Annotated in this window: 46 protein-coding genes (1 of these 46 running past the window's edge); 36 read left to right on the top strand and 10 right to left on the bottom strand. The window is 69.1% G+C overall.

Annotation, left to right across the window (positions count from 1 at the left end):
- Both GVN21_RS11945 and GVN21_RS11940 read left to right on the top strand, forming a co-directional pair.
- Nucleotides 1–1,657, top strand: the 3' portion of a protein-coding gene (locus GVN21_RS11945; RefSeq protein WP_166574976.1) for a tetratricopeptide repeat protein. The gene continues 68 nt to the left of window position 1, outside the view; 1,657 of the gene's 1,725 nt are visible here — the last part of the coding sequence; its start codon lies beyond the left edge, outside the window; the stop codon is at nucleotides 1,655–1,657.
- Nucleotides 1,658–1,678: 21 nt separating this feature from the next.
- Nucleotides 1,679–2,548, top strand: a complete 870-nt coding sequence (locus GVN21_RS11940; protein ID WP_166574975.1) for a 4-(cytidine 5'-diphospho)-2-C-methyl-D-erythritol kinase — start codon at nucleotides 1,679–1,681, stop codon at nucleotides 2,546–2,548.
- Nucleotides 2,549–2,882: 334 nt separating this feature from the next.
- Here GVN21_RS11940 and GVN21_RS11935 read toward each other — a convergent pair whose 3' ends face one another.
- Nucleotides 2,883–4,403, bottom strand: coding sequence for an ammonium transporter (locus GVN21_RS11935; RefSeq protein ID WP_166574974.1), 1,521 nt, complete (start codon nucleotides 4,401–4,403; stop codon nucleotides 2,883–2,885).
- A gap of 24 nt (nucleotides 4,404–4,427) precedes the next feature.
- Nucleotides 4,428–4,766: a P-II family nitrogen regulator gene (locus tag GVN21_RS11930; RefSeq protein ID WP_166574973.1), complete on the bottom strand. Its 339-nt coding sequence runs from the start codon at nucleotides 4,764–4,766 to the stop codon at nucleotides 4,428–4,430.
- A 269-nt stretch (nucleotides 4,767–5,035) separates the two neighbouring features.
- Here GVN21_RS11930 and GVN21_RS11925 point away from each other — a divergent pair, with 269 nt between their 5' ends.
- The 8 genes from GVN21_RS11925 (at nucleotide 5,036) to ppdK (ending at nucleotide 13,853) form a co-directional block, all read left to right on the top strand.
- A complete protein-coding gene (locus GVN21_RS11925) occupies nucleotides 5,036–5,386 on the top strand; it encodes a DMT family protein (RefSeq protein WP_346764256.1) in 351 nt (116 codons plus the stop codon).
- Between the two features lie 110 nt (nucleotides 5,387–5,496).
- Nucleotides 5,497–5,883 (top strand): hypothetical protein, encoded by a 387-nt coding sequence (locus GVN21_RS11920; RefSeq protein ID WP_166574971.1) that lies wholly within the window; start codon nucleotides 5,497–5,499, stop codon nucleotides 5,881–5,883.
- 22 nt (nucleotides 5,884–5,905) lie between these two features.
- Nucleotides 5,906–6,280, top strand: coding sequence for a hypothetical protein (locus GVN21_RS11915; protein WP_166574970.1), 375 nt, complete (start codon nucleotides 5,906–5,908; stop codon nucleotides 6,278–6,280).
- 122 nt (nucleotides 6,281–6,402) lie between these two features.
- On the top strand, nucleotides 6,403–7,425 hold the full coding sequence (locus tag GVN21_RS11910; RefSeq protein WP_166574969.1) for a fasciclin domain-containing protein: 1,023 nt from the start codon (nucleotides 6,403–6,405) through the stop codon (nucleotides 7,423–7,425).
- Nucleotides 7,426–7,562: 137 nt separating this feature from the next.
- Nucleotides 7,563–8,456 carry a glycine--tRNA ligase subunit alpha gene (locus GVN21_RS11905; RefSeq protein ID WP_166574968.1) on the top strand — a complete coding sequence of 298 codons (894 nt, stop codon included), beginning with the start codon at nucleotides 7,563–7,565 and terminating at the stop codon, nucleotides 8,454–8,456.
- On the top strand, nucleotides 8,453–8,950 hold the full coding sequence (locus GVN21_RS11900; RefSeq protein ID WP_166574967.1) for a DUF2314 domain-containing protein: 498 nt from the start codon (nucleotides 8,453–8,455) through the stop codon (nucleotides 8,948–8,950). Before GVN21_RS11905 ends, GVN21_RS11900 begins: the two co-directional genes overlap by 4 nt.
- Before the next feature lie 7 nt (nucleotides 8,951–8,957).
- Complete coding sequence (glyS, locus tag GVN21_RS11895; RefSeq protein WP_166574966.1) at nucleotides 8,958–10,964, top strand: glycine--tRNA ligase subunit beta; 2,007 nt, start codon at nucleotides 8,958–8,960, stop codon at nucleotides 10,962–10,964.
- Nucleotides 10,965–11,192: 228 nt separating this feature from the next.
- A complete protein-coding gene (ppdK, locus tag GVN21_RS11890; RefSeq protein WP_166574965.1) occupies nucleotides 11,193–13,853 on the top strand; it encodes a pyruvate, phosphate dikinase in 2,661 nt (886 codons plus the stop codon).
- A 189-nt stretch (nucleotides 13,854–14,042) separates the two neighbouring features.
- On the opposite strand, the gene GVN21_RS11885 is transcribed toward ppdK, so the two are convergent.
- Both GVN21_RS11885 and epmA read right to left on the bottom strand, forming a co-directional pair.
- Nucleotides 14,043–15,083 (bottom strand): lysine-2,3-aminomutase-like protein, encoded by a 1,041-nt coding sequence (locus tag GVN21_RS11885; RefSeq protein WP_166574964.1) that lies wholly within the window; start codon nucleotides 15,081–15,083, stop codon nucleotides 14,043–14,045.
- Between the two features lie 71 nt (nucleotides 15,084–15,154).
- Nucleotides 15,155–16,231: an EF-P lysine aminoacylase EpmA gene (gene epmA / locus GVN21_RS11880; RefSeq protein ID WP_240902892.1), complete on the bottom strand. Its 1,077-nt coding sequence runs from the start codon at nucleotides 16,229–16,231 to the stop codon at nucleotides 15,155–15,157.
- Nucleotides 16,232–16,309: 78 nt separating this feature from the next.
- Here epmA and efp point away from each other — a divergent pair, with 78 nt between their 5' ends.
- The gene (gene efp / locus GVN21_RS11875; protein WP_166574962.1) at nucleotides 16,310–16,879 is read left to right on the top strand and encodes an elongation factor P; all 570 of its coding nucleotides are present in this window, start codon (nucleotides 16,310–16,312) and stop codon (nucleotides 16,877–16,879) included.
- 305 nt (nucleotides 16,880–17,184) lie between these two features.
- Here the strand turns inward: efp and GVN21_RS11870 are convergent, their stop codons facing one another.
- From GVN21_RS11870 to GVN21_RS11850, 5 genes are all read right to left on the bottom strand, one after another.
- The gene (locus GVN21_RS11870) at nucleotides 17,185–19,317 is read right to left on the bottom strand and encodes an AGE family epimerase/isomerase (protein ID WP_166574961.1); all 2,133 of its coding nucleotides are present in this window, start codon (nucleotides 19,315–19,317) and stop codon (nucleotides 17,185–17,187) included.
- A gap of 1 nt (nucleotide 19,318) precedes the next feature.
- Entirely contained in the window at nucleotides 19,319–20,683 is a 1,365-nt protein-coding gene (locus GVN21_RS11865; RefSeq protein WP_166574960.1) for an O-antigen ligase family protein, read from the bottom strand.
- Nucleotides 20,673–21,875 carry a hypothetical protein gene (locus tag GVN21_RS11860; protein ID WP_166574959.1) on the bottom strand — a complete coding sequence of 401 codons (1,203 nt, stop codon included), beginning with the start codon at nucleotides 21,873–21,875 and terminating at the stop codon, nucleotides 20,673–20,675. Before GVN21_RS11860 ends, GVN21_RS11865 begins: the two co-directional genes overlap by 11 nt.
- 2 nt (nucleotides 21,876–21,877) lie before the next feature.
- Nucleotides 21,878–24,193, bottom strand: coding sequence for a polysaccharide biosynthesis tyrosine autokinase (locus GVN21_RS11855; RefSeq protein ID WP_166574958.1), 2,316 nt, complete (start codon nucleotides 24,191–24,193; stop codon nucleotides 21,878–21,880).
- Between the two features lie 240 nt (nucleotides 24,194–24,433).
- Complete coding sequence (locus GVN21_RS11850; RefSeq protein ID WP_166574957.1) at nucleotides 24,434–25,594, bottom strand: acyltransferase; 1,161 nt, start codon at nucleotides 25,592–25,594, stop codon at nucleotides 24,434–24,436.
- A 151-nt stretch (nucleotides 25,595–25,745) separates the two neighbouring features.
- Here GVN21_RS11850 and GVN21_RS11845 point away from each other — a divergent pair, with 151 nt between their 5' ends.
- Genes GVN21_RS11845 through GVN21_RS11830 form a run of 4 tightly spaced genes read left to right on the top strand, consistent with a single transcriptional unit; the run spans nucleotide 25,746 to nucleotide 30,338 of the window.
- Nucleotides 25,746–26,594, top strand: coding sequence for an FkbM family methyltransferase (locus GVN21_RS11845; RefSeq protein WP_166574956.1), 849 nt, complete (start codon nucleotides 25,746–25,748; stop codon nucleotides 26,592–26,594).
- Between the two features lie 8 nt (nucleotides 26,595–26,602).
- Nucleotides 26,603–27,580 (top strand): UDP-glucose 4-epimerase GalE, encoded by a 978-nt coding sequence (gene galE, locus GVN21_RS11840; RefSeq protein WP_166574955.1) that lies wholly within the window; start codon nucleotides 26,603–26,605, stop codon nucleotides 27,578–27,580.
- On the top strand, nucleotides 27,580–29,082 hold the full coding sequence (locus tag GVN21_RS11835; protein WP_166574954.1) for an oligosaccharide flippase family protein: 1,503 nt from the start codon (nucleotides 27,580–27,582) through the stop codon (nucleotides 29,080–29,082). Before galE ends, GVN21_RS11835 begins: the two co-directional genes overlap by 1 nt.
- Entirely contained in the window at nucleotides 29,082–30,338 is a 1,257-nt protein-coding gene (locus GVN21_RS11830) for a glycosyltransferase (RefSeq protein ID WP_166574953.1), read from the top strand. The genes GVN21_RS11835 and GVN21_RS11830 overlap by 1 nt, the downstream gene beginning before the upstream one ends.
- On the opposite strand, the gene GVN21_RS11825 is transcribed toward GVN21_RS11830, so the two are convergent.
- Nucleotides 30,307–31,140, bottom strand: a complete 834-nt coding sequence (locus GVN21_RS11825; protein WP_166574952.1) for a sulfotransferase domain-containing protein — start codon at nucleotides 31,138–31,140, stop codon at nucleotides 30,307–30,309. The two genes, GVN21_RS11830 and GVN21_RS11825, sit on opposite strands and share 32 nt — an antisense overlap.
- Nucleotides 31,141–31,293: 153 nt before the next feature.
- Between GVN21_RS11825 and GVN21_RS11820 the strand changes: the two genes are divergently transcribed.
- From GVN21_RS11820 to GVN21_RS11720, 21 genes are all read left to right on the top strand, one after another.
- Entirely contained in the window at nucleotides 31,294–32,352 is a 1,059-nt protein-coding gene (locus tag GVN21_RS11820; protein WP_166574951.1) for an acyltransferase, read from the top strand.
- Nucleotides 32,353–32,467: 115 nt separating this feature from the next.
- Nucleotides 32,468–33,292 carry an FkbM family methyltransferase gene (locus GVN21_RS11815; RefSeq protein ID WP_166574950.1) on the top strand — a complete coding sequence of 275 codons (825 nt, stop codon included), beginning with the start codon at nucleotides 32,468–32,470 and terminating at the stop codon, nucleotides 33,290–33,292.
- A 30-nt stretch (nucleotides 33,293–33,322) separates the two neighbouring features.
- Complete coding sequence (locus tag GVN21_RS11810; protein WP_166574949.1) at nucleotides 33,323–34,591, top strand: glycosyltransferase; 1,269 nt, start codon at nucleotides 33,323–33,325, stop codon at nucleotides 34,589–34,591.
- A gap of 1 nt (nucleotide 34,592) precedes the next feature.
- The gene (locus GVN21_RS11805; protein WP_166574948.1) at nucleotides 34,593–35,744 is read left to right on the top strand and encodes a glycosyltransferase family 4 protein; all 1,152 of its coding nucleotides are present in this window, start codon (nucleotides 34,593–34,595) and stop codon (nucleotides 35,742–35,744) included.
- A 60-nt stretch (nucleotides 35,745–35,804) separates the two neighbouring features.
- Nucleotides 35,805–36,746, top strand: a complete 942-nt coding sequence (locus tag GVN21_RS11800) for a sulfotransferase domain-containing protein (RefSeq protein WP_166574947.1) — start codon at nucleotides 35,805–35,807, stop codon at nucleotides 36,744–36,746.
- The gene (locus tag GVN21_RS11795; RefSeq protein ID WP_166574946.1) at nucleotides 36,743–37,927 is read left to right on the top strand and encodes a glycosyltransferase family 4 protein; all 1,185 of its coding nucleotides are present in this window, start codon (nucleotides 36,743–36,745) and stop codon (nucleotides 37,925–37,927) included. Before GVN21_RS11800 ends, GVN21_RS11795 begins: the two co-directional genes overlap by 4 nt.
- A gap of 118 nt (nucleotides 37,928–38,045) precedes the next feature.
- Complete coding sequence (locus tag GVN21_RS11790; protein ID WP_166574945.1) at nucleotides 38,046–38,756, top strand: class I SAM-dependent methyltransferase; 711 nt, start codon at nucleotides 38,046–38,048, stop codon at nucleotides 38,754–38,756.
- A complete protein-coding gene (locus tag GVN21_RS11785) occupies nucleotides 38,753–40,291 on the top strand; it encodes a hypothetical protein (protein ID WP_166574944.1) in 1,539 nt (512 codons plus the stop codon). Before GVN21_RS11790 ends, GVN21_RS11785 begins: the two co-directional genes overlap by 4 nt.
- Nucleotide 40,292: 1 nt before the next feature.
- Nucleotides 40,293–41,423: a glycosyltransferase family 4 protein gene (locus tag GVN21_RS11780; protein WP_166574943.1), complete on the top strand. Its 1,131-nt coding sequence runs from the start codon at nucleotides 40,293–40,295 to the stop codon at nucleotides 41,421–41,423.
- A gap of 2 nt (nucleotides 41,424–41,425) precedes the next feature.
- On the top strand, nucleotides 41,426–42,367 hold the full coding sequence (locus tag GVN21_RS11775) for a class I SAM-dependent methyltransferase (RefSeq protein WP_166574942.1): 942 nt from the start codon (nucleotides 41,426–41,428) through the stop codon (nucleotides 42,365–42,367).
- Nucleotides 42,364–43,728, top strand: coding sequence for a hypothetical protein (locus tag GVN21_RS11770; protein WP_166574941.1), 1,365 nt, complete (start codon nucleotides 42,364–42,366; stop codon nucleotides 43,726–43,728). Before GVN21_RS11775 ends, GVN21_RS11770 begins: the two co-directional genes overlap by 4 nt.
- On the top strand, nucleotides 43,725–44,816 hold the full coding sequence (locus tag GVN21_RS11765) for an acyltransferase (RefSeq protein ID WP_166574940.1): 1,092 nt from the start codon (nucleotides 43,725–43,727) through the stop codon (nucleotides 44,814–44,816). The genes GVN21_RS11770 and GVN21_RS11765 overlap by 4 nt, the downstream gene beginning before the upstream one ends.
- 2 nt (nucleotides 44,817–44,818) lie before the next feature.
- The gene (locus GVN21_RS11760; protein WP_166574939.1) at nucleotides 44,819–45,961 is read left to right on the top strand and encodes a glycosyltransferase; all 1,143 of its coding nucleotides are present in this window, start codon (nucleotides 44,819–44,821) and stop codon (nucleotides 45,959–45,961) included.
- A complete protein-coding gene (locus GVN21_RS11755; protein WP_166574938.1) occupies nucleotides 45,958–46,518 on the top strand; it encodes a putative colanic acid biosynthesis acetyltransferase in 561 nt (186 codons plus the stop codon). The genes GVN21_RS11760 and GVN21_RS11755 overlap by 4 nt, the downstream gene beginning before the upstream one ends.
- Nucleotides 46,515–47,375 (top strand): glycosyltransferase family 2 protein, encoded by an 861-nt coding sequence (locus tag GVN21_RS11750; RefSeq protein ID WP_166574937.1) that lies wholly within the window; start codon nucleotides 46,515–46,517, stop codon nucleotides 47,373–47,375. Before GVN21_RS11755 ends, GVN21_RS11750 begins: the two co-directional genes overlap by 4 nt.
- The gene (locus GVN21_RS11745; protein ID WP_166574936.1) at nucleotides 47,372–48,175 is read left to right on the top strand and encodes an FkbM family methyltransferase; all 804 of its coding nucleotides are present in this window, start codon (nucleotides 47,372–47,374) and stop codon (nucleotides 48,173–48,175) included. Before GVN21_RS11750 ends, GVN21_RS11745 begins: the two co-directional genes overlap by 4 nt.
- A 64-nt stretch (nucleotides 48,176–48,239) precedes the next feature.
- Complete coding sequence (locus GVN21_RS11740) at nucleotides 48,240–49,091, top strand: class I SAM-dependent methyltransferase (protein ID WP_205690051.1); 852 nt, start codon at nucleotides 48,240–48,242, stop codon at nucleotides 49,089–49,091.
- Nucleotides 49,092–49,094: 3 nt separating this feature from the next.
- A complete protein-coding gene (locus GVN21_RS11735; RefSeq protein WP_166574935.1) occupies nucleotides 49,095–50,294 on the top strand; it encodes a glycosyltransferase family 4 protein in 1,200 nt (399 codons plus the stop codon).
- Nucleotides 50,291–51,289: an NAD-dependent epimerase/dehydratase family protein gene (locus GVN21_RS11730; protein ID WP_166574934.1), complete on the top strand. Its 999-nt coding sequence runs from the start codon at nucleotides 50,291–50,293 to the stop codon at nucleotides 51,287–51,289. The genes GVN21_RS11735 and GVN21_RS11730 overlap by 4 nt, the downstream gene beginning before the upstream one ends.
- Before the next feature lie 29 nt (nucleotides 51,290–51,318).
- On the top strand, nucleotides 51,319–52,287 hold the full coding sequence (locus tag GVN21_RS11725) for a UDP-glucuronic acid decarboxylase family protein (protein ID WP_166574933.1): 969 nt from the start codon (nucleotides 51,319–51,321) through the stop codon (nucleotides 52,285–52,287).
- Nucleotides 52,288–52,794: 507 nt separating this feature from the next.
- A complete protein-coding gene (locus GVN21_RS11720) occupies nucleotides 52,795–57,354 on the top strand; it encodes an ATP-binding protein (RefSeq protein WP_166574932.1) in 4,560 nt (1,519 codons plus the stop codon).
- Nucleotides 57,355–57,671 lie beyond the last annotated feature (317 nt).

The raw sequence follows: 57,671 nt of genomic DNA, 5'->3' as shown, positions 1-57,671 counted from the left end.
CTCAGCGGACGATGCCGGCCTGCGTCCGTCGCAGCCGGCGGCGGTCGAGGCGCCCGAGGAAGGCCGCTCCGGTTACGGCCTGTTCCTGGCCGGCCAGGCGGCCCAGGCCGATGGCCAGAACGAGGAGGCCTTCGACTACTTCTCCAAGGCCCAGATCGCCGGCGCCGAAGCCACCAGCCTCAAGCAGCGCAGCTTCCAGACCGCCCTGTTCGCCGGCGATGTCCAGAAGGCCGCCCAGCTGGCGCCCGCCGAGGGCGAGGGGCCGGTGGTCATCGTGCGGCTGGGCCTTCTGACCAAGGCGGTGGACGCCCTGGCCAGCGGCGATGGCGCCACCGCCAAGGCCATCATGATCGACCAGGGCGTCGGTTTCCCGCACCGCCAGGCGGCGGTGCTGTTCGCCCCCTGGGCGGCGGCGGCGGGCGGCGACATGGACGCGGCGGTCACTCGCCCGGTGCTGCGCGGCGACCGGCTGGTCGAGGTGTTCGGCCTGCTGAACCAGGCCCTCCTGTTCGAGCACTTCAAGCGCTATGACGAGGCCGAGACCAACTACAAGATCCTGATGTCCTACGGCGAGGCCTCGGCCATCTTCGCCCCCGACTACGGCGCCTTCCTCGAACGCCGCAAGCGTGGGCCGGAGGCGGTGGCTGTCTATGACGCCGCCCTGAAGGTGCGCCGCAACGACCCGGCCCTGACCGCCGCCCGCGCCCGCGCCGCCGCCCGCAAGAAGCCGCCGGCCATGACCACGCTCAAGCAGGGCGGCGCCCGCGCCCTGTTGATCCCGGCCTCGGCCATGTCGGCGGAAAAGCAGTACGGCCTGGCGCTGGCCTACCTGCGCCTGTCGGCCCGGCTGGACTCCAGCCGCGATGAGCTGTGGGTCGAGATCGGCGACGCCTACACCGGCATGGAGGACGCGGAAAACGCCCGCGCCGCCTACGCCCGCATAGGGACCGCCTCGCGCGAATACGCCACCGCCCGCTCGCGGCTGGCCTGGTCGTTCCAGGCGGCCGGCGAGAGCGAGGCCGCCCTGAAGATGGCCGCGGATGGCGCGGCCGGTGGCGACCGCGATGGCCTGGTCACCTATGCCGACATCCTGCGGGCCAACGAGCGGTACGCCGAGTCCGCCAAGCTGATGGACCAGGTCATCGCGATCGACGGCGAGGCGGCCGACTGGCGCCTCTTCTACATGCGCGCCATCTCCCGCGAGCGGAGCGGTGACTGGCCGGGCGCCGAGGCCGACCTGCAGAAGGCCCTGGCCATGCAGCCGGACGAGCCGGAACTGCTCAACTACCTTGGATACAGCTGGATCGACCGTGGAGAGCGGCTGGGCGAGGCCATGGCCATGGTCCAGAAGGCCGTCGCCGCCAATCCCCGCAGCGGGCCGATGATCGACAGCCTGGGCTGGGCCTATTTCCGCATGGGCGACTACCGCAACGCCGTCGAGCACCTCGAACGCGCCGCCATGCTCGAGCCCGCCGATCCGGAGATCAACGACCACCTCGGCGACGCCTACTGGCAGGTCGGTCGCCAGATCGAGGCCCGCTTCCAGTGGAACCGCGTGCTGCAGCTGAAGCCCAACGCCACGATCAAGGCCAAGGCCGAGGAAAAGCTCGCCAAGGGGCTGACGGGCGTCAAGCCGGTGGTCGCACAGCGCCAGTAGCGAACGGATCGGGGTAGGGGCATGGGCCTGTCCGCTTTCGCACCCGCCAAGGTGAACCTCTATCTGCACGTCGGCTCTCTGGCCGCCGACGGCTTCCACCCGGTCAGCAGCCTGATGGTGTTCGCCGATGTCGGCGACCGGGTGGCCGTGCAACCGTCCGAGGCGCTGGATTTCGAGGTCACCGGCCCCTTCGCCGCCGGACTGGCGCTGGAGCCCAACAATCTGGTCCTGCGGGCCGCCTGGGCCCTGACCAAGGCGGCGGGGCGACCCTTGCCGCCGTTCCGCCTGATCCTCGACAAACAGCTGCCGATCGCGGCGGGCCTGGGCGGCGGATCGTCGGACGCGGGGGCCACCCTGCGCCTGCTGCGCGATGCGCTCGACATCCCGATGCAGGACGAGGCCCTGAACGCCATCGCCGCCGGGCTCGGCTCCGACGGCGTCGCCTGCCTGTGGGGCGGCACGGTGATCGGCGAGGGCAGGGGCGAGGTGCTGGTCCGCGCGCCCGGGATGCCGTCGCTCGACGCGGTGCTGGTCAATCCGCGCGTCGCCTCGCCGACCGGCCCGGTCTACCGCGCCTATGACGAGGCAGGCGCGCCGGGGAACGCAGAACGGCCGTGGCTGCCCGATGCCTTCGAGGACGCGGTCGAGGTGGCCGCCGTCATGGCCGGCTGCCGCAACGACCTGGAGGCCCCGGCGGTGTCCCTGACCCCCGCCATCGGTGAGGTGCTGGAAACCCTGCGCGGCGAGCCGGAAACCCTGCTGGCCAGGATGAGCGGTTCGGGCGCGACCTGCTTCGCCCTCTGCGCCGGCGACATCGAGGCCGAGGGCCTGGCCGAGCGGCTGGAAAGCATGCGCCCGGACTGGTGGGTCCGGCGGTGTCGGCTGGGGTAGGGCGCGTCGGACAGTCCATTTAGTTCCGCCCCCTTCGGGGGCGGGGGACCGCGCGCGAATACGCGCGTGGTGGTGGGGGCGGCGCCGAACGGACAGGACGGGGAGCGTTATGGCGCTGCCGTCGATGTCGGCGCCTATGATCAACCCAACAAGGCGGCGCTGCCCCCTCAGTCCGATGCGTATTCGCATCGGACAGCTCCCCCAGAGGGGGAGCGACGACCACTCTCTCCGCCTTCGCAAGGCCCCCCAGAAACGCCGAAGGGCGTGGCGGTTGCCCGCCACGCCCCCCGCTGATCTCCCCCCGGAGATGGGGAGAGGGGATCCTACCTGAAGACTAGTGGTAGGCCCGCTCCCCGTGCTCGGCGATATCCAGACCATCCTCTTCGGTTTCCGCGCTGACGCGCAGGCCGAAGATCAGCTTGATCAGGAGGAAGACGATGGTCGAAGCCACGGCCGACCAGAGGATGGCGAAGCCGACGGCCTTCACCTGGGCCATCACCTGCACGCCCATGTCGTAGCCGGTCGTGCCGTTGGTGAAGTCCACCACGCCCGCGCCGCCCCAGGCCGGATTGACCAGGAAGCCCGTGGCGATGGCCCCGATGATGCCGCCGATGGCGTGGATGCCGAAGGCGTCCAGGCTGTCGTCATACTTCAGCGCGTTCTTCACGACCGAGCAGAAGATCACGCAGATCGGCGAGACGATCAGGCCGAGCACGATCGAGCCCAGCGGGCCGGCAAAGCCGGCGGCCGGCGTGACCGCGACCAGACCGGCGACCAGACCGGAGGCCAGGCCCAGCGCAGACGCCTTGCCGCGCGTGACCTGTTCGGTGATCAGCCAGCTGACGCCCGCCGCGGCGGTGCAGACCAGGGTGTTGATCAAAGCCAGGCCGGCATAGCCGTTGGCCTCCAGGTTGGAACCGGCGTTGAAGCCGAACCAGCCCACCCACAGCAGGCCGGCGCCGACCATGGTCAGCGTCAGGCTGTGCGGCTGCATCGGCTCCTTCTGGTAGCCGGTGCGCTTGCCCAGGATCAGGGCGCCGACCAGGGCCGCGATACCGGCGTTGATGTGCACCACGGTGCCGCCGGCGAAGTCCAGCGCGCCCCAGCTCCACAGCAGGCCCGCGCCGCCGGTCAGGTCGGACGCTTCCATACCGAACGCCGAAGTGGCCCCGGCCCACCACCAGACCATGTGGGCCAGCGGGTAGTAGGAGAGCAGCGGCCAGAGGACGGCGAACACCACCACGGCCAGGAACTTCATCCGCTCGGCGACGCCACCCAGCACCAGGGCCGCGGTGATCGCCGCGAAGGTGGCCTGGAAGGCGACAAAGATCAGCTCGGGGATGACCACGTCCTTGGAGAAGGTCTCGACGTTGGTGAAGGCGCCGGCGTCGTTGAAGATCGCCCCGGTCAGGCCGACCTTGCTCAAGCCCCCGACAAAGTCGTCGAGCGCTCCGCCGCTGGTGAAGGCCAGGCTGTAGCCCCAACCGACCCAGCAGAGGATGCCGATGGCGGCGACCGTGGTCACCTGCACCAGCATCGACAGCATGTTCTTGGACCGCACCAGGCCGCCGTAGAACAGCGCGAGGCCGGGAATGATCATCATCAGGACGAGGATCATCGAGACCATCATCCAGGTGGTGTCGCCCTTGTCAGGGGTCGGAGCAGCGGGCGCCGCTTCCTCGGCGGCGGCCGGCGCGGCCTCGGCGGGCGCGGCGGCGGCCGGGGCCGGCGCTTCGGTGGTGGCGGCCGCGGCGGGCGGGGCCTCCTGGGCGAACACCGGAGCCGCCATCGGCGCTCCGGCGATGGCGGCGGCGAGCATCAGCCCGGCCAGCCGTCCAAACTTGAGTGTTTTCATGATCCTATCCCCTGTTTTTTAAGCTCACAGCGCCGAGGCGCCGGACTCGCCCGTGCGGATCCGCACCGCGTCCTCGAGGTTGAGGACAAAGATCTTGCCATCGCCGATCTTGCCGGTGGCGGCGGCGGCCTTGATGGCCTCCACGGCCTTGCCGGCGGCGGCGTCATCGACGGCCACCTCGACCTTCACCTTGGGCACGAAATTCACCTGGTACTCGGCGCCCCGGTAGATTTCGGTCTGGCCCTTCTGTCGGCCGTAGCCCTTCACCTCGGAGACGGTCATCCCCTCGACGCCAGCCGCGACCAGGGCTTCACGCACCTCGTCCAGCTTGAAGGGTTTGACCACCGCTATGATCAGTTTCATCCGCCTTGTTCCGCCCGCCCTGCGACGAACGCCCCTCGTTATTGTGCAATGGCGATCGACGGTGGACCCGGCCTGGTCCGCTGAGCGATCGCCGGGCACGCTAGCGGCTGGGTTCCCGGGGGCCGGGCCGGCGCTGTTAGGGAATCGGCAAGAAAGAGGCGGCGCGCCCGTTCGCTGAGCGGCGACGGGGCGCGATGCCCGAAAATTGGGCGCCCATCCGAGGCCTATCCAAGGGTAAGCTCCTGCCTCTCCAACGGAGTTTCTCGATGATCCCGACCCTCTGGGAACGTCTGCTGCCGATCGGGCTGCTGACCGTCTCCAACATCTTCATGACGTTCGCGTGGTACGGCCATCTGAAGCACAAGGCCGTGGCGCTTTGGCTTGTCATCCTGGCCAGCTGGCTGATCGCGCTACCCGAATACGCGCTCGCCGTTCCCGCCAATCGCATCGGTTCGGCTGTGTGGAGCACGGCCCAGCTGAAGACCATTCAGGAGGTCATCACCCTGACGGTTTTCATCGTCTTTTCGGTCACTTACCTGGGCGAAGCGGTGCGCTGGCAAACGCTCGTCGGCTTCGGTTTCATCGCCCTGGGGGCCGCCTTCGTCTTCCTCGGACGCTGATCGGTGAGACGATCACGAACGCGTGATATCGGGCAACGGACTCGCCGCCCGGCGCGCTGACTGCCTGGTCGGGGGGCCATGCCCGAAAGGGCGCAGCCGCCGAGGACACCATGCGCCTGCACCATGTTCTGACCACCGCCGCATCTCTGGCGGTGCTATCGATCGCGGCTCCAGCCTTGGCGCAGAGCCCCGCTTCGCCGCCGGAGGGTGAAGCCCCGGCCACCACGCCGCTGACCGATCCCGCCGCCCCCGTGGTGGGCGAGGAGGAGGCGATGCCGCCGGCCGGCGACCCCGCCTCTGACGTCGCGACCAGCGCCGACGCGCCCGCTGTCATCCCGACCAGTTCCCCGACCCCGGTCGAGCAGGCCTATCTGCTGAAGGCGGGTGATCCGACGGTCACCTCCAACCAGCCGATCCCGGACACCCCCTCGACGCGCGCCGCCACCGGCGGCCCGGACTCCAACGGCGGCCGCAAGACGCGCGCCGTCGGCAACTAGTCAAACCCAAGGAAAAGCCCCGATGAAAGCCCTCACCCTGCTGACCGCCGCCGCGGCCGTCGCCCTGTTCGCCGGCCAGGCCTCCGCCCAATCGACCCAGGATTCAGCCCCGCCGACCCAGACCACCACGCCCAGCGGCCCGATCGACCCGAACCAGAAGCGCTCGACCTTCGACCGGAACGATGAGGTCCGCGCCGCCGAACAGGAGATGAAGGTCGAGCAAGGCGCTCCGGCGCCCATGCCGATGGCTGAACCGAGCCCGGCCGATCAGGTCGCCTACGCGTCCGCCCAGCCCACGGTGGTGACCAATGGCCCGGTGCTCGATACCGCCGAGAACCGCGCCAAGTACCCGCCGATGTCGCGGGCCGGCAAGCGCACCGCCGCCCGTGGCAACTGATCGCGGATCGCAGTTTAAACGACGGGCCGCCCCCGGACGGGCCATCCCTTCCACCGGCGGATCCGCGCTTCGATCCCGCGCCTCCGCCTTCCTCCCCCAAGCAAAGTAAGGAATGACCACAGATGAAAACCCTGACCCTGCTTTCGACCGTTGCCGCCGCCGCCCTGATCTTCGGCGCCCAGGCGAGCGCCCAGGACCAGACCGCGCCGGCGAAGCCGACCACGACCCAGCCCGCCCAGCCTGCTGAGCCCACCGAAGCTACGGAAACGCCGACCTCCACCACCCCGGCCCCGGCGCCCGCGACGGCTCCGTCGGCCGCTGCCCCGGCCCCGGCGGCGGCTCCGACCGCGCCCACCGCTCCGGCCGTGGTCGCCAAGGGTGACATCGTCGAGACTCTGAAGGCGTCCGGACAGTTCACCACCCTCACGAAGGCGCTCGACGCCACCAACCTGACCAGTGTGCTGAAGACCAATCAGAACCTGACCCTGTTCGCCCCGACCGACGCGGCCTTCGCCGCCCTGCCGGCCGGCGAACTGGACCGGCTGATGAAGAATCCGGCGGAGCTGCAGAAGCTGCTCACCGGCCACCTGATCAACGCCACGATCGACTCGACGAAGATCAAGGGCGCCAAGGGTCCGGTGAACTCGGTGGCCGGCCCGGCCATCATGATCGACGGCAGCGGCGACAGCATCATGGCCGGCAACGCCACCGTGCTGCAGTCGGATGTCAAGGCCACCAACGGCACCATCCACGTGGTCGACAAGGTGATCGTCAACACCCCGACCCCCGTCGCGACCAACCTGACCACCGACATGGGCGAGACCGGCTTCATCCGCGCCAGCTACCAGCAGCCGGCCACCGATCCGGCGGCCCCGGCGACCACCATGCCGGCCGAACAGCAGACCATGCCGTCTGACGAGGCCCCCGCCGAGCAGGTCGAGCCGACCGCCCCGATGGCCCCCGCCACCATGCCGGCCGCCCCGGCGCCGACTGAAACGGCCGACCCGGCCGCTCAGGTCGCGACGGCTACCGCCCAGCCGACCGTGGTGACCAACGGCCCGGTGCTCGACACCGCCGAAAACCGCGCCAAGTACCCGCCGATGTCGCGCGCCGGTAAGCGGACCGCCGCCAAGGGCAACCGCTAGGCAACCCCGACGGCAAGCGAGTACGCGCCCCCCCTCTCCCTCAGGGAGAGGGGTTTGGTGGGCCCTCAGGAGGTGTTGAAGCTAAGGTCGGCGGGCCCTATGGTCCGCCGACTTTTTTTGCGCCTGCGAACAACATCATGACCGCCGCTAAACCCACGTCCTTCCAGGGCCTGATCCTGACGCTCCACAACTACTGGAGCGAGCGCGGCTGCGTGATCCTTCAGCCGCACGACGTCGAGGTCGGCGCCGGCACCCTGCACCCTGCGACGGTCCTCCGCGCCCTCGGCCCCAAGCCCTGGAGCGCCGCCTACGTTCAGCCCAGCCGCCGCCCCGGCGACGGCCGCTATGGCGAGAACCCCAACCGGCTGCAGCATTATTACCAGTACCAGGTGCTGCTGAAGCCCAACCCGCCGGACATGCAGGACCAGTACCTGGGCAGCCTCGAAGCCATCGGCATCGACACCCGCCTGCACGATATCCGCTTCGTCGAGGACGACTGGGAAAACCCCACCGTCGGCGCCTGGGGCCTGGGCTGGGAGGTCTGGTGCGACGGGATGGAGGTGTCGCAATACACCTACATGCAACAGGTCGGCGGCCTGGACGTCAGCCCCGTCGCCGGCGAACTGACCTACGGCCTCGAGCGCCTGGCCATGTATGTGTTCGGCGTCGACAATGTCTACGACCTGCCGTTCAACGATCGAGGCATGTCCTACGGCGAGGTCTTCCTCGAGAACGAGCGCCAGATGAGCGCCTACAATTTCGAGGTCGCCGACGTCGAAACCCTCAAGCGCCAGTTCGAGGACATGGAGCGCCAGGTGGTCCGCATCCTCGAGGTCGGCGTCGGTCCCCAGGGCCAGAAGCTGGTCCTTCCCGCCTATGATCATGTGCTGAAGGCCAGCCACCTGTTCAACGTCATGAACGCCCGCGGCGCCATCGCGGTGGCCGAGCGCGCCAGCTACATCGGCCGCATCCGCGACCTCTGTAAGCTCTGCGCCAGCGAGTGGATGAAGCAGCAGGAGCAGGCGGCATGAAGCCGTTCGCCCTCTTGCTGGCGGCGGTTCTGGTCGCCGCCCCCATGGTCGCGTTTGCCCAGTCCGAGCCTACGGAAAACGTCCTCAACTTCTCTGAAGACGACAGGGCGATGAATGCGGCCATCGGCGAGGCGCGTCGCACGCTGCCCGACTTCTGGCGCCGCTTCGAGAGCGACCAGCAGGTCCACGATAGCGCCCTCTTGAAGGTGCGCTTCCCCGTCAAGAACGGCGGCTCAGAGTATATGTGGGTTCGCGACATCAGCCGTCCGGGCGGCAAGATTACCGGCATCCTGGACAACGTCCCGACCCTCGACGTCGGCGTCAGAGAGGGTGATCGGGTCACCGTCGATCCGGCGGACATCACCGACTGGGTCTACGACCGAGGCGGGCGGCGATGGGGAGGCTTCACCATCCGCGTCCACATTTCCCGGCTTACCGGTGAGCGCGCCGACCAGATCCGCCAGGTCCTTTCCGACACCCCCGTCGAACCCTAAAAGTCTCATGCCCCAACTGCTTCTCGAACTCTTCTCCGAAGAAATCCCCGCGCGCATGCAGGCCCAGGCCGGCCGCGACCTGGAACGGATGATGCGCGACGGCCTGTCGGCCGCCGGCCTGATCAGCGAGGGCATGAAGGCTTTCGCCGGTCCCCGTCGCCTCGCCCTGGTGGTCGAGGGCCTGCCCATCGCCCAGGCCGACCGTGACGAGGAGCTGAAAGGCCCCCGCGTCGGCGCCCCCGACCAGGCCATCGACGGTTTCCTGCGCAAGACCGGCCTGACCCGCGACCAGCTGGTCGAGCAGGACGGCGTCTGGTTCGGCCGCAGCCAGTCCAAGGGCCGCCCGACCACCGAGATCGTCGCCGAGCTGGTCGAGGCGACCGTCCGAAACTTCCCCTGGCCCAAGTCGATGACCTGGGGCAGCGGCAAGCTGCGCTGGGTCCGCCCGCTGCAACGCATCCTCTGCGTCTTCGACCGCGAAATCGTGCCGATCGCCTTCGAGGGCCTGGAGGCCGGCGACCTTTCCCAAGGCCACCGCTTCATGGGCAGCGGCGGCGTCTTCCGCGCACGCGATTTCGACGAATACCGCGAGGCCCTGGCCGGCCACTACGTCGTCCTCGACCCAGAGGAACGCAAACAGCGCATTCTGGAAGGCGCCCGCACCCTCTGCTTCGCCCGCAACCTCGAACTGGTGGAAGACGAAGGCCTGCTGGACGAGGTCGCCGGCCTCGCCGAATGGCCGGTCCCGGTCCTCGGCGACATGGACCCGGCCTTCCTCGACCTCCCCCCGGAGGTCATCCGCACCTCCATGCGCACCCACCAGAAATACTTCGCCGTCCGCGACCCCGCGACCGGCAAGCTGGCGCCGCATTTCCTGGTCGTGGCCAACGTCGCCGCCGAAGACGGCGGCCGCACCATCGCGGCGGGTAACGCCAAGGTGCTGTCGGCGCGCCTGAGCGACGCCCGGTTCTTCTGGGATGAGGACCGCAAGAGCGGGTTCGACGCCTGGAACGACAAACTGTCGGGCGTGACCTACCATGCCAAGCTGGGCTCCATGGCGGAGCGGGTCGAACGCATCGCCACCCTGGCCCATCACTTGGCCGCTCAAGTCGGCGCGGATCCGACGCAGGCTCATCAGGCCGCCACGGTCGCCAAGTCCGACCTCGCCAGCCAGATGGTCGGCGAGTTCCCCGAGCTGCAGGGCGTCATGGGCCGCTACTACGCCCTGGCCGATGGCAAGGACGCCGCCCTGGCCGACGCCATCCGCGACCACTACCGCCCTCAAGGCCCCTCGGACGAGATCCCGACTGGCCCGTTGGGGACCGCCGTCGCCCTGGCCGACAAGCTCGACACCCTCGTCGGCTTCTTCAGTATCGACGAGAAGCCGACCGGCTCGCGCGACCCCTACGCCCTGCGCCGCGCGGCGCTGGGGGTAATCCGCATCATCCTCGAGAAGGGCCTGCGCCTGCCGCTCAACTCGGTTCCGGGCGTCCAGGCCCAGACCCTGATGCCCTTCTTTGCCGACCGCCTGAAGGTCACCCTCCGCGACCAGGGCAAGCGCTTCGACCTGGTCGACGCCGTCTTTGCCCTGAATGACGACGACCTCGTCCGCATCGTCGCCCGGGTGGAGGCCCTCGACGCCTTCCTGAAGACCGAGGACGGGGCCAACCTGCTGGCCGGCTACCGCCGCGCCGCCAACATCCTCAAGGCCGAGGAGAAGAAGGGTCCCCTCCCGCAAGGCGCCCCGACAGAGGTTGCCGATCCGGCTGAGGAAGGCGCCCTGTTCGCCGCCCTTTCCGCGCTTGGCCCCAAGCTCGACGCCGCCCTTGAGGCCGAGGACTTCACCGCCGCCATGACCGCGCTGGCGGCCCTGCGCGCCCCGGTCGACGCCTTCTTCGAAAAGGTGCTGGTCAACAGCGACGTCCCCGCCGAACGCGACAACCGCCTACGCCTGCTCCAGCAAGTCCAGGCCGCCATGGGCAAGGTCGCCGACTTCTCCCTGGTGACGGGGTAGGGGGGACCGGATCGCCGCGTAGCGGCGTTCCTGTCCCTGGTCAGCGCAGGCGTCAGTGTCATCAGCGCTCCAGCCGATTGGACAGTAGCGGCTGAACGATAGCGCCGCCTTTCGCTGCGCCGCGGGATCAAACCCTATCCGAGGGTGTTCCCCCGAGCGCTCCGGCCCTGTATCTGGACCCCCATCCGAATGGGCCTTCGGAATCGCGACGCTAATGAGGACGGCTTGATGACGAACCGCTGGGTCTACAGCTTCGGAGGCGGCGGCGCCGAAGGCGACGCTTCGATGAAGAACCTGCTGGGCGGCAAGGGGGCCAATCTGGCCGAGATGTCGTCGCTGGGCCTGCCCGTCCCGCCCGGCTTCACCATCACCACTGAGGCCTGCAACCGCTACTACGCCGACGGCCAGAGCTACCCGGCCGACCTGGCGGAACAGGTCGCCGGCGGCATCGCCCATATCGAGAAAATTACCGAAAAGACCTTCGGCGATGCGGCCAACCCGCTGCTGGTCTCGGTGCGGTCGGGCGCTCGGGCCTCGATGCCGGGGATGATGGACACGGTCCTCAACCTCGGCCTCAACGATCAGACGGTCGAAGGCCTGGCCAAGCTCTCCGGCGACCGCCGCTTCGCCTTCGACAGCTACCGCCGCTTCATCCAGATGTACTCCAACGTGGTCCTGGGCCTCGACCACCATGCGTTCGAGGAGATCCTCGACGACCACAAGGACCGCCTCGGCGTGGATGTCGACACCGCCCTGACCGCCAAGGACTGGGAGACGATCGTCGCCGAGTACAAGCAGGCCGTCGAGAAGGAACTGGGCCAGCCCTTCCCGCAGGACCCCCAGGCCCAGCTGTGGGGCGCGGTCGGCGCCGTGTTCCAGAGCTGGATGAACGACCGGGCCAAGTTCTACCGCCGCATGCACGACATCCCCGAAAGCTGGGGCACGGCGGTCAACATCCAGGCCATGGTGTTCGGCAATCTCGGCGACACCTCGGCCACCGGCGTCGCCTTCACCCGCAACCCCTCGACAGGCGAGGCCGCCCTTTACGGCGAGTTCCTGATCAACGCCCAGGGCGAGGACGTGGTCGCCGGCATCCGCACGCCGCAGTCGCTGACCCAGGCCGCCCGCGAGGAGATGGGCGACCGCAACCCCTCGATGGAAGAAGCCCTGCCCGAGGTCTTCGTCCAGTTCCGCGACGTGGCCGCCCGGCTGGAACGCCATTACCGCGACATGCAGGACGTGGAGTTCACCGTCGAGCAGGGCCGGCTGTGGATGCTGCAGACCCGCAACGGCAAGCGCACCGCCAAGGCTTCGCTGAAGGTCGCGGTCGAGATGGCCGGCGAGGGCCTGATCACCAAGGAAGAGGCCATCGCCCGCATCGAGCCGGGCGCCCTGGACCAGCTGCTCCACCCCACCATCGCGCCCGACGCCACCCGTGCCGTGATCGCCAAGGGCCTGCCGGCCAGCCCCGGCGCGGCCGTGGGCGCCATCGTCTTCTCTTCCGACGACGCCGAGCGTCGCGGCCAGGCGGGCGAGGCGGTCATCCTGGTCCGCCACGAAACCAGCCCTGAGGACATCAAGGGCATGCACGCGGCCCGCGGCATCGTCACCGCTCGGGGCGGCATGACCAGCCACGCCGCCGTGGTCGCCCGCGGCTGGGGCATCCCCTGCGTCTCCGGGGCCGGGGAGATCATCATCGATGTGAAGAACCGCCGCTTCACCGTGCGCGGCCGCGAGTTCAACGAGGGCGAGGTGGTCACCATCGACGGCTCCACCGGCGAGGTGATGGCCGGCGCCGTGAAGATGATCGAGCCGGAGCTGACCGGCGACTTCGCCGCCCTGATGGTCTGGGCCGACGAGGTCCGCCGCTTGAAGGTGCGCGCCAATGCCGAGACCCCCGCCGACGCCAAGGCCGCCCGTCAGTTCGGCGCGGAAGGGATCGGCCTCTGTCGCACCGAGCACATGTTCTTCGACGAGCACCGCATCGCCGCCGTGCGCGAGATGATCCTGGCCGACGACGAGCGCGGCCGCCGCGCCGCCCTGGCCAAGATCGCCCCCTTCCAGAAGGCCGACTTCGTCGAGCTGTTCACCATCATGGAGGGGCTGCCGGTCACCATCCGCCTGCTCGACCCGCCGCTGCACGAGTTCCTGCCCCATTCGGAGGAGGACGTGGCCGCCGTCGCCGAGGCCACCGGCCTCGACTCCGCCAAGCTGATGCGCCGGGCCCTGGAGCTGAAGGAAACCAACCCCATGCTCGGCCATCGCGGCTGCCGCCTGGGGGTCAGCTATCCCGAGATCTACGAGATGCAGGTTCGGGCCATCATCGAGGCCGCCTGCGAGATCGCCAAGTCGGGCAAGCCCGCGCCGGTGCCGGAGATCATGCACCCGCTGGTCGGCAACGGGCTGGAGATGAAGTTCCTGCGCGCGCTCACCGACCGCACCGCCAAGGCGGTGCTGGAGGAGCAGGGCGTCGACCTGAAATACCTGGTCGGCACCATGATCGAGCTGCCCCGCGCCGCTCTGCGCGCCGGCGACCTGGCCGAAACCGCCGAGTTCTTCAGCTTCGGCACCAACGACCTGACCCAGACCACCTTCGGCATGAGCCGCGACGACGCCCGCTTCCTCGAGGACTATCGCGAGAAGGGCATCCTGGAGAAGGATCCCTTCGCCACCCTCGACCAGGAAGGCGTCGGCGAACTGGTCAAGCTGGCCGCCGAACGCGGCCGCGCCGTCCGCCCGGACGTCAAGCTCGGCATCTGCGGCGAGCACGGCGGCGACCCGGCGTCGATCGCCTTCTGCGAAAAGGTTGGGCTGGACTACGTCAGCTGCTCGCCCTTCCGCGTCCCCATCGCCCGCCTCGCGGCGGCGCAAGCGGCGCTGGCGAAATAGGGGGGACAGGTTGCCCGCAAAGCGGGCTACCTGTCCGCGGTCAGCACCGGCCGTTCAGCCGCCGCGATCCAGACGTCTGGAGCAGGGATGTGTCCACCGTCGGCGCTGACCGGGGACAGGTAGCGCCTACGGCGCAACCAGTCCCCCTCGACCGCCGGCGCCCGTATACTACCCGCTTCGATAGTGGCCTCAGCCCTTCGGCGGATAAGCGCGTCTGCGTCCCGCCGGGTCCTCAACGACCCCGCCCTCCAGATACCCTGGTCCCACCGGCACCTTCCCGTGCCCATCGGGAATGTCGAGGATGTAGGTCGGCTGGCATAGGCCGCTGAACGCCCCGCGCATGGCCCGCATCACCGCCTGGCCTTCTTCCACGGTGGTGCGCAGGTGGCCGGTGCCGGGGGCCAGGTCGCCCTGGTGCAGGTAGTAGGGCTTGATACGGGTCTCGACGAAGGCCCGCATCAGCGCCCCCAGAGTCTCGGGATCGTCGTTGACCCCCTTGAGGAGAACCGTCTGGCTGACCATCGCCGCTCCGCCGTCGATCAGCCGCGCGCAGGCCGCCCGCGCCGCCGGGGTCATCTCGCGCGGATGGTTGGCGTGCAGCGCCACCCAGGTGGTCTTGCCCGGCGCGCGCAGGGCGGCGACCAGCTCGGGCGTCACGGCCTCCGGGTCGACCACAGGGATCCGCGTATGGAAGCGGACGATCTTCACATGGTCGATGGCCGCCAGCCGGTCCATCACCGCCCGCAGCCGCCGGGGCGACAGCACCAACGGGTCGCCGCCGGTCAGGATCACCTCCCAGACGTCCGGCCGCCCGGCGATGTAGGCCATCGCCGCGTCCAGCTGCTCGGCCGTCAGGTTCCCATGCCCCTCCGGCCCGACCATCTCCCGCCGGAAGCAGAACCGGCAGTAGACGGCGCAGGTGTGGGTCAGCTTCAGCAGCACCCGGTCGGGATAGCGATGCACCACCCCGGTCACCGGCGTATGCGGCGCATCCCCGATCGGATCGGCCCGCTCCAGCGGCGTGGCGACGAGCTCCGCCTCCTGCGGCAGGAACTGGGCCGCGATCGGGTCGGCGGCGTCCGCCGGATCGATCAGCTCCGCCATCCCCGCCGTGATCGCCACTGCATACCGCGCCGCCACCGCCTCCAGGCCCGGTCGGTCTTGAGGCGCGATCAGGCCGGCGTCGGCCAAGGCTTCAACGGTGCGGAGGGTGCGGGTCACGCGCGCCATATGGCGCCCTCTCCCCCTCATGTCATCCTTCGGGCGCCCGCAGGGCGAACCGAAGGATGACAGGGTGGGGATTACGGAACCGGCGTCCACTGCACCTGATCGATCCTGCTCGCGCCCGTGGCCAGCATCACCAGCCGGTCGAACCCCAGCGCCGAGCCACAGGCCGCCGGCATCGCCGCCAGCGCCGCCAGCAGATCCTCGTCGATCGGATAGCGCTCGCCGTACACCCGCGCCTTCTCCGCCATCTCGATCTCGAACCGCCGGCGCTGCTCGGCCGGGACGGTCAGTTCCCCGAACGCATTGGCCAGCTCCACGCCGCAGGCATAGAGCTCGAACCGTTCGGCCACCCGGGGGTCTTCCGGCTTGGGCCGCGCCAAGGCCGCTTCGCTGATCGGGTATTCACAGAGGATAGTCGCCCGGCCGATGCCCAGGTTCGGCTCCACCTTCTCGACCAGCAGCCGGCTGAACACATCGGCCCAGCTGTCGTCCTCCGCCACCCGAACGCCGGCGGCGCGCGCCTGCGCCGCCAGGCCGCCCAAGTCCGTCGTGCCATCCGCCTGCACCGTGGCTAGCAGGTCCACGCCCGCGAACCGCTCCAGCGCCTGCGCCACCGTCACCCGCTCCGGTTCGGCGAAGGGGTCGGCTTCCCGCCCTCTGAAGGTCAGCGTCTTCGCGCCGGCCGTCTCGGCGGCCAGCGCCAGCAGGGCGGCGCAGTCGTCCATCAGCTGCTCGTATGGCTCGCCTGTCCGATACCACTCCAGCATTGTGAATTCGGGACTGTGCAGCGGCCCCCGCTCGCGGTTGCGCCACACCCGCGCCAGGTCGAAGATCCGGCTCTCCCCCGCCGCCAGCAGCTTCTTGGCCGCGAACTCCGGCGAGGTGTGGAGGTAGAGGGTCGCCCGCTCCCCCGCCGTGGTGATCGCCTCGGTCGCGAAGGCGTGCAGGTGCGCCTCGTTGCCGGGCGAGACGGCCAGGGCTGCCGCCTCGACCTCGGTGAAGTCCCGCTGCCCGAACCAGGCCCGCACCGCCGCGGTGATCCTGTTGCGGGCGATCAGGAATGGCCGGCGGTCCTCGTGCCGGTCCGGCGACCACCAGGGGGAGGGGGCTGTCATGGGCCTGTCCTGCCCGAGGCTGGCGGTTTCGTCCATGACGCTATAGAGAGGCGCCCCAACAGACACTTTCGGAATCGCGCGCAGAGACGCCGATCCGCCGCCACGAGGACTACCATGCCCAAGGTTGCCGCCAGCTCGCTCCGCAAAGGTTCGGTCGTCGATGTCGACGGCAAGCTCTACGTCGTGCTGCAGGTCGAGAACATCCACCCCGGCAAGGGCACGCCGGTGACCCAGCTGGACATGCGCCGCATCACCGATGGGGTGAAGGTCTCGGAACGCTACCGCACCACCGAGCAGGTCGAGCGCGCCTTCGTCGACGAGCGCGAGCACACCTTCCTGTATCAGGACGGCGAGGGGTATCACTTCATGAACCCCGAGACCTTTGACCAGTACGTGGTCTCGGAAGATACCGTCGGCGACAAGGGTGTCTGGCTGACCGAGGGCATGAGCGTCTTCCTGTCGCTGCACGAGGGCAACCCGCTGGCCATCGAGCTGCCGGCCCGCGCCACCTTCGAGATCGTCGACACCGAGCCGGCGATGAAGGGCCAGACCGCCTCTTCGTCCTACAAGCCGGCGATCCTGAACAACGGCGCCCGGATCATGATCCCGCCCTATATCTCGGCCGGCACCCGAGTGGTCGTGCTGCTGGAAGACGGCAGCTACTACGAGCGCGCCAAGGACTGAGGCCCGGACGGCGATGGGTCAGGGCGAGTGGATCTGATCCATCAACTTTGGATTGCTTGAACATTTCCAATGTTCGCGCTTCCGCGCTGAGCAGAAATAAAGATTTCCCGCCTGTCGGCCAGTCGCGGCGTGACAAAGCCGTCGCTCGGGTGTTGTAAGGGTCCGAGCCTCGGGGGAGGGCCCATGCCGAATCTGCTGCTTTTCATCCGCTGCCTCGCGCTCGGCCACCTCTGGGCCAAGAGTCGGAGCCGCGAAAACTATCACACCTGCCAGCGCTGCGGGATCCGGCGGAAGTCGGCGACGCTCTAGCAGCGTCTAAGGACCTCAATCGCGCCGGCAATGTGATAGAGCGAGCTGGCCGGGGCCGGCTCCTGGCGGAAGCGGCCGGTGAGGTCCAGCTTGTCGCGGTACAGGCCGGCGATCTCGACATCCAGATAGCTGAGCAGCGCGCCGGCGGCGGCGACTGCGTCCTCGTGCCGGCCCAGGCCCAGGGCGGCGCGGAGCCGTTCGGTCTGGGGCCACAGGCGGGCGCTGGAGCGGACCGGATGCAGGTCGGTGTCGATCTCGTCGCAGGCGACGCCGCGCCAGGGATCGACCCCCGCGGCGCCGGCTGCATAGAGGCGGGCGGCCACCTCGGCGTGATCCGGGCTCTGCTGCAGCAGCAGCCAAGCCCATTCGAACTGGTGGCCGGGTTCGACGATCCGGCCTTCGGCGCCGGGGGCGGGGGTCCAGTCCGCGTCGAAGGCCTCGCGCAGAAAGCCGCCGGCCGGGTCGATGAACCGGGGCAGGGCCAGTTCGACGATGCGGTCGGCCGCCGCGCGCCAGACCGGCGCCGAGCCGACGGCCGCCCAGGCCTGGCAGGCTTCCAGAAGGTGCATATGGGCGTTGGACTGGAACGGACGGGCGCCCGCCTCGCGCCAGCCGCCGGCGGGGTGGGCAAAGGCGGTGTCGATGGCGGCCAACAGGCTCAGCGCTTCCGCCTCGCGAGCCGCCGGATCGACGCCGGCGGCGGCGGCGCTGGCCAGGGCCAGCAGGGTAAAGGCCTGGTCGTACAGCTGCGGAACGTCGTCGATCACCCCGCCAGCGGCATCGACGGCGGCGCGGTAGAGGCCGTCGGGGCGGCGGTAGGCCTGGGCCAGGCTGGTCAGGCCGTGGGCGACGGCGGCTTCCCAGGGTCCGGTCCAGCCGGACAGGCCGGCGCGGGCGTAGACGTGAGTCTGGCGAGCCTGGACGCGGAGGCGGCGGGGGGCGGCGACGGGGCGGCCGTCGAGGTCGATCTGCTCCTCGAACCCGCCGCGCCGATGGTCGGCGCCGAGAGACCACCAGAGGGGGAGGGCGGCGGTGTCGAGCCAGCGGCCCAGCCGGGCAGCGAGGGCAGGGAGGTCCGGCGCGGCGGCGGGGGCGGCTGCCTCGGCCCGGCCGACCAGGCCCTTCACGTCGGTCTCGGAGAGGTCGGCGACCATCACCTTGCCCGGCTCGGCGATGACCGCGAGGTTGCGCACCCCGGCGATGGCCACGGTCATCCCCGGCGCGGCCTGGACCAGGCAGTCCGTCGAGCGGTTGGCCACGGCGGCGCCGGACAGGCTGTTGCCGTCGGCGTCGCGTGTGGCGGCGGCCCAGATTGCGTCCCAGGCTCCCAGGTCCGACCAGGCAAAGTCGGCTGGAGCGACGAAGCAGCGGTCGGTCTGTTCCATCACCGCGAAGTCGATGGAGATCTTCGGCGCCGTGCGGAACACTTGGCCGAGCAACAGGGCCGGGCCCTCGCGGCGGGCCTGGTCGACGGCGGCGCGGGTGGCGGTCGCGATGGCCGGGGCATAGCGGTCGAGCTCTTCCAGCAGGACGGCGGCGCGGCAGATGAACATGCCGCTGTTCCACAGGCAGCCCTCGGCGATCAGCTGGGCGGCCCGCTCGGCGTTGGGTTTCTCGACGAAGGAATCGACCGGCCGGACGGCGCCCTCGCCGCCGGCGGGACGGATGTAGCCGTAGGCGGTGGACGGGCTGCTGGGCCGCGTGCCCAGGGTGACGATGCCGTCCAGCAGCGCCTGGCGATGCGCGGTCTCGACCGTGCGCGCGAAGGCGGCCGGGTCGGGAATGTGGTGGTCGGCGGACAGGAACAGGCAGACGCCATCCGGGTCGCGGTCGGCCACCAGAGCGGCGACGGCGGCCATGGCCGGGGCGCTGTCACGGCCCTCCGGCTCGATGACGATGTCGCCGCGCATGCCGGCCTCTGCGAGGGCCTCTTCGATCAGGCCGGCGTGCGGCGCTCCGGCGATGATCAGCGGCTCTGCGGCGCCGTCCAGGGCCCGAAGGCGGTCCAGGGTGCGGGCGAACAGCGGGGCTTCGCCGGCCAGGGCGATGAAGGGCTTGGGCCTTTCGGTTCGGGAGGCCGGCCACAGCCGCGTGCCGGCGCCGCCGCACATGATGATCGGATACAGCATTCTACCCCCCACTCCGGCGCGACCGGCGCCCGGCCGTCGCCAGCGCGGCGCAGGCCAGTGCGAACACCGCCATCATGGCCGGCGTGCGCAGCGGATAGTCCACGAACGAGTGGACCAGCATCAGGCCCAGGGCCACTGCGCCGGCGCGGGCCAGGATCACCCGATCGTCGCTCGGCGCCCGCCAGGCCCCGATGCCGGCCCCGGCCCACCAGACCAGGAACAGCACCACCACGATCAGGCCGGGAACCCCCGCCTCCAGCCAGATCTGCAGAAAGTCGTTGTGGGCATGCTGCCAATAGCTGACGGCCATCAGGTCGAGCGGTTCGACCCCGGCGTAGATGTCGCGGAAACTGCCCAGGCCGCCGCCGAACGGCATCAGGTCCCAGGCGGCGCGGGCGGCGATCGGGCCGGACAGCAGCCGGCCCTCCTGATTGTCCGCGAACCGTTCGAGCAGCGGACCGAGCGCGAAGGCGCCGCCGATGACCATGCCAACGACGATCACCGCCGCCAGGGCCAGCACGCCGCGCCGCTCGATGCCGGGAAGGGCGCCGCGTGGGGGCCAGAGGATGGCCAGGCTGGCGAGCAGGCCGGGAACCAGCAGCAGGACGCCGGCCCGTGACTTCAGAACGGCCACAAAGGGGATGATCAGCAGGAAGACGACCGCCAGCGCCACCCACAGGGGCAGAGGCCGAACGCCTCGGCCCTTGGCGACCGCCACAGCCGCGGCGGCCAGGGGCAGGACGGCGACCATCAGCGAGGCCTGATGGTTGCGGTTGGCGAACAGGCCGACGGCGTTGTCGCGGTTGGCGAAGGGGTAGAGGTAGAGGCCGCTCTCCGGACCGGCCATGGTCTGCGCCACGCCCAGCGCCAGGCTGACCAGGGCGAAGAGCACGATCAGCGCCATCAGCCAGGCCTGCTGCGAGGCGCGCAGCAGGACGGCGGCGAGGAACAGGGCGATGGCCGGCAGCAGAGACAGCAGGTGGGTGACGGTCAGGTCCGGCGTCAGACTGAGCGGGCGCCAGCCGACCTCCAGGCCCGCCAGTTTCAGGGCGTCCGCCGCCTCGCCGTGGCCCGGGAGACTGCTCCACAGGCCGGGAGGCAGGGGGATCAGCTGGACGGCTGCGACGGCCAGGACACCGAGAAGGATCAGCCCCGGGACCTTGAGGGTGGGCCACAGACCCTCAAGGGTCACCCGCCACAGGGCCCAGCCGAGCAGGGGCAGGCTGGCCAGTTCCAGGATGGTGAGCTGGACCGCGTTCAGCCGGCTCGCGCCGCCGATCAACAGGCAAAGGGCCAGCAGGGCGGCGGTCGCACCGAAGAAGGCGAGGCCGGTCCAGCGGGGGCGGTGACGAGGGTCAGCCGGCATCGGCGCGCTCGATGACCAGGGCGTCGTACCAGACTTCCACGGGAGTCGTGCCGCCACGGGGGCGGGAATTCAGAACCAGGGATTGGGCGGCGCAGCCTTCGGCCGGCACGGTGAAGGTGGCGGAAAAGTCTTTCCACCCACCGCCGGTGGTTGGGGCCGGAACCAGCAGCAGCGGCTCGGCGGCGCCCTCGCAGATCACGGTCCAGCCCATGCTGTCGGCCGACAGCTCCGATGGGGTGCGCACCTGTCCCTTGAGGCTATAGACGCCGGGAGGCAGCACCACCAGCTGGCGCACCAGCCACTGGCGGGAGCGGCCGTCGTGGCTGACCCGCAAAGCTTTTCCGGATCCGCCCTCGGACGGAACCATCTCGCCGTAGCCGGCGGTGGCGGAATCGAGGTTCCAGCCGAACGGCGGCGTTGGCTTGCCGCCGTCGAACTCTCCGTCGGCCAGCAGGGCGAGGCCGGCGCGCTCCTGCGCCGGGGCCAGGGCGACCCAGGCCCGATGCGCCTCGGCAAAGCGGCGCTCGGCGACCAGCCTGCGCAGGAACTGGGCCAGCTCGCTGGGCGTAGGCGGCGCGGCGGTGGCCCGCAGGGCCTTCAGCATCCGGAACGAGTCGTCGGTGTCCTCGCCCAGCGCGATCATCTGGGTCAGGAAACTGCCTCGCCAGCTGGGCGAGGTGGCCAGCCGGTCAACGGTGGCGGCGAAAGCTGCCGGTCGGCCCATGTAGGGCAGGATCCGCCGGGACACCTCGACCCGCTCGTCCGGCGATTGGCGGCGCATCAGGGCGTCGGCGTGGCGCAGGGCCTGGGCGTATTCGCCCCGCGCCATGCCATCCTCGAACAGCCAGCGATCCGCCCTGTCATCACGGTGGCTCAGGCTGGCGGCTGCCTCCATCAGCGGACCCCGCCGGTCCTGGGGCAGGCTCAGGGCCAGCAGGCTGGCGGCCCCGGCCTCCAGCGGCGCGGCGTTCAGGATGTCACGGGCTGAGGCGGCGATGGCCGCGGGACGTTCGCCGCGGGCCAGGGCCTGGCGCTGCGCCGACAACTGGCTGAGCGCCACGCTGTCGCTGAGCCCGGCGGCGGCCGCGTGCTGGGCCGGCGCGCGGACCAGGATCAGCCCGGCCAGCCCCAGGCCGACGGCGCCGAGACCGGCCGCCAGCCCGATGGCCCGCGGGGACAGGCCACTGGCCATGGTCAGGCCTTGCGCTTGCCGCCGGACTTATCCTCGATCGGCTTGCTGCCGTAGGTGTAGTCGTAGTTCGACCCGTAGCCGTACCCGTAGCCATAGCCGTAGCCGTAGGTGCTGGTGCGAGCGTCAAACTTGGTCAGCACCACGCCCAGCACGCGGGCGTTGGCGGTGCGCAGGCGGGCCAGGGCGGCGCGAACCACCCGGCGGCCGGTGCGGCCCGATTCGACCACCATCAGCACGGCCTCGACGCGCGAGGCGATCAGCGGGGCGTCAGCCAGGCCCATCACCGGCGGGGCGTCGAAGATGACCACATCGAACAGCTTGCCGGTCTCGCGGATCAGGTCGACCAGCCGGCCGCTGGCCAGCAGCTGGGCCGGGTCCGGCGGCAGCGGGCCGGTCGGCATGAAGTAAAGGTTGGCCTGGTTGGTCACCGAGACGAAGTCCTCGATGTCCGACCCGCCACTGAGATAGTTCGACAGGCCACGGCTGTTTTCGACGCCGATCAGGCGGTGCAGCGACGGATTGCGCAGGTCGGAGTCGATCAGCAGCACCCGGCCGCCGAGGCGGGCGAGGTTCCGCGCGAGGGCCAGCGAACTGGTGGACTTGCCTTCCGAAGGCCGGGCGCTGACCACGGCCAGGTTCCGGGGCATGCCCTTGTCGCTGGAGAACTGCAGGGCGGTCTGGAGCGAGTAGTAGGCTTCCGAGAAACTCGATCGGACGTCCTGCAGGGCGTCCATAGGCAGCACGCCCTTGGCCAGCTTGGGGATCGAGCCCAGCAACGGCAGGCGCAGCTTGTTCTCGACGTCCTGCGGCGAGCGGATCGACTCGTCCATGAACTCCAGCAGGAAGGCCAGGCCGATGCCGATCAGCAGGCCGGCGAACACGGCGGTGATCAGGTTCTGGCGCGGCTGGGGCTTGGAGGCGAACTTCGGAACCTTGGCGCGGTCGATGATCGAGATGTTGTTGTTGGTCACCCCGCCGGAGACGCCGACTTCCTTGTAGCGCCGCAGCAGGTCGTCATAGAGGCTGCGGTTGGTGTCCACCTCGCGCTGGAAGATGTCGTACTGGATGCCCCGGTCGCGGGCGTCGAGCACCGAGCCCTTCAGGGCGTTGACCTGGGCCTCGAACGACCGTTCCTGGCGCAGGGCCACCTCGTACTGGGCGCGCAGCGACTGCTCGCTGGAACTGCGGGAGTTGTTGGTCTCGTTCTGGATCTGGCGTTCCAGCTCGGTGATGCGGGCGCGCAGGCGCAGCATGTCCGGGTGATCCGGCAGCAGGGACTCGCCCTTTTCGCGGTATTCGGCCTCGAGGTTGGCCTTGTTCAGCGAAAGTTGCTGGATGTTGGCATTGTCGGCCGGGTTCAGGATGCCGGCCCCGCCGCTGGCCTGGGACTGGCGCCAGCGCTGTTCGGCGCGGATGCGCTCGGCGCGGGCCATGGTGAGGGCTTCGTTCAGCGAGCTGAGGCTGGTGGCCGCCAGCGGCGTGTTCTGCTGGCCACCACCCGAACTACCCGCCTCGCCGCTGCTGCTGCTGCTGCTGCCGCCTGTCGGGATGTTGATGATCTGCTGCTCACGAGCGTACTGCACCAGCCGACGCTCGCTCTCCTCCAGCTTGACGCGGGTCTCGTCGATCCGCTCCTGCAGGAACTTGCGGGCGTAGGAGGAGGACTCGAACCGGCGGTCCAGGTTGGAGCCGATGTAATTTTCGGCGATGGCGTTGGCGATCCGCGCGGAGATCTGGCGATCCGGGCTGGCGAAGGTCACCCGCACCAGTCGGGAACGCTGGATCGGGGCGACGTCGACACTGCCGACCACCCGCTCGATGATCCGTTCGCGGAGCGCCGCCTTGGATCCGCCGGTGGTGAAGCCCATGGCGGTCAGGAAGGCCTGGTCGTTGACGAGGCCGAGGCGGTCGACAGTCCGGGCCGCGAGCGACTCGCTCTTGATCAGGCCGTACTGGGTCTGGAAGAATTCGTCGTAGGTGGTCGTCTCGCGCGGCTCAATGCCCTGCACGTTGATCACCTGAGCCGACTCCTTGTCGATCTGCAGGGTGACGCTCGCGGTGTAGATCTTCTGGGTCGTCAGGGTCAGGGCCACGGCAATGGCGACCGCCACGGCCACCGAGGCGACGATCACCAGCCAGTGCTTCCGCAGAATGTGCAGATAACGGGCAAAGTCGAAGCCATCGTCTTCGCCGTCATCAGGGCCGGCGACGTTCAGTCCAGCCAGGCGCGCGTCGGGCAGACCGGCGTTGCGAAGGACAACAATGGGCGAATTGCGATCGTTGGACCCGCCGCCGAGTTGTCGCGTCTCGTCAACCATTGTTACTCCCAAATCCTGCTTGCAACGCCACCTGCCGGAATACGCCCGGCGCCCCCGCCGGCCGGCGCCCTCTAAACCTTTGCAAGCGCAAAGCTTCGGACGGCCACCAACGGCGCGACGATCTGTCTCCTCGCCTTAGCCTTTTGCGATAACGTTCGCCAGCGCCTTGCTCCGTCGCCGACCAGAATCCGGGCGCCGCGCAAAGATGCGACAGCCGCTCTTCCGGACCCCTGACGAGGCTCAACCAGTATTGCGGCCGCTCGCGCTCTGGGACTCGGCGGCCTGCCGAAAGACCATTGGGCGCAGGGCGCGGCGGACCCAGGGATAGAAATAGATTTCGAGGGCGATGCAGAAGGCCACCATCACTGCGCTGTAGAGAACGAACTCCAGGATCGGGCTGTTCAGGAAGGCAAGGTAGGTGGCGTTGGCGACCAGATACTTGTGGCTGATATAGACGCTGTAGGAGATCGGCGCGGCCAGGGCGAACAGGCCGAACACCCGGTCGAACAACACCCACCGAGCCTTCATCCAGACATAGGCCCCGACCAGCACCACCAGCGAGAAGGCGAAGTGGCGAAGTTCCAGGAAGGGGTGGACGCCGAAGGTCAGCGCCCCGCCCGCCGCGCGATGCAGCAGGTTGTCCACCGCCAGGACGGCGCAGATCGTGCCGATGGCCGCCACGGGCGCGAGGAAGTCCTTGAGACCGATCCTGCCGGCCTTGTCCATATAGGCCTGGGCCAGATGGGCCCCGGCCCACCAGATGGCCATGTACATCAACAGCCGCGGCGCGAAGGTGGGCCAGACGACGTAGAGCAGGGCGGCGGCGATGGAGAGGCCGAAGACCAAGTAGCCGGCGGTTCGCGGGGTCTTGATGATGGTCACGATCGGGAAGAACAGCATGTAGAACCACCACTCGTAGGACAGCGACCACAGCGGTGTGTTGTGCATGTAGGACGAGACGATGACGTTGGGCTTCAACGCCGCCATGTCCTGGAGCATCAGGACGTTGAGCAGCAGGTCCTTGAGCTTGGGATCTGCAAGACCCGCGACCCGGAAACATTCGATTGCGTAACCCATCACGTAGATGACCAGCAATGGGATGTAGATGCGGGTGGCGCGATTGAAGAAATACAGCCCGAACGATTTGTCCCGGCCCATCGTGTAGGAATAGTTGATCACGAAACCGGACACCAGGAAGAACAGGATCACCGCTTCCTGGCCGAAGCGAAACAGATGGCCGACCTCGATCCCCTGGAAGGTCAGGTCGTGCGGCACGACATGGTGCAGCACCACATAGAGGGCGGCGAACCCCCGCATGGCTTCCAGCTTCAGCAGCTTCATCTCGCCCCCACTCGCCCCGCGCGCCGAGCCCCGATCCCCGGCAGGCGCGACAGACAGCATGATTTTCACCGTCCCGACAATCGGCGGCTCAATTGTCTCGCACCGCAACATCGGTGTTGGCGGGCTCTGCCTGATCGCCTAGAGACTGGCGTCCAGGGTGGGGACGGTCGCGGCCATCGCGACGAGTGGCGTTAAAGAGGGGCGAGCGGCATTGCGACTGGACGCGATCCTTGGGTTCATCCTCTCCCATCCGATGAACCGTGGCCGGCCGGTAGCGGCGCTGGCGCGGTTCGCCGACTGGCAACTGCGCTCGCGCCTGGCGCCCGAGGTGGTGGTGCCCTGGATCGGCGAGGCCCGGCTGGCGGTGCGGCGGGGCATGACCGGGGCGACCGGCAACATCTATTGCGGCCTGCATGAATTCACCGAGATGGGCTTCTTGCTGCACCTACTGCGGCCGGGCGACCTGTTCCTCGACATCGGGGCCAATGTCGGCAGCTACAGCGTGCTGGCGGCCAAGGCCTGCGGCGCCCGGACGATCGCCTTCGAACCCGATCCGCATACGGCCGGATCCCTGCGCCGCAACCTGGCGCTTAACGGCCTGCAATCCCTGGCGCGGGTGGAAGAGGTGGCGCTCGGCCCCTCCAACGGCGAGATCGCCTTCACCGTCGGGCGTGACACCATCAACCGCGTCGCCGCCGAGGGCGAAGAGGCGCGGATCGTGCCGGTCCGCCGGCTCGACGACGTCGAGGGCGTCGGCGCCCCGACGATGATCAAGCTGGATGTCGAGGGGTTCGAGGAGCAGGTGCTGGAAGGCGCCGCCGCGGTGCTGGCCGCCCCCTCGCTGCTGGCCATCCAGACCGAGCTGGAAACCCCCGACATCCGCGAGCGGTTCGCCGCCTTCGGCTTCGAGGCCATGTACTACGACCCCTTCGCCCGCGAGCTGGCCGCCAGGCCCTTCGGCTATCGGGTGTCGAACATGCTCTATGTCCGCGAGCCGGCCGCCGTGCGCGAGCGACTGGCCGCCGCCCCCTACCGCACCCTCAACGGCGTGCGCCTGTGAGAACCTGAATGAGCCGCACCGTCTTCGTCACCGGCGGCGCCGGCTATGTCGGCAGCCATTGCTGCAAGGCCTTCGCGGCGCGGGGCTGGACCGTCGTGGTGTTCGACAACCTGTCGCGCGGCTGGCGCGAGTTCGTCCGCTTCGGCCCCTTGATCGAGGGCGACATCCGCGACGCCGACGCCATTGCTAGGGCCATCGCCGAGACCAAGCCGGACATCGTCGCCCATTTCGCAGCCCTGGCCTACGTCGGGGAGTCGATCCAGCAGCCGGGCGCCTACTACGAGACCAACGTCACCGGGATGAACAACCTGCTGGCCGGAATGACGACCGCCGGAGTCGGCAGGATTCTGTTCTCCTCCAGCTGCGCCACCTTCGGCGAGCCGCAGGCGCCGTTGATCGACGAGACCCACCCGCAGTCGCCGATCAACCCCTATGGCTGGTCCAAGCTGATCGGCGAGAAGATGCTGCACGACTATGGCGTCGCACACGGCCTGCGGTCGGTGGCGCTGCGCTATTTCAACGCCGCCGGTGACGATCCGGACCTGGAGATCGGCGAGAAGCACGAGCCGGAAACCCACATGATCCCGCTGGCCATCCGGGCGGCGATGCAGCCGGACGCGGTGTTCCGGATCAACGGGGACGATTTCGACACCCGCGACGGCACCGCCGTGCGCGACTACGTCCACGTGCTGGACCTGGCTGACGCCCATGTCCGCGCCATCGACCATCTGATGGACGGCGGGCAAAGCGACGCCTTCAACCTGGGCACAGGCCACGGGCTGTCGGTGAAGGAAATCCTCGACAAGGTCGAGCAGCTGTCCGGCCGCCCCATCCGCCGGGAAATCGGCCCGCGCCGCCCGGGCGATCCGGGCTCGTTGGTGGCCTCGTCGGAGAAGGCGGGCCGGGTGCTCGGCTGGTCGCCGGTCAATTCCGATATCGACAACATCCTGCGCTCGGCCTGGCGCTGGCACGAACTGGCCGGCTGATGTCGGGCCCGGACGAGTCGCAGGAGCGTATCGACCGCAAGGCCACGCGCGATACGGTGCTTTGGGGCGCGGGGCTGGCCTTCGGCACCAAGGCCGGCTCGATCCTGCTGTCGCTGCTGCTGGCCCGACTGATCAGCCCGGAGATGTTCGGCCAGTACGGCGTGGTCAGCGGGGTGATCCTGCTGCTGCTGTCCTTCTCGATGCAGTCCTTCTCGGCCCACCTGTTCCATCAGAAGGCGCCGACGGACGAGGACTACTACCCGCACCTGGCTTTCGGGATCATGCTGCACGGGCTGCTGTTCGTGGTCTGCAACATCATCGCCCTGGTGATGCATTTCATGCCGCAGTACCAGCCGATCGCCGTCTATGTGCACGTCGGCTCGCTGGCGATGCTGATCAACATCCCGCGGTACTACTACTCCTCCTATCTGCGCATCGCCCTGAAGTGGCGCACGCTGCGCGGGCTGCAGATGTGGTCCTTCGTGCTCTATGCGGCGGTCGCTTCCCTGCTGGCCTGGATGGGCCACGGGGTCTGGGCCCTGCTGGCCCAGAACCTGCTGGTGCCGGTGCCCCTGGTGATCGGCTTCCTGCTCGACAAGGACTGCCCGCGGGGCTGGCGGTTCAGCTGGAAGGGCTATCGCGAAGCCTTCGTCTTCGGCCTGCTTCGCACCACCAGCGGGGCGCTGATCGCGGCCCAGACCGCCATCGAGAGCATCGTGCTGTCGCTGCTCGCCGGGTTTGGACCGCTTGGGGTGTTCATCCGCGCCCGGGGCCTGGCCCAGCTGGCGGCCAGCTGGATCTCGGACCAGGTGATGGCGGTCCTCTATCCGACGCTCGCCCGGATGGAGCCCCGCTCGACCGAGGCCCGCCGGGCCGCCGGCCTGTTGCTCAAGGTCGGGCTGTGGACCACCGCGCCCCTGGCGGTCACCCTGGCCATGGCCGAACGGGCGGCGATCCACACCCTTTACGGCCAGCAGTGGGACGCCGTGGCGCCCATGGTGCGGCCCATGCTGCTGGCTGCGACGGCGGCCTGTCTCTACCACGTGGTCAAGCTGGTGGTGCTGACCAACGAAGGCGCCAGGCGGACGCTGATCTATGACATCGTGATTATAGTCGCCAACCTGGCCTGCCTGATCGCCCTCCTGGTCGCCGACCTGCAGACCTATGTGATCTCCTTGGGCGTGGTGCTGACGCTGGTCGCCGCCGGCATGCTGGCGGTGATGGTGCGCGGCGGGCTCGTGGCGCTGTCGGACCTGGTCGCCGCGGCTCTGCCCGGCCTGGTGTTGACCGTCGTCGGCCTGGCGGTCGCGGCGGGTGGCTGGTTCCTGGCCTTCGAAGCGGCCCGGCCGATCGTGACCCTGGTGGTCACCGGCGGCGCGACGTCTCTGCTGATGCTGGCGCTGATCCGCTTCCTTGACGCTCAGGGCCTCAATACGCTCTGCGGCCTGCTCCCGGGCGGGCGCCTGGCCCGCCGTGTTCTGCTGCTCAACAGGGCCGCCTGATGCCGGCCCCGCGGCACGTCTGCCTGATCACCGGCGCCCACATCTGGCGCAACCCGCGCCTGGTTAAGGAGGCCGACGCCCTGGCGGCCGCCGGGTTCCGGGTGACCGTGGTCGGTCCATCCCTGATCCCCGCCGACCAGGCGCGGGATGAGGGCCTTCTGGCCGCCCGGCCCTGGCCGCGGGTGACCGTCCCCGACCTGCCGGCCGCCTCGCCCCTGGTCCGTCAGTGGAGCCGGCTGGAGCGGCGGCTGTCCATAGCGGCGGTCAGCCGCCTGGGCCTGCAGCTGGACGGCAGCCTGGGTTACTCGGTGGAGGCCACCCTCCGCGCCGCCGAGGCGGTGAAGGCGGATCTCTACAGCTGTCACCTGGAGGTTGGCCTGGTTGCGCTCGACCGCCTGACCCGCCGGGGCGCCCTGTGCTCGGTCGACTTCGAGGACTGGTACTCCCGCGACCTGCTCCCCTCGGCGCAAAGGGAACGGCCGATCCGTCGCCTGCGCGCGCTGGAGGACCTGGCCCTGCACAGGGCCGCGGTGACCTCGACCACCTCCGACGCCCTGGCCGGCGCCCTGGCGGCCGAGCATGGCGCCAGGCCGCCGCTGACGATCTACAACGCCTTCCGCTGGTCCGACCGCCAGGGCATCGACGGCAAGCGGCTCGACCGGCGCGACCCGGACGCGGTCAGCCTGCACTGGGTGTCCCAGACGACGGGGCCGGGGAGGGGGCTGGAGCCCCTGATCGACGCCTTGGACCGGCTTCGGGGCAAGGTCGAGCTGCACATCCGGGGCGACGGCTCGGCCGAATATCAGGAGTCCCTCCGCCTGCGGCTGGCGCCGGAGCGGCGGGACAGCCTGTTCTTCCACCCCACAACAGCGCCGGCGGACCTGCTGTCGCGGATTGCCGAGCACGATATCGGCCTGGCCCTGGATCGGCCGACGCCGGCCAGCCGCGACCTGACCATCACCAACAAGGTGTTCCACTCCCTGCTGGGCGGAGCTGCGGTGGTGGCCACCCCCACCGCAGGCAATCGCGAGATCGCGCGGGTGGCGCCGCAGGCCATCGTCCTGGCCGAGGAGGGTGACGAGGCCATTGCCGCCGCCATCCAAGGGCTGATCGACAATCCGGCCCGACTGGCCGCCGCCAAGGCGGCGGCGTTGGAGGCGGCCGCCGGGCCGCTGTCGTGGGAGCGGGTCTCGCAGACCCTTATCGAGGCTTACCAGGCTGCGATCACCAGGGCCGAGGCCGCCCGAGGGCGCTGAACAGGGCGGTGGTGTCGGCGTCGGTCGCGTCGCGGATGTACCGTTCGATGCCGGGATCGACCTTGCGCTCGTAGCGGCCGACATTCTGGGCGGTGACGCGCGCCGGCAGGGTCAGAGGCACGTCCAGGAAGGTGGCGAGCTGCTCCAGGCCGGCCTGCGGGTCGGCGATGAGCTCCTCGTAGACCAGCACCTGGATGTCGCGATCGGCGAAGTGCGACCGGTAGCGCTGGATCTGATCGAAATAGAGGCCGCGCGCCACGTAGGAATGGAATTCCAGCGCGTGCCGGTAGGCCTCGGGCGAGGTGCGCCGTGCCTGTTCCAGCTGCTCGTCCTCGCCCAGGATCGCGGACTCCAGCGACCGCTTCTCCAGCCCCGCCCGGACCATATGGTTGTAACCCGACACCGCGCGCCAGACCGGGTCGCGCACCAGCACCACCAGCCTGGCTTTGGGCAGGTCGGCGGCGATTCGGGCCGCCGCGCCGGCATCGAACAGGTAATCCGGCGTCGCCTCATAGCGAAGCAGCCGGGTCAGACCCGTTTCCAGGGCCCGCGCCTCGGCCTGTTCCGAACTGGCGAAATGCGACCGGTACCAGCGGGGGCCCAGGTCGTAGTGCCGGTTGAAATAGTGAATTTCCTTGATCTTGGGTTTCAGCAGGCTCGGTTGCTGGGTGAACAGGTGCGACAGCCAGGTCGTGCTGGCCTTCTGGGCGCCGATGACCAGGAAGTCGGGCTCGCCATCGAAATTACCCGTGAAGGGCCGGATCCGCTCGCGCCAGACCTTGGCGGCCGGCTGGCGGATCACGGTTGGCAATATTCCCAAGACTTCGGCTCCAGGCCCCAAACGCACTGCGCCGGAAGATGGCGTCCGGGAGCCGCCCTGGGAAGCCCAAATTGCTTGGCTCTGGCCAGCGGCGCCCCCGCTGGCTAGGTTGGGCGCTGGGGTTGGGGGTTTCGGATGACGCGTGGGGAAATCGTCGGCATTCAGTATCTGCGTGGCCTCGCCGCCCTGGCGGTCGTCGTCGATCACGCGGCCGCGTCGGCCGCCACGCCCAAGTATTTCGGCCAGACCGTGCTCGACGGCTTCCTCTACCGCGGGGCGGCGGGCGTTGATCTGTTCTTCCTGATCAGTGGTTTCATCATCACTGTGGTCAGCCTCGACCGCGACTGGAAGCCGACGATGAAGGTCGGCGACTTCTTCGGCCGGCGGTTCCTGCGCATCGTGCCGATGATGTGGCTGGCGGTGCTGTCCTACGCGGCCCTCCGCTATCTCGGGCGCGGCGAGTTCGACGGCGGGGCGTTCCTCAGGGCCATGGTCGCCTGGCCGGTGGGCACGCTGGAGCCGCTCAACATCTGGACCTTGCGGCACGAGTTCATCTTCTACACCGTCTTCGCGATCTCGATGCTCGGCCCGCGCTGGCTGCGGCCCCTGCTGGTGGCTTGGTGTGTCCTGCCGCTCCTGCTGCTGCTCGGCCCGCAGGCGCCGGCCCTGGTCAAGAGCATCGGGCATGCGGTGAACGTCGAGTTCGGGGCCGGCGTGCTGATCGGCCTGTTCTGGCTCAAGCGGCCGGACATCTCCTTCCGCCTGCCGTTCGAGCCCTATTGGCTGATGGCGCTGGCCATGGTCGCCCTGATGGGTTTCGCGGCCCTGATCGGCCATGAGTTTCATCTGGTGACCAAGACCCTGCTGATCGCCGCCTTCTGCGCCCCGATCATCCTGCTGGGCGTCTATGTCCATTGCCCGCGCGGCTGGGTGGCCAGGGTGGGGCTGTTGCTGGGCAATGCCTCCTACGTCGTCTACCTGTTCCACCCCCATGTCCTGTCGGCCAGCGCCGGCGTCTGGGCCCGGCTGGCGCCGGGTACGCCGGTCTGGGTGGTGATCTTCGGGCTGATCCTGCTGTCGATGCTGGCCTGCCTGGCCGTTCACCTGATGGTCGAAAAACCGCTGCTCGGCCGGGTTCGTCGATGGCAGGTGGCGCGCCGCTCCGCGCGGGCGGGACCCGAGACTGCCGGCTGACCCCGCCCGCCATTCGGGCAAGGGTTCGATTCGTCACAAGAATCCCCCCGTTTGAGGTGGACACTGACACACACGGGATGGCATTGCCTGACCCGCTTTCCGGAGAGTTCTTCAAATGGCGTCCATGATCCGCTCGGCGGTCTCGATCGTGCCCTGGCGGCTGCGCGGGGCGATCCGTTCCATGCCCGGCATCGCCCAGGCCCAGCGCTGGCTGCTTGACCGCACCCTCAACGGCGCGGAGTTCGAACATCTCGTCGACGCCGGCCCGGCCAAGGGTGTCCGCTTCTGGATCCGCATGCCGGACGACAAGGGCATCTGGACCGGCACCTACGAGCAATCCTTCGCCGAGCGGATCGCCGCCGCCACGCCCAAGGGCGGGGTGGCCTTCGACATCGGCGGCTGGCACGGCTTCTTCACCGGGGTGATGGCCGCCCAGGGGGCTTCCAAGGTGGTGGTGTTCGAGCCGCTGCCCGACAACATCGAACGCCTGCGCAAGCTGGTCGCGCTGAACCCCAAACTGCCGATCCAGCTCAACGAGATGGCGCTGGGCGAGGAAGAGGGCGAGACCACCCTGGTGATCATGCCCGACACCAGCATGGCCAAGCTGGCCAACAGCGACTTCCAGCCCGACGCCCACGGCCAGACCAGGATCACCGTGCGCATCGCCAGCATCGACGGCCTCGTCTCCAGCGGCGCCCTGCCGCCGCCCCAGCTGATGAAGCTCGACGTCGAGGGGGCCGAGATGATGGTGCTGCGCGGGGCCGACACCGTGCTGCGCACCCATAAGCCAATCATCTTCTCAGAGGTGCATTCCTCCGCCCTGCTGGCGGAGGTCCGCCCCTTCCTCGAGGAGCGCGGCTACAAGGTCACGCTGATCGACGAGGATCCGGCCGCCGCCGCCCGTCGCGACGTTTTCCAGATCCAGGCCAAGGCGGGCTGACCCCCACCCATGCCGCGGGCCGGGCCAGACATGCGCCGGGTGCTGATCGTTTCGCCGCATTTCCCGCCGACCGACGCGGTCGATATGCATCGGGTGCGGATGACGGTCGGCCACTATCGCGCGAACGGCTGGGAGCCGGTGGTGCTCTGTGTCCGGGCTCAGGACGCCGGTCGCCTGACCGATGAGCGGCTGACTCGCACGGTTCCGGACGATGTCGAGGTCGTGGCCATCCCCGCGCCGCCGCCCCGACCGGGCCTCAGCGCCATCGGCCTGCGGGCCTGGCGCCAGCTGCTGGCGGCGGGCGCCAACCTGCTGGCGGCGCGGCGGTTCGACCTGGTCTTCATCTCGACCACGGCCTTCCCGGTGATGGCGCTGGGCCGCGCCTGGCTGCCCAGGTTCGGCGTACCGTTCGTGCTCGACTTCCAGGACCCCTGGGCCACCTTCCCCGACAGCGCCAAGGCGCGGCCAGGCCTGCGCCACGGCCTTATGCGCCGGCTGCACCGGTTCGGCGAGGCCTGGACCCTGCCCGCGGCCGGCGGACTGATGGCCACCAGCCAAGCCTATATCGACCTCCTGCAAGGCGCCTATCCGCCCCTGCGCGACCGGCCCGGCCTGGTTTCCCCCTTTGGCTTTTCCCAGCGCGACTTCGCTGTCGCCGCCGAGCTCGGCCGCCCGCTGCCGATGGACTGGCGGCGGCCCGGCGGGGCCAGCGTGCTGTTCGCCGGGGTCGTGGCGCCCGGCCTCGAACGCTCGCTGCTGACCTTGTTCCACACTATCGCCAAGGGCCGCGCCCTGCGCCTGGCCCAGTTCGAGGGCCTGACCCTGGCCTTCATCGGCACCGGCTACGCCAGCCAGGGCAACCGCTCGGTCGCCGCCCGGTTGGCCGAGCAGGCGGGCGTCGCGGACCTGGTCGTCGAGTATCCCGACCGCGCCCCGCTGCTCGATGTCCTCAAGGCCCAGGGAGAGGCTGACCTCCTCCTCCTGCTCGGGTCCGACGACCACGGCTACACCCCCTCCAAGACCAACCAGACCCTGGCGGCCGGCCGTCCCGTTCTCTGCGCCAGCCCGGGGCGCTCGCCGGTCGCCGCGGCCGTTGCCGGGCTCGACAGCGTGCTGACCCTCGACGCCGACGCCGAGCTGACCGACGACGCCGTGCTGACCTGGGCCGACCGGCTGAAGGCCCTGCTGGCCGGCAAGGTCTCCACCGCGCCCGCCGTGGAGCGCTCCGCCGCCTTCGAGGCCGCCGCCTGCGCCGCCCGCGACTGCGGCCTGTTCGACCGGGTGGCCGATGGCCGCTGACATGCCCGTTTCGCAGATGCGCATCCTGGCCCTGTTCGGGGCCGTCGCCATCTACGGCTCCGAACGCGCCAACCTGGAGGTGCTCAGCGCCCTTCGCGACCAGGGGGCCAAGGTCCTGATCGTGGCCTCGGAGGCCGACTACGCCGCCGATGCCGGCGCCTATTTCCGCGCCCTGGGATTCGACACGGTTACGGCGCCCTATTTCGTGCCGCCGCGCCCCGACTACCCGATCAATCCGCTGACCACCCTGCCGCCGCACCTGGTGAAGGCGGCCGTGCGTTTCCTGGCCATCCACCGCGACTTCAAGCCGACCCATATCCACGTCGGCACCCAGCTCTATGTGCTGAACTTCCTGCCGGCCCTGGCCGTGGTGCGCACGCCGATGGTCTATCGGTGTGGTGACGCGCCGATCCTGCACAACATGATCTGGCGGCTGACCTGGCGGTTCATCGCCGGGCGCGCCGCCCGCTTCGGCGCGGTCAGCCGCTACATCGCCGGGACGATGACCGCCGCCGGCGCCCCCGCCGACCGCATCCAGGTGGTCTACAGCCGCCCGCCCCGCCGCACCGAGGCCAGCCCCCCGGCGCCGGCCGCCGGCCGCACCATCGCCTACGTCGGTCAGGTGACCGAAAAGAAGGGCATCGGTGTCCTGCTGGAAGCATTCACCCGCCTGGCCGGCGACTACCCGGACGCCCGCCTGCTGGTCGCCGGTCGGATCAGCCAATGGATCGGCGACCGCTGGGGCCAGGATCTGAAGGCCAAGGCCGAGGCCGACCCGCTTGTCGCCGACCGGGTCGAGTTCCTGGGCCAGGTCGAGGATGTCCCCGGCGTCTTCGCCCGCAGCCTGTTCGCCGTCGCCCCGACCCTGACCGAAGAGCCGATGGGCAATGTGGTGATGGAGGCCAAGCAGGCCGCACGCGCCAGCGTCATCTTCCGGGTGGGCGGCTTCCCGGAAGTCATCCGACACGACGTCGATGGCTACATCTGCGAAGACAAGTCGCCCGAGGCCCTCGAGCAGGCCCTGCGCCGCTACCTGGACGATCCCGCCGCGGCCGCCGCCCAGGGCGAGGCGGCGCGCCTCTCGCTCAAGACCCTCGGCAACGATGACTTCGACGCCCGCTGGGCGGGGATCTACGCCGATGCCGTGCGCTAGCGCCCTCGCGCAAGTCGCATGCCCCCGTTATGAGGGGCCGCGTCCCTGTCGGAGCCGGACTTGAGCCTGTCACAACCCACCACCGCCGCTGCCGCCTCCGGTCCCCTGGCCGGCGGCCCGACCCTGCTGGGCATCGGCGCGGCCAAGGCCGGCACCACCTGGCTTGCCGAGGTGCTGGGCGCCCATCCGCAGGTCTTCGTGCACCCTCAGAAGGAGCTGAACGCGCTCCTCTACCGCGACCTCGATTCGCGCATCGATGAATATCGCGCCTATTTCGACGGGGCGGAGGATACGCCCGTCCGCTGCGACTTCTCCGTCCGCTATCTCAACGCCGATCTGGCTCCCGCCGCCGCCTCCCGTCTGGCCCCGAACGCCAAGCTGTTGATGCTGCTGCGCAATCCCGTGGACCAGGTGCAGTCGCACTACTGGCACCTGCGTCGCCAGAACTTCCACCAGGTCGATCCCGTGCTCGACCCGCCGGACATCTTCGGCGCCCTCGACCGTTATCCTGAGCTGATCCTCGAGCCGGCCCTGTACGCCAAGCACCTGGACCGCTGGCTTGCCCATTTCCCGCGCGAGCGGCTCATGCTGATCGACAACCGCGACCTGCGCGCCCGCCCGAACGAGACCCTGGCCGAGATCTGCGACTTCCTGGGCGTCGACCGCTTCGACTTCAGCACGGCCCTGGGCCAGACCTCGACCACCGATGCCCGCGGCGGGGTCCAGCCGCGCGGCGGGGTGCTGGGCCGGCTGTTCCCCAAGCTCTACGTCGGCATCAGCCGCGGTCCCTACCGGTGGTTCAAGACCGCCTTCGGGGTCGAGCGGGCCGATGGCCTCAAGCGCCTGCTTCGCCTGCGCCAGGTTTCGGAAAAGGTGTTCTTCAAGCCGGGCTATCCGGCCCTCGACGCCGCCGACCGCCGCCGCCTCTACGACCGGTTCGCCGCTGACATCGACCGTCTGGAGGCCCTGGCCCCGTTCGTCTCTTCCTGGCGACCGCAATGACCCTTCGGCTCGGCGCCCTGCTCACCCATCCGATCCAGTACTACAGCCCCTGGCTCCGCCACCTGGCAGGCCAGGCGGATCTGAAGGTCTATTACGCCCACCAGCAGACAGCCCAGGGCCAGGCCAAGGCCGGCTTCGGCCAGGCCTTCGAATGGGACGTGCCCCTGCTCGACGGCTATGACTGGCAGTGGCTCGACAACATCTCCAAGCGGCCGGGCATCGACCATTTCGCCGGCTGTGACACGCCGGAGATCGACGGGATCATCGCCCGCGAACGGTTCGACGGCTTCATGATGATGGGCTGGAACCGCAAGTCCTTCCTCCAGGCCGGCTGGGCCTGTTATCGCACCGGCACGCCGCTGCTGATGCGCACCGACTCCAACCTGACCAGCCCCCGTTCGGCCCTGACCCTGGCGGTCAAGCGTGCGGCCTATTCCGCCATCCTGCCCCGCGTCGGTCATTACCTTTCGCCGGGCAGCCGCACCGACGCCTACCTGCGCCACTACGCCGTCTCGGAAGACCGCATCCACCGCCTGCCTCACATGATCGACGTCGAACGCTTCGCCGCCGGCGCCGCCAAGGCCCGCGCCAACGGTGACGCCGCTGCCTTCCGCGCCCGCCATGGGGCAGGGGAGGGCGACCGGGTTTTCCTGTTCGTCGCCAAGATGATCGCAAAGAAGCGGCCGATGCTGCTGCTCGAGGCGCTGGAACGCGCCCGCGCCGCCGGGCCGCAGATCAAGGTCTGGTTCGCCGGCGACGGCCCCCTGCGCGCCGAACTGGAAACCAAGGCCAAGGCGCTGGACCTGCCCGTCGCCTTCCTCGGGTTCGTCAACCAGAGCCAGCTGCCCACCGTCTACGCCGCCGCCGATTGCCAGGTGCTGCCCTCCGACACCGAGGAGACCTGGGGCCTGGTGGTCAACGAGGGGTTCGCCTGCGGCCTGCCGGCCATCGTCTCGACCGAAGCCGGCTGCGCGCCAGAACTGATTCAGGACGGCGTCACCGGCTGGACCATGCTGCAACCCGATCCCGACCATCTGGCCCAGCTGATGCTGACCGCCAGCGCCAAGGTTCGCGATCTGCCGCGCGGGCCGATCGACTCCCATTCCCAGCAAGGCTCATACGCCTTCGGGACCCATCGGCTGCTGGCCATTGTCGAACGCCTGAAGGCGGCACGCCGATGACATGCGGGCGCCACGAAAATCATCCACAGGCGGAAAGGGTTGCTTTTCCGAGGCTTGCGGGTCGACAAGGCCCGCGGCGGAGCCGACAATCCGCCACCGCAAAGAGGGGTAATGCGTCGTGAGTGAGGCCGTCTTCGACAAGTATGAGCGCATGGGCGCCTATCACTGGCGCGAATGCGACCGGAGCTCAAAGGTCTATAATCCGCCGCTCGCCGCCCGCTACGGCATGGTCACCCGCCGCGTCGGAACCGGCCGGGCCCTGGATCTGGGCGCCGGCGACGGCTACCTCTCCGGGCGCCTGGCCGAGACCTGTGCCGAGGTGGTGGCGTTGGAATACGAACCCTCCGGCGTCGCTCTGGCCTCGAAGATGCTGGCCGACCGCCCCAACGTCACCGTTCGCCAGGGCAGCACCTATGAGCTTCCGTTCGAGGACCGATCCTTCGACGCGGTGGTGATGGCCGACGTCATCGAGCACCTCGACACCCCCGAACAGGCGGTGCGCGAGATGGCCCGCGTGGTCGCGGCCGACGGCGAGGTTCTCGTCAGCACCCCCCAGTACCGGCCAGACCGGGTCTGGGACGAGCGCCACGTCAAGGAATACACCGCCGAGGAATTCGCCGCCCTGATGGGCGTGGGCTTCGAGGATGTGAAGCTGGTCTTTGCCTGGCCGCGCGCCTGGTCCGATTTCTATCGCACCAAGGTCGGCTGGCGGCTGCTGCGGATGGCCGGCCGGATGGGCTTCAATCCCTTCGCGATCGAAGGCTCCACGTCCGACGGCTTCTGCCAGATGCTGGCCGTCTGCCGTAAGCCCAGGAGCCTGCCGGCGTGACTGAAACCACCGCGGAAGACATCCCCGAGTTCGCCCTGGCAGACCGGCCCAAGGGCCGCCGAGGTTCGCTCTATCCACTGCAGATTCCGCTGATGGTGGTGGGCGCGGTCGGCGCCCTGTTCTGCCTCGTGTTCCAGGACTGGATCGTGGCGATCAGCGTCTTCTCGCTGTTTGCCCTGGTGGGCGCCAGCTGGCGGGCCGACATGCTGCCGGTCATTCCAGCCTGCATCGCCTTCCAGTGGGTCAGTTGCGCGACAGGCTATATCTATCACCACAACGTCGGCCGATACCCGGGCGGCGGGTATCCGGAGCAGCTGGCGGGGACGGTCCTCTTGGCCCTGCTGGGCCTGGCGGCGGTGGTCATCGGGATTCGAGCGGTGATGGCCCTGTTCAAGGACACGGTGTTCGCCAAGACCCTCGCGCCGGTGACCCGGTACAACATGAACCGGGTCTTCATCCTCACCCTGGTGGTGTTTTCGATCAGCTATGTCGTCGATGTGCTGCCGCAGAGCCTCTGGTTCGGCGGCGCCCAGATCATCGAAAACCTGCTGGCCCTGCGTTTCGTGCCCTATTTCCTGTTGCTGGTGGCGGCTTTCGAGCGTGGCCGCGGCTTTACCCAGGTGGTTGTCGCCACCCTGTGGGTGACGGCGCCGCAGCTGTTGACCGGCTTCAGCGACTTCAAGGAAATCCTCTTCGTGGTGATCATCGCCGCCCTGGCGCAGTGGCGTCCCTGGGTGCGCACTCGTGTCCAGCGGCGGCAGAACACCCGCATCCTGCTGTTCGGGGCCTTTGGCGCGGTGGTCGTGCTGCTGTTCGGCATCGTCTGGTCCGGCGGCGTGAAGCAGGAATGGCGTGACCAGATCTGGCGCGAAGACGTAAACGCCTCGCCGGTGGCGCGCATGGGCCTGTTCTTCGACACCGTCGGGCGCGTCGTTCCCAAGATCAAAGTCGGCAAGTCGATCGAGACTCTGTCGGGCCGCATCGCCAGCGGCACCCTCTACTTCACCTATGTCGTCGAGCGCGTGCCTCGGGTCGTGGCGCACGAGAACGGCACGCTGATCGGCAAGGCGATCGCCAACGCCACCCAGCCCCGGTTCCTGTTCCCCAACAAGGCCGAGCTCGGCGGCGACAGCTGGCTGGTCCGCACCTACGCGGGGGTCAACGCGGCCGGGGACGAGTCCGGCGCCTCGATCGGCCTGGGCTACATGGCGGAGTTCTTCATCGACTTCGGGATCCCCGGGGTCCTCGGCCTGTCGCTCCTTTGGGGCGCGGTCGGCGGGGGGGTCATGGTGCTGATGGCCAAGGTCTGTCCGTCGCGGGAAATCTTCCTGGCGGTGGTGATCGGCATCTTCACCCAGTACTTCATGGCCTTCGATGGCAGCATGATCAAACTGTTCGCCGGCCTGCTGCAGCGGACGCTGATCGCCGCGGCCGTGCTGGCCTTCATCGGGCCACGGATGCAGGCCTGGCTGCTCACCCGGCGGCGGTCGCCGGCCATGATGATGCGCAACCCCATGGGCTCGCCCCAAGTCTAGCATGCCGGACCGCCGCCCGATCCTGTTCTGCGCCACCGGCGTAACCGGCATCGATGGCGGCATCGCCTCGGCCAACCGCAACGTGCTGGCCGCGCTGCGGGCGGTCGGGGCCGAGACCGGTCGCGGGGTCGAGACCCTGGTCCTGACCGAGACCGGTGGCGAGGCGACGGGCTATCGCACCTTCGCCGGCGCCAAGGGGCCGTTCGCCCTGGCTACGGCCGCCGGCCTGCTGCGGTCGGGACTGGTGGTGTTCGACCATGTGCGGCTGGCCCTGCCGATCCTGGCCATGCCGTCCTTCCTGCGCCCGCCGACGGTCATCTGCGCCCATGGGTCGGAAGGCACCTGGCGCCTGCGGCCGTCCAGCGCCCGCGCCTACCGGGCCGCCGACCTGGTGCTTTGCAATTCCGACTACACGCTGAACCGCATGGGCAAGCATATCGAGCGGTTCAACGGCGTGGCCTGCCCCCTCGGCCTGGCGCCGCAGTTCACCGCTACGACCACCCCGCCACCGATCTCTACGGAGGCGATGAGCCTGCAGGCCGCCGATGGTGTTCAACGCCCACTCGGCGATCAGGTCCTGATGCTGGCCGCGCGGATGGACGCCGGCGAGCAGGAAAAGGGCCACCGCGAGCTGCTCGACATCCTGCCCGACCTCGCCGCCCGCCATCCGGGGGTGCAGCTGGTGCTGGTCGGTTCGGGCTCGGACCTGGCGCCCCTGCGCGCCATCGCCGCCGCCTCGCCGGCCGCGGCCCACGCCTTCCTGCCCGGCCGCGTCTCGGTCGAGGATCTGGAGCGGCTCTACCGAAAGGCCTACGCCTTCACCATGCCCAGCCGCCAGGAGGGCTTCGGCCTCGCGTACCTGGAGGCGATGAACCAGGCTCGACCCTGCCTGGCCTGCCACGACGATGGCGGGGCCGATGTGGTGGTCGATGGCGAGACCGGCATCCTAGTCCGCCAGCCGATCGAGCGGACCGAGCTTCTCGAGGCCATCAGCCGCCTGCTCGCCGACCCGGCCCTGGCCCGCCGCATGGGCGAGGCCGGCTGGCGACGCCTTGGCCAACATTTCACATCGACCGCCCATCAGGCGCGGGTGGCGGATTTCGTCCGCCCGCTGCTGAACAAGGATCACTGACCATGCCCAGCCTGACGCGGCGCCTGAAGACTTCGGCCAAACACGCCTTGCACGGGGCTTTCAGCCTCGGTCAGCGGCTCGGTGTCGACGTCCTGCCGCGCCACTTCTATTCCCAGATCCCCGATCTGGCGGCGATGAAGCGGGACACCAGCTGGCGCGCGCCGATGGCCATGACCGGGGTCAAGGGCGTCGACATCGAGGGCCAGGTCGCTTTCCTCAACCAGACCGCCCCGGCCGACATCACCGCCGCCCTGAAGGGTCGCGACGTCCATGCCGAGGCGGTGAAGCGCAACGGGGATGACGGCGGCTACGGCCCGATCGAGGCCGACTTCCTCTACAGCTTCATCCGCACCTGGAAGCCCAGGCGCGTGGTCCAGGTCGGCTGCGGCGTCTCCACGGCGATCATCCAGGCGGCCGGCGCCGACGCCGGCTACACCCCGGAAATCACCTGCATCGACCCGTATCCCACCGGCTTCCTGCAGGCCGAGGCGGCGGCCGGCCGGATCAAGCTCATTCCGATCCCAGCCCAGACGGTGGATGTCTCCGCCTATACCGTATTGGAAGCCGGCGACCTGCTGTTCGTCGATTCCACCCATGCGGTGCGGGCCGGCAGCGAGGTGAACCGGGTGGTGCTGGACGTCCTGCCGCGCATGGCGCCGGGCGTGTTCGCCCACTTCCACGACATCTACTTCCCCTACGACTATCCGCGCCGGCTGCTGACCGAGGACCTCTTCTTCCACGCCGAAAGCACCCTGGTGCACGCCTTCCTGGCCGGGAACCCGAACGTCCGCATCGAGGCGTCGCTCAGCATGCTCCACTACGCGGCGCCGGCTGCCCTGATGTCCTGCTTCCCCCGCTACGAGCCGCAAGGCAACGCCGACGGCCTGGCCGCTGGCGGCGGCAAGCACTTCCCCAGCGCGGTCTGGCTGAAGTTCGTCGAATGACCCTGCTGGCGGCCCTGCGCAGTCGACGGTTGAAGGCCGATCTCGCCGGGTACGGCCCGGCGTACGAGGCCGATCCCGCCGCCGTGCCGGCGCTGCAGCTGGCGGCGCTCAACGCCGCCTGGACCGAAAGCCTCGCTCGCTCCCCCTGGGCCCGCGCCCAGCAAGGCCGCCTCTCGCTCCCCGACAGCTTTTCCAGCTGGGAGCAGTACGAAAGCCTTGTCCCGGTCCAGCGGAAGCCCGAACTGCGCCTCGACGTCGATGCCGTGCAGACCGGCGAACCCGAAGTGCTCTGGCGCTCCACCGGCGGGACCACCGCCGAACCCCTGCGCTTCCCCGTCTTCGCCTCGGAGACGGCTTTGGCCGGCCTGGACGGCTGGCTCGGCCGCCAGCGCCTCGGTATTGCCCCGGACGACCGGCTGTTCCTGATCTGGGGCCATAGCCATCTGTTCAAGGGCTTCGTCACCGGCCTCAAGCGGCGGCTGTCCGACGCCGCCCTCGGCTACACCCGCTGGAACGCCTACCAGCTGACCCCGGACGACCTGAACCGCGCCGCCGACGCCCTGTTGAAGAGCCGCGCCCGCTACGTGATCGGCTATGCCTCGGCCCTCGACCGCTTCGCCCGCGCCAACGCCCACCGCGCCGCCGAGCTGCGCCGCCTGAACCTGGCCGCGGTGATCGCCACCGCAGAGGGCTTCCCCCGCGCCGACAGCCGCCAGGTCGTCGCCGACTGCTTCGGCTGTCCCGTCGCCATGGAGTACGGCGCGGTGGAGACCGGCCCGATGGCCTATGAGCGCGCGGCCGGCGGCTACGATGTCTTCTGGGCCCGCCACCGCCTCGAACTGGTCGGCCCGCCCAACGAGGCCGGCGCCCGCGAGGCGGTGGTCACCTGCCTGTTCCCCCGCGCCCTGCCGCTGCTGCGCTACGCCCTGGGCGACCTGGTGCTGCCCGAGGGAACGGGGGAGGGCGGACTGGTCGGCCTCAAGGCCGTGTTCGGTCGCTCCAACGAGGCGGTGACCCTGCCGGACGGGGCGGTGATCCACTCCGAAGCCTTCACCCACACCGTGCGCGATGCGCCCGGCGTGCGCGCCTACCAGATCGTCCGCCGCCCTGGCGCCTTGCCGATGATCCGCTATGAGGCCGATGCGCCGCTGGGTGAGGCGGCGGCGGCGGACTTGCGCGCCCGGCTGGCGCGGGTCGCTCCGGCTCTGGCCGACACCGCCCTGTCGTGGACGGCGGCCATACCGCCCTCCATGGCCGGAAAACACCGAATGGTCATCGACGAGGCTGACTTGTCGCCCGAACCGTCCGATAAGGGCGCCATCACGTCGGGGGGCGGAGCGGTGGGGAGCGTGCAGACATGATCGGGCCGGACGAGACCCGCGCCGCCACGCCCCCTTCGGCGCCCAGGGCGGCGGCCCCGCCGCGCCTCAATGGCCTGGACACCGTCCGGTTCATCTGCGCGGCCATCGTGGTCTTCGCCCATACCGGCCAGCCGCCCCTGCGCGAGGGGATCGACACCAGCCACATCGCCGGCAAGCTGCTCAACGGCCTGCTGAGCAATCTGTGGTCCTCGGCGGCGGCGGTGATCGCCTTCTTCGTGATCTCCGGATTCGTGATCCATTACGCCTATGCGGCCACCAACCGGATCCCGTCGGTGCGGGAGTACTTCGCCCGCCGCTACATCCGCATCCTGATCCCGGCCATCGCCGCCATCCTGTTGTCGATGACGGTGGGGCTCAGCCTGTCGCTGTTCGAGGGCACCATCCTGTGGAGCGTCGTCTGCGAGCTGATCTACTACACCATCTACCCGCTGCTGCTGATCCTGAGGCGGCGGGTCGGGGGCTGGATGCCGCTGGTCGTTGTGTCCTTCATTCTGGCGCTCGGGGTGGCGGCCACCGATCCGGGCCAGGGCGAGTATCCCAAGTACGGGACCCATCTGAACTGGCTGCTGGGCCTGCCCTGCTGGCTGATGGGCTGCTGGCTGGCCGACGCCTACCTCAAGGGGCGGCTGAACCGCTTCGCCGGCTGGGTCTGGCCACTGCGCGGCGCGGCCTGGGCGGGGATGAGCCTGTGCATGGTGCTGCGCTATCACAGCCCGGTGGGCTATCCCTGGACCCTCAACGTCTTCGCCATCGTGGTCACCCTGTGGCTGGCGGCCGAGGTGACCCACTACGCCATCCACAAGCCGCCGGTCTGGCTCGAATGGACCGGCCGGTGGAGCTATTCGCTGTATCTGGTCCATAAGCTGGCGGCGATCGTCTACGTCTCGCTGGCTATCCCCAGCCTCGGGCTGATCTTCGGCTGGTTGTTGAAGTTCGCCTTCATCCTGGCCTTCTCCTACGTCTTCTACCTGATCTGCGAGAAGCCGGCCCACCAGTTCGCCCGCTGGGCCGGCGCGCGGCTCAAGCCCGCGCCCCGCCCGCCTGCCGGGGAGCCGACGTCGGCCTGACCATGCGTGTAGTCCAGATCGTCGCCTCCATCGATGACGAGGCCGCCGGCCCGTCCTACTCGGCCCCGCGGCTGTCGGCCGCCGTGGCCCGGGCGGGGGCGGAGGTGTCGCTGTTTTCCATCGGGGCCAGGCCGCGCGACATCGGCGACGGCGTCACCCACCGCGTCTTCCCGCAGACCCTGGCCGGCGTTCCCGTCTTCTCCCAGCTTCGCCTATCCGCCGCCATGGACCAGGCCCTGCGCCAGGCCGCGCCCACCACCGACATCCTCCACGCCCACGGCCTGTGGCTGGCCCCCAACGTCTATCCCGCCGCCGCCGCGCGGGCGGCTGGCAAGGCCCTGGTTATCTCGCCCCGGGGCATGCTCGGTGGTCCGGCCATGGCCTTTTCCGCCAGCAAGAAGAAGCTGATGTGGAGCCTGGCTCAGGGCGCGGCCGCCCGCGCAGCGGCCCTGTTTCACGCCACCAGCGACCAGGAGTTCGACGACATCCGCGCCATGGGCCTGACCAACCCGGTCACGGTCATCGCCAACGGCATCGATGTCCCGCCCCTGGACCGGCCAGCGCCCCAGGCTACCCGCACCGTCCTGTCGCTCGGCCGCATCCACCCCAAGAAGGGCCTCGACGCCCTGGTCCGCGCCTGGTCGCGCCTCGGCGCCGCCACTGACGGCTGGCGCCTGCGCATCGTTGGCCCGGACGAAGGCGGCCACGCCGGCGAGCTGATCGCCCTGGCCAGGACCCTGAACCTCTCCAACGTGAGCATCGAGGGTCCGGTGTTCGGGGCCGACAAGCTGACGACCTACCGCGCCGCCGATCTGTTCGTTCTGTCGACGCTCAACGAGAATTTCGCCATGACCGTCGCCGAGGCCTTGGCGGCCGGCGTACCGGTGATATCAACCACCGGCGCGCCCTGGGCGGGTCTCGTCACCGAGGGCTGCGGCTGGTGGGTGGAGACCGGCGAGGCCTCCCTCGCCGCCGCTCTGACCGAAGCCATGGCGCGTCCGCCGGCCGAGCTGGCCGACATGGGTGAAAAGGGGTGGGCCTGGATGCGCCGCGACTTCTCCTGGGACCGGATCGGCCGGGAAATGCTGGACGCCTACCGCTGGGCCGCCACTGGCGGCGAGCCGCCGGCCACGGTGCGCCTGTGACCGACGATCTGGACATCGCCGCCAACCGTCGGGCCCGCAAATGGAGCCGGGGCGAACTGGCCGGCCGCGCCCTATGGGACGTCTCCCAGTTCCTGTTCCGCCTCAGCCCGCGCCAGCTCTGGGGCTGGCGGCGCACCATGCTGCGCCTGTTCGGGGCCCGGATCGGGCGCGATGTGCACCTGCATCCCACCGTGCGGATCACCGTGCCGTGGAACCTGGACATCGGCGACTACGCCGCCGTCGGCGACAACGTCCAGCTTTACAACCTCGGCCCGATCACCATCGGCCCCAAGGCCACCGTCTCCCAGAACGCCCACCTCTGCGCCGGCACCCATGACTACGCCAGCGTTGACCTGCCGCTGGTCAAGGCGACCATCGGGATCGGGGAGGGGGCCTGGGTCTGCGCCGACGCCTTCGTCGGTCCGGACGTCACCGTGGGTGAGTTCGCGATCGTCGCCGCCCGAGCGGTGGCGGTGAAGGACGTTCCCGCCTGGACCATCGTTGCCGGCAATCCGGCCAAACCGGTGCGCCAGCGCCCAGCCATGGGGGCCAAATGAAGGTCTCGATCCTCATCCTGACCTTCAACGAGGCGGCCAACCTGCCCGCCTGCCTCGCCGCGCTCAGCTGGTGCGACGACATCCTGGTCATCGACAGCGGCAGCACCGACGACAGCGTCGAGATCGCCAAGGCCCATGGTTGCCGCCTGCTGCACCGGCCGTTCGACGACTTCGCCGGCCAGCGCAACTACGCCCTGGAGCACGGCGACTTCCGCCACGAGTGGATACTGCACCTGGACGCCGACGAGATCGTCACCCCGGCCTTCCTCGCCGCCCTGGAAGCGCTGCAGCCGACCGACCACCTCGACGCCTGGCGCGTGCCGTTCAAGACCATCTTCTTCGGCCAGTGGCTGCGCCACGCCGGCATGTGGCCCGCCTACCAGGTGCGGCTGGGCCACGCCCAGCGCCTGCGCTTCGTCCAGGTCGGCCACGGCCAGCGTGAGGATCTGCCGCCTGAGCGGGTCGGCGATTTCCCCGAGGCCCTGCTGCACTACAGCTTCTCCCACGGCCTGCGCCGCTGGCTGGACAAGCATGTCCGCTATGCCGCCGACGAGGCTGCGGTGATCGTCGCCGCCCGAGCCGAGGGGGCGAAGGAGACGGCCAAGCTCTCCTCCTCCGACCCCACCGAGCGCCGCCGCGCCGCCAAGGCCCTGGCCGGCCGCCTGCCTCTGTTCCTGCGGCCGGTGGCGCGGTTCGTCTATATCTACTTTGTCCGCCGGGGCTTCCTCGATGGCCGCGCCGGCTTCGTCTACGCCTTCATGCTGTCGGTCTACGAGGCGATGATGGCCATCCTCGCCTACGAACAGTCCCAGCCGCCCGGCGCCAACCGCATCCAACCCCCGAAGGCGAAGCCATGATCCGCGCCCTCTATCGCGCCCTGCTCCGCGGGCCGAAATTCCGTGGCCGCCATCGGCTGGAAAACGCGCTGCGCCGCCTGCTGGCCCCGGCGGTGGACGCCGCGCCGGAAGGCCTGCGGATGCAGCTCGACGCCCAGGAATGGCTGCAGATCAGCCTGCTGGCCGGGGAGGAGCAGGAGCCCCGCACCATCGCCCTGCAGAAGCGGCTGCTGCGACCCGGCGACGTCAGCATCGACGTGGGCGCCCACGTCGGCTTCCACGCCCTGGTCGCCGCCCGCTGCGTCGGCCCCACCGGCCAGGTGATCGCGGTCGAGCCCCAGCCCTACAATGCTGACCGGGTGCTGACCAACAGCGCCCTCAACGGCCTTGAGAACATCGTGGTGGTGGTCGCCGCGGCCGGCGCCGCCCCCGGCTCCATCGAGCTGAACAACCAGAAGCCCAGCGACAAGGCGCGGCTGACCGCTCTCGGCGCGGGGGTCAGCGACCTGCCCGCGCGATTCGAAGTTCCGCTGATCACCCTGGACCAGCTGGCCCAGCGGCGCGGCCTGACCGGGGTGCGGCTGCTGAAGATCGACGTCGAGGGCTATGAGGCCGAGGTCCTGGCCGGGGCGGCGCAGATGCTCCGCGTCACCGACCACGTCATCTTCGAGTGGCTGCCCGACAGCGACCCGGCCGAGCGTTCGCGCATCGTCGAGGCCCTGTCCGGCGCCGGATTCGCCTTGCGTCAGGTCGACGGAACGCCCTGGGCGCCCGGCTCCGAAGCGATCGAACATAACATCTGGGCCTGCCGGCAGGATTAGGGGCGCGATCGTCGCGTTGACCGGCTATAGGCTCTCGCCAGGTAAAGAGGGGATTGTTGCAGTGGTGTTTTCGACCAAAGTCCGGACCGGTATCAACAGCGTGCTCGGCGCCGCCGGCCTGCGCCTCGAGACCCTGACCGCCGAGCGGCGGGAACACGCCCGCCTCGATATGCTCAGCGCCGCGGGCCTGTTCGACCGCCCGGTCTACGCCCTGTCGCCCGGCATGGCCGACTTCGACGTCGGCCCGATGGCCGCCGCCTACAACGAGCATCGCGAGGCCCTCGAGCGGCTGCGCAAGCTCGAGACCAACGACGTCGGATACAATCCCGACAACACCTTCTTCCGCAGCCCCGACGTGGACGCCCTCTATCTTCTGGTCCGCACCCTGAAGCCGGCCCGGGTGGTCGAGGTCGGCTGCGGCCACAGCACCCGCATCACCCGTCAGGCCATCAAGGACGGCGGCCTCTCCACCCAGCTGATCGCCATCGACCCCTGGCCCCGCGCCGAGATCGAGGCCTTCGTCGACCGCTTCGAGCGCCGTCGCCTGGAAGAGGTCACCGACTACAGCATCTTCGACGAGCTGGTTCCCGGCGACATCCTGTTCATCGACTCCAGCCACCTGGCCAACCTCGGCAACGACGTGGCCCGACTGTTCTGCGACGTCATTCCCCGGCTGAAGCCCGGCGTGGTCATCCACGTCCACGACATCTTCCTGCCCTACGAGTATCCGCAGCACGAGGCCCGCGACTGGGCCGGCTGGGGCGAGCAATACGTCCTCCACGCCCTGCTGCAGGGCGGCAAGCATGAGCTGATCTGGCCCGGCCATTACCTGAAGCGCTCGGGCAAGTGGTTCGAGGCCCTGCCGTTCCTGAACAACGGCCCGTCGCACAGCTTCTGGTTCCGCTACGGCGGCTAGGCCATGAGTTCCGTGGACCGCCATACCGTTATCGTTTGCGACTGGCTGCCGCCCGCCTTCGGGGCCGTCGGCCAGTACATGATGCAGCGCGCCGAAAAGCTCGCCGCCGAGGGCCAGACGGTCTCCATCGTCGGCCTGGGCGAGCGGGACGGCGTTGAGGAACAGGTCATCGGCCCAGGCCGGCTGACCATCCGCCGGGTCGGCGCGGTCGGCACGGCCAAGGGCGGTTCGCTGATCAAGCGCGGCCTCTGGGCATTGCAACAGGCGCTGAAGCTGATGGGCGCCGCCAATGAGCGGATCGCCACCACCCCGAAGGCCGGGACCGAGATCCTGGTCACCGGCTCGCCGCCCTTCCTGTCCTACATCTTCATCGTGGTGAACTGGATCGCCTGGCGGCGGGACATCATCTACCGCATCACCGACTTCTATCCGGAGACGGTGTTCGCCGCCGGCTACATGCCCTGGCTCAAGCCCGTGGAGGGCCTGTTCCACCTGGTCCGCAAGGCCGCCACCCGCATCGAGGCCCTGGGTGAAGACCAGAAGCGCCGCCTGGCCGAAGGCGGAATGCCGGCTGACAAGATCGTCGTGGTCCGCGACGGCGCCCCGTTCGCGCCGGACGCCCCGGTCCGCCCCCTGCCGCGGGCCGTGCCGGACGACAAGGTGATGCTGCTCTATTCCGGCAACATGGGCGTCGCCCACGACACCGACACCATCCTGGCCGCCTATGAGCGCCACGTCCGCCAGGGCAGCGACCGGGTGCGCATCTGGGTCAACGGCACCGGCGCGCGCCTGGGTCCCTTCGCCGACGAATGTCGAGCCCGCGACCTGCCCATCGTGGTCACCCCGCCGGTTCCGATCGAGGATCTGCCCAGCGTGCTGCACAGCGCCGACGCCCACCTGGTGCTGCAGAAGACGGAGTTCTGGGGCTACGTCCTGCCGTCGAAGATCTACGCCTGTCTGCCGCTGCCGGCGCCGCTGCTGTTCATCGGCCCCACCCAGTCGGACGTGGACCTGCTCGGCCGCCAGCGCACCGCCCCCTACATTCAGGTGGACGTCGGCGATGTAGAGGGTTGTGCATCGGCGCTTGAGAAGCTGGCCGACGAGGTTATGAAGACGCGGGACGCGGACGCTCAGATTGGGGGGCCAGCCGCGCCTGTAAAACGTGCCGGCGGGCGGGCCGCCAAGAAGGACATTGCGATATGACACGGCAAGCGTTGGTGCTCGGCGCCGGGGGATTCATCGGCGGCCATCTGGTCAAGCGCCTGAAGGCCGAGGGCTTCTGGGTTCGCGGCGTCGACCTGAAGGAGCACGAGCACGCCGTGACCGCGGCCGACGACTTCGTCATGGGCGACCTGCGCGACCAGCAGGTGGTGGACGCCGTCATCGACCGCAAGTTCGACGAGGTCTACCAGCTGGCCGCCGACATGGGCGGCGCCGGCTACATCTTCACCGGCGAGCACGATGCCGACATCATGCACAACTCGGCGACCATCAACCTCAACGTGGTCCACAAGGCCCGCGAGCGCGGCGTCGACAACCTCTTCTATTCCTCCTCGGCCTGCATGTACCCGGCCTATAACCAGGAAGACCCGGACAACCCCAACTGCGCCGAGGACAGCGCCTATCCGGCCGCCCCGGACTCCGAATACGGCTGGGAAAAGCTGTTCTCCGAGCGGCTCTACCTCGCCTACAACCGCAACTACGGCATGAACTGCCGCGTGGCCCGATACCACAACATCTTCGGCCCCGAGGGCACCTGGGACGGCGGCAAGGAAAAGGCCCCGGCCGCCATCTGCCGCAAGGTCGCGCTGGCCGCTGACGGCGGCACGATCGACGTCTGGGGCGACGGGCTGCAGACCCGCTCCTTCCTCTACATCGACGAATGCGTCGAGGGCACGATCCGCCTGCTGCGCTCGGGCTTCGAGGGGCCGGTCAACATCGGCTCGGACGAGATGGTCTCGATCAACCAGCTGGTGGCCATGGTCGCCGACATCGCCGGCAAGACCATCCACATCAACCACATCCCGGGTCCGGAAGGGGTGCGCGGCCGCAACTCCGACAACCGCCTGATCGAGGAGCGCCTGGGCTGGCGCCCGTCGGCCACCCTGACCCAGGGCCTGGAAAAGACCTATGAATGGATCGAGCGGCAGACCCGCCGCAACGCGCCGGCCGGCCAACCGGCGACCGCCGGCGCTTGATCTTTTCAGCTGACATTTAAGGGGCGGGCATGTCTGGCAAGCGCATTCTGATCACCGGCGGCGCCGGCTTCATCGGCTCGCACCTGAGCGAGCGGCTGTTGGCCGAGGGCAACGAGGTGCTCTGCGTCGACAACTTCTTCACCGGCGCTCGGGCCAACATCCGCCACCTGATCGGCAACCCGGACTTCGAGCTGATCCGCCACGACGTGACCTTCCCCCTCTATGTGGAGGTCGACCAGATCTACAACCTGGCCTGCCCGGCCAGCCCGGTCCACTACCAGTACGACCCGGTCCAGACGACCAAGACCAGCGTCCACGGCGCCATCAACATGCTGGGCCTGGCCAAGCGCACCGGGGCCCGCATCCTCCAGGCCTCGACCTCGGAGGTCTACGGCGACCCCAGCGTCCACCCCCAGGTCGAAGGCTACTGGGGCAACGTCAACCCGATCGGCCCCCGCTCCTGCTACGACGAGGGCAAGCGCTGCGCCGAGACCCTGTTCTTCGACTACCACCGCCAGCACGCCGTCGACATCAAGGTCGCCCGCATCTTCAACACCTACGGCCCGCGCATGCACCCCAACGACGGCCGGGTGGTCTCCAACTTCGTCGTCCAGGCCCTCAGCGGCCAGGACATCACCCTCTTCGGCGAGGGCACCCAGACCCGCTCCTTCTGCTACGTCGACGACCTGGTCGAAGGCCTGATCCGCCTGATGAACACCGAAAAAGGCGTCACCGGCCCCATCAACCTCGGCAACCCCAACGAATTCACCATCCGCCAGTTGGCCGAGCTGGTGGTGGAGATGACGGGCACGGGGTCGAAGCTGGTGTTCCGGCCGCTGCCGACGGACGACCCGAGGCAGCGGCAGCCGGATATCTCGCTGGCGAAGGCGGAGCTAGGCTGGGAGCCGACGGCGCAGTTGCGTGAGGGGTTGGGAAAGACGATCGCGTATTTTGATCGGCTGTTGAAGGAAGAGGGTGCGGTGGGGCAGTCGGCGTAGCCGTCGCCGAACTAGCGCGCATTAGCGGATTCTGACCATCATCCGCTGCGACTAGGTTTAACTCATTGCGGGGGTTCGGAAGGCCCGCTTCCATCAGGGATGACACGCGCCCCTACATCTTCTGGCAAAGCACCCGCCAAGCGGCGGAGGGCGGACCATCAGCGGATCCCGCTGTGGGACGAACCAGCGGGAATGTTGGACTTTTCACAGAATTCACCTCCGCGGACCCCCGGCTACTGTTCATAAGCTGGCAGATCAGTAAAGTTCAACGCAAGGGGGTGGCGTATGAGCAAGATCGACGTCTCGTTGTGGTGCTGTCTGTTCGCGGGGGTCACGGCCGCTACGGCAATTGGCGGGCCAGTTGGCATGGCTCTCACGGGCGCTGCGAGCATCGCGGGCAACATTGCCGCTAGCAAGCTGCAGGCGGTCCTGGACGATCGTCGCGCGGCGAGGACGGATCCGACTCGGCTCATCGCTACCGCGTTGCGCCAAGCCCAATTGGAGGCCATGCGCGGTGTCATCCAGTGCGCTGCCAGCGAGGCGGGCTTCGAAGGGACGCCTCAGCGCATTCTCTGCAATGCGCTCCTGGCTTGGATCGATGGCCAGCTCAAACAGGCTGGGAAGTATGAGCTCCGGGCGCCGGTTCTGGCCGACTTGCGCGGGACGGCGCTGAACGGGCTAGCCGAGCCAGAGGCAGGACAAGAGATCGACACGCAGGCCGCCGCTCGCGCTGCCGCGTGGTCCGAATTGGACAGCGCGGCCAATCTCGCCATCGCCCGCCCTGCGCTGCCCTGGCTCCACACGCACTTCGACGGGGAACAAGGCTGGTGCGCTCATTTCGTGGTCGCCTGGGTCCGAAAGCTCCGGCAGCCAGAACTGAAGACTTTTGTCGATCACGTACGGCAGGTGCTCCTCGGCCAGCAGGTGTCCTCACTCACTGATTACCTGACGTCGGTTCACGCCCTCGCTGAAAAGCTGGACCTCGCGTTGTTCGGCGCTCCGCCGGTCCCGCTCTGGCTTCCCGGTCCCGGGGCGTTCGAGGAGACCTATCGACTCTCTTTCCAGAACCCGGCGATTCCCTTCGTCGGTCGCGAGCGCCAACTGGCCGAGATCGAGGCGTTCCTGGACGACCCGGCGATGTTCCGTTGGCACATGGTGGTCGGCGGCGGGGGGGCCGGAAAGAGCCGGTTCGCCTTGGAACTGGCCCGTCGTCAGGAGGGCGAATGGCGTGTCGGGTTCGCTCAGCAGATCCGCAAATTCGTCCAGCCCGCCTTCTGGAATCCGGGCCGACCGCACTTGGTCATCGTCGACTATGTTCTGTCCGAAGCGAAAGAGTTGGGGGAACTGCTTGCTTGGTGCGTTGGCCTGCCGCAGAGCGGACCGAAGATTAGGGTGCTCCTTTTGGAGCGAGCGGACGATCCGATCGTGCGCTCACAGGTCGTGCAGGATCAAGCAAGCCGGCCAAGTATAGAGCAGCACCGCTGGGCTCAGAACGCGCTGGAATTGCCGGCGCTTACCCGGGATGAGTTGTGGGAGATCTCCGCGCCATTCCGCGCGGACTCGCCCATCGACCGCGACGCCTTCTTCGACGTCCTGGCCCGCCTCGACCCCGACTACCGCGCCCTGACAGCCCTGCTCATCGCCGAGGCGGCCGGACGCGGTCAGACGGACTTCTCAGATTTGGAGGCGCTGCTGGAGGAACACCTCAAGCACGAGCGGAAGACTTGGTGGGGCAGGGAGCGAGACGATCACGCGGTGAAGACCGCCGAAGACCTGCTGGCGCTGTCGACGATGGTCGATGGCTATGTGCCGCAGCGTCACGCTCCCTTCCTTCCCCGAGGTGTCCAGTTGCGGGCGGCTGACGAGGCGGTGCACCCACGTGTCGCGACGTTGCAGCACTTCGCTCCTCCGGGACAGCGCGCAGGCGCCGTTCTGGGCCGGCTGCTTCCCGACTTGGTGGGTGAGTACTTCGTGCTGGATCGCCTCCGCGCGCAGTCAAAGCCGAACCTCGGTACAGGCGTGGTGGAGGTGTGGCTGCCCGATACGGCATGGAGAGGGGACGCTCGGGCCACGGCCGAGTTCTGCGGTCGCGCAGCGCGCGATTTTCCCGACTTGGCCGTAGGGTTGGGGTTGGATCGCCCCGTCGCCGGTGTCGCCGACAGCTACGCCCACGCGGCGTCTCGTGCCTTCGCGACCGCTGACGGCGATGCAGATGAGCGGCTGCGCGAGGCCTTCACTGAACTAGAGACTTACGCCGCGGATTCGGCCGCTTGGGCGGCCGGCGCTGCCCTTTTGCTCTTCGCCACCGCTCAGCCAGCTGGCGTGTTCAAAAATGCAACATTGGAGGCTGAACTCGTGGCGCTGGAAGAGCGGTCCGGGGCGGAGGGCGCAGCCCCCGAGCTCGCCGTCGCTTGGGCTGGTAGCGTCATGAACTTCGTCACAGACGTGGCTGCGCCTGAGCCGGATCGCGCGGCGCGGTGGCTGAAGGCGCTGGAGGAGCGGTCCGGGGCGGAGGGCGCAGCCCCCGAGCTCGCCGTCGAGTGGGCCAATAGCGTCACGAACTTCGTCGCCCGTGTCGCGGCAAATCACCCGGATCGGGCGGAGCTGTGGCTCGAGGCACTGGTGGAGCGGTCCGGGGCGGAGGGCGCAGCCCCCGAGCTCGCCGTCGCTTGGGCCAAGAGCGTCATGAACTTCGTCACAGAGGTGGCTGCGCCTGAGCCGGATCGCGCGGAGGTTTGGCTGAAGGCGCTGGAGGAGCGGTCCGGGGCGGAGGGCGCAGCCCCCCAGCTCGCCGTCGAGTGGGCAAATAGCGTCACGAACTTCGTCGGCCGTATCGCGGCGGATCACCCGGATCGCGCGGAGCTGTGGCTGAAGGCGCTGGAGGAGCGGTCCGGGGCGGAGGGCGCAGCCCCCGAGCTCGCCGTCGAGTGGGCCAAGAGCGTCACGAACTTCGTCGGCGGGGTCGCGGCGGATCATCCGGCTCGCGCGGAGCTGTGGCTTAAGGCGCTGGAGGAGCGGTCCGGGGCGGAGGGCGCAGCCTCCGAGCTCGCCGTCGAGTGGGCCAGTAGCGTCATGAACTTCGTCACAGACGTGGCTGCGCCTGAGCCGGATCGAGCGGAGCTGTGGCTTAAGGCGCTGGAGGAGCGGTCCGGGGCGGAGGGCGCAGCCCCCGAGCTCGCCGTCCTGTGGGCTGGTAGCGTCATGAACTTCGTCACAGACTTGGCTGCGCCTGAGCCGGATCGCGCGGAGCTGTTGCTTAAGGCGCTGGAGGAGCGGTCCGGGGCGGAGGGGGCAGCCCCCGAGCTCGCCGTCGAGTGGGCTAAAAGCGTTACGAACTTCGTCGGCCGTGTCGCGGCGGATCACCCGGATCGCGCGGAGCTGTGGCTTGAGGCGCTGGAGGAGCGGTTCAGGGCGGAGGGCGCAGCCCCCGAGCCCGCCGTCGAGTGGGCCAAGAGCGTCACGAACTTCGTCGGCGGGGTCGCGGCGAATCACCCGGATCGCGCGGAGTTGTGGCTTAAGGCGCTGGAGGAGCGGTCCGGGGCGGAGGGCGCAGCCCCGGAGCTCGCCGTCGAGTGGGCCAAGAGCGTCAAGAACTTCGTCGGCCGTGTCTCGGCGGATCACCCGGATCGCGCGGAGCTGTGGCTTGCGGCGCTGGAGGAGCGGTCCGGGGCGGAGGGCGCAGCCCCCGAGCTCGCCGTCGAGTGGGCCAAGAGCGTCACGAACTTCGTCGGTCGTGTCTCGGCGGATCACCCGGATCGGGCGGAGCTGTGGCTGAAGGCGCTGGAGGAGCGGTCCGGGGCGGAGGGCGCAGTCCCCGAGCTCGCCGTCGCTTGGGCTAATAGCGTCATGAACTTCGTCACAGATGTGGCTGCGCCTGAGCCGGATCGCGCGGAGCTGTGGCTTGCGGCGCTGGAGGAGCGGTCCGGGGCGGAGGGCGCAGCCTCCGAGCTCGCCGTCGCGTGGGCTAATAGCGTCATGAACTTCGTCACAGACTTGGCTGCGCCTGAGCCGGTTCGCGCGGAGCTCTGGCTTAAGGCGCTGGAGGAGCGGTCGGGGGCGGAGGGCGCAGCCCCCGAGCTCGCCGTCCTGTGGGCCAAGAGCGTCACGAACTTCGTCAGCGGGGGCGCGGCAAATCACCCGGATCGGGCGGAGCTGTGGCTGAAGGCGCTGGAGGAGCGGTCCGGGGCGGAGGGCGCAGCCCCCGAGCTCGCCGTCGAGTGGGCTAAGAGCGTCATGAACTTCGTCACAGACGTGGCTGCGCCTGAGCCGGATCGCGCGGAGCTCTGGCTTAAGGCGCTGGAGGAGCGGTCCGGGGCGGAGGGGGCAGCCCCCCAGCTCGCCGTCGAGTGGGCGAAGAGCGTCATGAACGTCGTCACAGACGTGGCTGCGTCTGAGCCGGATCTCGCGGAGCTGTGGCTTAAAGCGCTGGAGGAGCGGTCCGGGGCGGAGAGCGCAGCCCCCGAGCTCGCCGTCGAGTGGGCCAAGAGCGTCACGAACTTCGTCAGCGGGGTCGCGGCGGATCATCCGGATCGCGCGGAGCTGTGGCTTAAGGCGCTGGAGGAGCGCGCGCGGTACACGCCCTCATCGGTTCAGATCGCTGAAGCCTGGAGTATGGCCGTCGCCGCCCTGTGCAATCTCGGGCCCAAAGAGCGCGCCCCGTCCATATACGAGCGGCATGCTCAGTGGTGGCGACGGGATCCGCGGCCGCAGGTCGCGGTCGGTTGGGCGTTGGGCCAGAGAGGCGTCATCCACGCGTTGGAGCCGATGACGCCGCCCGCGGCTTGCTGGACCGACCGTGTGAGCGTGCTCATCGCATTCGGAGACGATGAAAGAGTTTCAGGGGTCGCTAGGCAGCACGCCGCTTTCAATCAGGCTTGCTTGGAGGCGTTCACAGGAATGTCGGAGGCGTTCAGGGCGACCGTGGAAGGCTCTTGGGATTCCGAAGGCCTCCTGGATCACCTCAAGGCCCACGCGACCGACCCGGTGCTGGCCCTCTTTCTCCCCGCTCTCCGCGCGCGCCTGGGCTTGGCCCCGGAAACGCCCGACTGGGGAAGGCCCGACTCCTGATGCCGCGCCATAGGGGCGCGGCCATCTCGCTGCGCCAGCGCTATCTCTCCGTGAGAAACCGGAGAGTTCGCAGAGCGGGAGGGGCCTGTGAGGGGAGTCCGGTTACAGGTTCGAAGATTCAAAGCGTGGTGGTGCTTGGCAGGCCGGTCCCGCGGCGGGCGCCAAGCCTGGAGAAGACCTCGTTGGCACGATCAGTCGGGCCCCGCTGTAGCGCGAGGCAACCGGAAACGTTGGACCTTTCACCAACTTCCGCTCCTGGCGAGCCCAATGCCTCTCGGGAATCGAACACCCCTAAACCCCCCGCCCCATCAACTGTC

This window comes from Caulobacter sp. SLTY (assembly GCF_009905535.1).
Lineage (GTDB): Bacteria > Pseudomonadota > Alphaproteobacteria > Caulobacterales > Caulobacteraceae > Caulobacter.
The sequence above is the reverse complement of the archived record's forward strand: the minus strand, read 5'-3'. Positions and strand labels throughout refer to the sequence as shown.

What these genes read in the sequence shown, in the direction of transcription:
- GVN21_RS11940 (WP_166574975.1), top strand. Translation starts at nt 1,679, where the DNA reads ATGGGCCTGTCCGCTTTCGCACCCGCCAAGGTGAACCTCTATCTGCAC.
- GVN21_RS11935 (WP_166574974.1), bottom strand. Translation starts at nt 4,403, where the DNA reads ATGAAAACACTCAAGTTTGGACGGCTGGCCGGGCTGATGCTCGCCGCC.
- GVN21_RS11930 (WP_166574973.1), bottom strand. Translation starts at nt 4,766, where the DNA reads ATGAAACTGATCATAGCGGTGGTCAAACCCTTCAAGCTGGACGAGGTG.
- GVN21_RS11920 (WP_166574971.1), top strand. Translation starts at nt 5,497, where the DNA reads ATGCGCCTGCACCATGTTCTGACCACCGCCGCATCTCTGGCGGTGCTA.
- GVN21_RS11915 (WP_166574970.1), top strand. Translation starts at nt 5,906, where the DNA reads ATGAAAGCCCTCACCCTGCTGACCGCCGCCGCGGCCGTCGCCCTGTTC.
- GVN21_RS11910 (WP_166574969.1), top strand. Translation starts at nt 6,403, where the DNA reads ATGAAAACCCTGACCCTGCTTTCGACCGTTGCCGCCGCCGCCCTGATC.
- GVN21_RS11905 (WP_166574968.1), top strand. Translation starts at nt 7,563, where the DNA reads ATGACCGCCGCTAAACCCACGTCCTTCCAGGGCCTGATCCTGACGCTC.
- GVN21_RS11900 (WP_166574967.1), top strand. Translation starts at nt 8,453, where the DNA reads ATGAAGCCGTTCGCCCTCTTGCTGGCGGCGGTTCTGGTCGCCGCCCCC.
- glyS (WP_166574966.1), top strand. Translation starts at nt 8,958, where the DNA reads ATGCCCCAACTGCTTCTCGAACTCTTCTCCGAAGAAATCCCCGCGCGC.
- ppdK (WP_166574965.1), top strand. Translation starts at nt 11,193, where the DNA reads ATGACGAACCGCTGGGTCTACAGCTTCGGAGGCGGCGGCGCCGAAGGC.
- GVN21_RS11885 (WP_166574964.1), bottom strand. Translation starts at nt 15,083, where the DNA reads ATGGCGCGCGTGACCCGCACCCTCCGCACCGTTGAAGCCTTGGCCGAC.
- epmA (WP_240902892.1), bottom strand. Translation starts at nt 16,231, where the DNA reads ATGGACGAAACCGCCAGCCTCGGGCAGGACAGGCCCATGACAGCCCCC.
- efp (WP_166574962.1), top strand. Translation starts at nt 16,310, where the DNA reads ATGCCCAAGGTTGCCGCCAGCTCGCTCCGCAAAGGTTCGGTCGTCGAT.
- GVN21_RS11870 (WP_166574961.1), bottom strand. Translation starts at nt 19,317, where the DNA reads ATGCTGTATCCGATCATCATGTGCGGCGGCGCCGGCACGCGGCTGTGG.
- GVN21_RS11865 (WP_166574960.1), bottom strand. Translation starts at nt 20,683, where the DNA reads ATGCCGGCTGACCCTCGTCACCGCCCCCGCTGGACCGGCCTCGCCTTC.
- GVN21_RS11860 (WP_166574959.1), bottom strand. Translation starts at nt 21,875, where the DNA reads ATGGCCAGTGGCCTGTCCCCGCGGGCCATCGGGCTGGCGGCCGGTCTC.
- GVN21_RS11855 (WP_166574958.1), bottom strand. Translation starts at nt 24,193, where the DNA reads ATGGTTGACGAGACGCGACAACTCGGCGGCGGGTCCAACGATCGCAAT.
- GVN21_RS11850 (WP_166574957.1), bottom strand. Translation starts at nt 25,594, where the DNA reads ATGCTGTCTGTCGCGCCTGCCGGGGATCGGGGCTCGGCGCGCGGGGCG.
- galE (WP_166574955.1), top strand. Translation starts at nt 26,603, where the DNA reads ATGAGCCGCACCGTCTTCGTCACCGGCGGCGCCGGCTATGTCGGCAGC.
- GVN21_RS11835 (WP_166574954.1), top strand. Translation starts at nt 27,580, where the DNA reads ATGTCGGGCCCGGACGAGTCGCAGGAGCGTATCGACCGCAAGGCCACG.
- GVN21_RS11830 (WP_166574953.1), top strand. Translation starts at nt 29,082, where the DNA reads ATGCCGGCCCCGCGGCACGTCTGCCTGATCACCGGCGCCCACATCTGG.
- GVN21_RS11820 (WP_166574951.1), top strand. Translation starts at nt 31,294, where the DNA reads ATGACGCGTGGGGAAATCGTCGGCATTCAGTATCTGCGTGGCCTCGCC.
- GVN21_RS11815 (WP_166574950.1), top strand. Translation starts at nt 32,468, where the DNA reads ATGGCGTCCATGATCCGCTCGGCGGTCTCGATCGTGCCCTGGCGGCTG.
- GVN21_RS11810 (WP_166574949.1), top strand. Translation starts at nt 33,323, where the DNA reads ATGCGCCGGGTGCTGATCGTTTCGCCGCATTTCCCGCCGACCGACGCG.
- GVN21_RS11805 (WP_166574948.1), top strand. Translation starts at nt 34,593, where the DNA reads ATGCCCGTTTCGCAGATGCGCATCCTGGCCCTGTTCGGGGCCGTCGCC.
- GVN21_RS11795 (WP_166574946.1), top strand. Translation starts at nt 36,743, where the DNA reads ATGACCCTTCGGCTCGGCGCCCTGCTCACCCATCCGATCCAGTACTAC.
- GVN21_RS11780 (WP_166574943.1), top strand. Translation starts at nt 40,293, where the DNA reads ATGCCGGACCGCCGCCCGATCCTGTTCTGCGCCACCGGCGTAACCGGC.
- GVN21_RS11775 (WP_166574942.1), top strand. Translation starts at nt 41,426, where the DNA reads ATGCCCAGCCTGACGCGGCGCCTGAAGACTTCGGCCAAACACGCCTTG.
- GVN21_RS11770 (WP_166574941.1), top strand. Translation starts at nt 42,364, where the DNA reads ATGACCCTGCTGGCGGCCCTGCGCAGTCGACGGTTGAAGGCCGATCTC.
- GVN21_RS11765 (WP_166574940.1), top strand. Translation starts at nt 43,725, where the DNA reads ATGATCGGGCCGGACGAGACCCGCGCCGCCACGCCCCCTTCGGCGCCC.
- GVN21_RS11760 (WP_166574939.1), top strand. Translation starts at nt 44,819, where the DNA reads ATGCGTGTAGTCCAGATCGTCGCCTCCATCGATGACGAGGCCGCCGGC.
- GVN21_RS11750 (WP_166574937.1), top strand. Translation starts at nt 46,515, where the DNA reads ATGAAGGTCTCGATCCTCATCCTGACCTTCAACGAGGCGGCCAACCTG.
- GVN21_RS11745 (WP_166574936.1), top strand. Translation starts at nt 47,372, where the DNA reads ATGATCCGCGCCCTCTATCGCGCCCTGCTCCGCGGGCCGAAATTCCGT.
- GVN21_RS11735 (WP_166574935.1), top strand. Translation starts at nt 49,095, where the DNA reads ATGAGTTCCGTGGACCGCCATACCGTTATCGTTTGCGACTGGCTGCCG.
- GVN21_RS11730 (WP_166574934.1), top strand. Translation starts at nt 50,291, where the DNA reads ATGACACGGCAAGCGTTGGTGCTCGGCGCCGGGGGATTCATCGGCGGC.
- GVN21_RS11725 (WP_166574933.1), top strand. Translation starts at nt 51,319, where the DNA reads ATGTCTGGCAAGCGCATTCTGATCACCGGCGGCGCCGGCTTCATCGGC.
- GVN21_RS11720 (WP_166574932.1), top strand. Translation starts at nt 52,795, where the DNA reads ATGCGCGGTGTCATCCAGTGCGCTGCCAGCGAGGCGGGCTTCGAAGGG.